Source organism: Aestuariivita boseongensis, assembly GCF_001262635.1.
GTDB classification, from domain to species: domain Bacteria; phylum Pseudomonadota; class Alphaproteobacteria; order Rhodobacterales; family Rhodobacteraceae; genus Aestuariivita; species Aestuariivita boseongensis.
Map to the genome: position 1 here is coordinate 55984 of NZ_JXYH01000004.1, position 55262 is coordinate 111245.

Annotated in this window: 55 protein-coding genes (2 of these 55 only partly in view); 35 read left to right on the forward strand and 20 right to left on the reverse strand. The window is 61.7% G+C overall.

What is annotated here, in order from left to right:
* A protein-coding gene (locus tag TR61_RS02905; RefSeq protein WP_050928049.1) for a ferredoxin reductase family protein crosses the window boundary here: on the forward strand, window positions 1-358 show its 3' portion. Its footprint begins 968 nt before the window's first position; only the last 358 of its 1326 coding nucleotides appear in the window; its start codon lies off the left edge, out of view; its stop codon occupies window positions 356-358.
* Window positions 359-374: 16 nt separating this feature from the next.
* Here TR61_RS02905 and TR61_RS02910 read toward each other — a convergent pair whose 3' ends face one another.
* Entirely contained in the window at window positions 375-2501 is a 2127-nt protein-coding gene (locus TR61_RS02910) for a Hint domain-containing protein (protein ID WP_082181821.1), read from the reverse strand.
* Between the two features lie 195 nt (window positions 2502-2696).
* Between TR61_RS02910 and TR61_RS02915 the strand changes: the two genes are divergently transcribed.
* Complete coding sequence (locus TR61_RS02915) at window positions 2697-3218, forward strand: flavodoxin domain-containing protein (RefSeq protein ID WP_050928051.1); 522 nt, start codon at window positions 2697-2699, stop codon at window positions 3216-3218.
* Here TR61_RS02915 and TR61_RS02920 read toward each other — a convergent pair.
* Together TR61_RS02920 and TR61_RS02925 are read right to left on the reverse strand one after the other, a co-directional pair.
* Entirely contained in the window at window positions 3215-5455 is a 2241-nt protein-coding gene (locus TR61_RS02920; RefSeq protein ID WP_050928052.1) for a xanthine dehydrogenase family protein molybdopterin-binding subunit, read from the reverse strand. The genes TR61_RS02915 and TR61_RS02920 overlap by 4 nt on opposite strands.
* Before the next feature lie 3 nt (window positions 5456-5458).
* Window positions 5459-5923 (reverse strand): (2Fe-2S)-binding protein, encoded by a 465-nt coding sequence (locus TR61_RS02925; RefSeq protein ID WP_050928131.1) that lies wholly within the window; start codon window positions 5921-5923, stop codon window positions 5459-5461.
* 92 nt (window positions 5924-6015) lie between these two features.
* On the opposite strand from TR61_RS02925, the gene TR61_RS02930 reads away from it, so the two are divergent.
* Entirely contained in the window at window positions 6016-6600 is a 585-nt protein-coding gene (locus tag TR61_RS02930; protein WP_082181822.1) for a TetR/AcrR family transcriptional regulator, read from the forward strand.
* Here the strand turns inward: TR61_RS02930 and kynA are convergent, their stop codons facing one another.
* The 3 genes from kynA to TR61_RS02945 form a co-directional block, all read right to left on the reverse strand.
* Window positions 6601-7428 (reverse strand): tryptophan 2,3-dioxygenase, encoded by an 828-nt coding sequence (gene kynA, locus TR61_RS02935; protein ID WP_050928132.1) that lies wholly within the window; start codon window positions 7426-7428, stop codon window positions 6601-6603. It abuts the gene before it with no gap.
* Window positions 7429-7564: 136 nt separating this feature from the next.
* A complete protein-coding gene (gene kynU, locus TR61_RS02940; RefSeq protein WP_050928054.1) occupies window positions 7565-8758 on the reverse strand; it encodes a kynureninase in 1194 nt (397 codons plus the stop codon).
* Between the two features lie 133 nt (window positions 8759-8891).
* Window positions 8892-9644 carry an SDR family NAD(P)-dependent oxidoreductase gene (locus TR61_RS02945; RefSeq protein WP_050928055.1) on the reverse strand — a complete coding sequence of 251 codons (753 nt, stop codon included), beginning with the start codon at window positions 9642-9644 and terminating at the stop codon, window positions 8892-8894.
* Between the two features lie 167 nt (window positions 9645-9811).
* Between TR61_RS02945 and TR61_RS02950 the strand changes: the two genes are divergently transcribed.
* The 5 genes from TR61_RS02950 (at window position 9812) to TR61_RS02970 (ending at window position 14505) form a co-directional block, all read left to right on the forward strand.
* On the forward strand, window positions 9812-10261 hold the full coding sequence (locus TR61_RS02950) for a methyltransferase family protein (protein ID WP_050928056.1): 450 nt from the start codon (window positions 9812-9814) through the stop codon (window positions 10259-10261).
* 124 nt (window positions 10262-10385) lie between these two features.
* The gene (locus TR61_RS02955) at window positions 10386-11957 is read left to right on the forward strand and encodes a Re/Si-specific NAD(P)(+) transhydrogenase subunit alpha (RefSeq protein WP_050928057.1); all 1572 of its coding nucleotides are present in this window, start codon (window positions 10386-10388) and stop codon (window positions 11955-11957) included.
* Between the two features lie 18 nt (window positions 11958-11975).
* On the forward strand, window positions 11976-13472 hold the full coding sequence (locus tag TR61_RS02960) for an NAD(P)(+) transhydrogenase (Re/Si-specific) subunit beta (protein ID WP_050928058.1): 1497 nt from the start codon (window positions 11976-11978) through the stop codon (window positions 13470-13472).
* Window positions 13473-13665: 193 nt separating this feature from the next.
* A complete protein-coding gene (locus TR61_RS02965; RefSeq protein ID WP_245626803.1) occupies window positions 13666-13965 on the forward strand; it encodes a hypothetical protein in 300 nt (99 codons plus the stop codon).
* Between the two features lie 69 nt (window positions 13966-14034).
* Window positions 14035-14505 carry a Dps family protein gene (locus TR61_RS02970; RefSeq protein ID WP_050928060.1) on the forward strand — a complete coding sequence of 157 codons (471 nt, stop codon included), beginning with the start codon at window positions 14035-14037 and terminating at the stop codon, window positions 14503-14505.
* A 19-nt stretch (window positions 14506-14524) separates the two neighbouring features.
* Here the strand turns inward: TR61_RS02970 and TR61_RS02975 are convergent, their stop codons facing one another.
* Both TR61_RS02975 and hemP read right to left on the reverse strand, forming a co-directional pair.
* The gene (locus tag TR61_RS02975; RefSeq protein ID WP_050928061.1) at window positions 14525-14767 is read right to left on the reverse strand and encodes a DUF1289 domain-containing protein; all 243 of its coding nucleotides are present in this window, start codon (window positions 14765-14767) and stop codon (window positions 14525-14527) included.
* A gap of 4 nt (window positions 14768-14771) precedes the next feature.
* The gene (gene hemP, locus TR61_RS19835; RefSeq protein ID WP_245626804.1) at window positions 14772-14930 is read right to left on the reverse strand and encodes a hemin uptake protein HemP; all 159 of its coding nucleotides are present in this window, start codon (window positions 14928-14930) and stop codon (window positions 14772-14774) included.
* A 221-nt stretch (window positions 14931-15151) separates the two neighbouring features.
* Here hemP and TR61_RS02980 point away from each other — a divergent pair, with 221 nt between their 5' ends.
* Window positions 15152-16432, forward strand: coding sequence for a DUF3422 family protein (locus TR61_RS02980; RefSeq protein ID WP_050928062.1), 1281 nt, complete (start codon window positions 15152-15154; stop codon window positions 16430-16432).
* Here the strand turns inward: TR61_RS02980 and TR61_RS02985 are convergent.
* The 4 genes from TR61_RS02985 to TR61_RS03000 form a co-directional block, all read right to left on the reverse strand.
* Window positions 16368-17438, reverse strand: coding sequence for a YeeE/YedE family protein (locus TR61_RS02985; RefSeq protein WP_050928063.1), 1071 nt, complete (start codon window positions 17436-17438; stop codon window positions 16368-16370). The two genes, TR61_RS02980 and TR61_RS02985, sit on opposite strands and share 65 nt — an antisense overlap.
* 217 nt (window positions 17439-17655) lie before the next feature.
* Entirely contained in the window at window positions 17656-18651 is a 996-nt protein-coding gene (locus tag TR61_RS02990; RefSeq protein ID WP_050928064.1) for an ABC transporter permease, read from the reverse strand.
* On the reverse strand, window positions 18644-19651 hold the full coding sequence (locus TR61_RS02995) for an ABC transporter permease (protein WP_050928065.1): 1008 nt from the start codon (window positions 19649-19651) through the stop codon (window positions 18644-18646). The genes TR61_RS02990 and TR61_RS02995 overlap by 8 nt, the downstream gene beginning before the upstream one ends.
* A 126-nt stretch (window positions 19652-19777) precedes the next feature.
* The gene (locus TR61_RS03000) at window positions 19778-21481 is read right to left on the reverse strand and encodes a peptide ABC transporter substrate-binding protein (protein ID WP_050928066.1); all 1704 of its coding nucleotides are present in this window, start codon (window positions 21479-21481) and stop codon (window positions 19778-19780) included.
* A 268-nt stretch (window positions 21482-21749) separates the two neighbouring features.
* Between TR61_RS03000 and TR61_RS03005 the strand changes: the two genes are divergently transcribed.
* The 6 genes from TR61_RS03005 to TR61_RS03030 all read left to right on the forward strand — a co-directional run bounded on the left by TR61_RS03005 (window position 21750) and on the right by TR61_RS03030 (window position 29655).
* Window positions 21750-23570 carry an ABC transporter ATP-binding protein gene (locus tag TR61_RS03005; protein ID WP_050928067.1) on the forward strand — a complete coding sequence of 607 codons (1821 nt, stop codon included), beginning with the start codon at window positions 21750-21752 and terminating at the stop codon, window positions 23568-23570.
* A gap of 61 nt (window positions 23571-23631) precedes the next feature.
* Complete coding sequence (argE, locus tag TR61_RS03010; RefSeq protein WP_050928068.1) at window positions 23632-24798, forward strand: acetylornithine deacetylase; 1167 nt, start codon at window positions 23632-23634, stop codon at window positions 24796-24798.
* A gap of 71 nt (window positions 24799-24869) precedes the next feature.
* Window positions 24870-26042 carry a M20 aminoacylase family protein gene (locus TR61_RS03015; RefSeq protein ID WP_050928069.1) on the forward strand — a complete coding sequence of 391 codons (1173 nt, stop codon included), beginning with the start codon at window positions 24870-24872 and terminating at the stop codon, window positions 26040-26042.
* A 9-nt stretch (window positions 26043-26051) separates the two neighbouring features.
* Window positions 26052-27209, forward strand: coding sequence for a M20 aminoacylase family protein (locus tag TR61_RS03020; RefSeq protein ID WP_050928070.1), 1158 nt, complete (start codon window positions 26052-26054; stop codon window positions 27207-27209).
* A gap of 55 nt (window positions 27210-27264) precedes the next feature.
* On the forward strand, window positions 27265-28428 hold the full coding sequence (locus TR61_RS03025) for a M20 aminoacylase family protein (RefSeq protein ID WP_050928071.1): 1164 nt from the start codon (window positions 27265-27267) through the stop codon (window positions 28426-28428).
* A gap of 63 nt (window positions 28429-28491) precedes the next feature.
* On the forward strand, window positions 28492-29655 hold the full coding sequence (locus tag TR61_RS03030; RefSeq protein WP_050928072.1) for a M20 aminoacylase family protein: 1164 nt from the start codon (window positions 28492-28494) through the stop codon (window positions 29653-29655).
* A gap of 30 nt (window positions 29656-29685) precedes the next feature.
* Here the strand turns inward: TR61_RS03030 and TR61_RS03035 are convergent, their stop codons facing one another.
* The 3 genes from TR61_RS03035 to moaA form a co-directional block, all read right to left on the reverse strand.
* On the reverse strand, window positions 29686-30744 hold the full coding sequence (locus tag TR61_RS03035; RefSeq protein WP_050928073.1) for a glycosyltransferase family 4 protein: 1059 nt from the start codon (window positions 30742-30744) through the stop codon (window positions 29686-29688).
* Window positions 30741-32000 carry a 3-deoxy-D-manno-octulosonic acid transferase gene (locus TR61_RS03040; RefSeq protein WP_245626805.1) on the reverse strand — a complete coding sequence of 420 codons (1260 nt, stop codon included), beginning with the start codon at window positions 31998-32000 and terminating at the stop codon, window positions 30741-30743. Before TR61_RS03040 ends, TR61_RS03035 begins: the two co-directional genes overlap by 4 nt.
* 65 nt (window positions 32001-32065) lie before the next feature.
* Complete coding sequence (gene moaA / locus TR61_RS03045) at window positions 32066-33073, reverse strand: GTP 3',8-cyclase MoaA (protein WP_050928077.1); 1008 nt, start codon at window positions 33071-33073, stop codon at window positions 32066-32068.
* Window positions 33074-33160: 87 nt separating this feature from the next.
* Between moaA and TR61_RS03050 the strand changes: the two genes are divergently transcribed.
* The gene (locus TR61_RS03050; protein WP_050928079.1) at window positions 33161-33619 is read left to right on the forward strand and encodes a hypothetical protein; all 459 of its coding nucleotides are present in this window, start codon (window positions 33161-33163) and stop codon (window positions 33617-33619) included.
* A gap of 3 nt (window positions 33620-33622) precedes the next feature.
* Here the strand turns inward: TR61_RS03050 and TR61_RS03055 are convergent, their stop codons facing one another.
* Genes TR61_RS03055 through glmU form a run of 3 tightly spaced genes read right to left on the reverse strand, consistent with a single transcriptional unit; the run spans window position 33623 to window position 37500 of the window.
* Window positions 33623-34318: a DNA alkylation repair protein gene (locus TR61_RS03055; protein WP_050928081.1), complete on the reverse strand. Its 696-nt coding sequence runs from the start codon at window positions 34316-34318 to the stop codon at window positions 33623-33625.
* A gap of 6 nt (window positions 34319-34324) precedes the next feature.
* Window positions 34325-36145, reverse strand: a complete 1821-nt coding sequence (gene glmS / locus TR61_RS03060; RefSeq protein ID WP_050928083.1) for a glutamine--fructose-6-phosphate transaminase (isomerizing) — start codon at window positions 36143-36145, stop codon at window positions 34325-34327.
* Entirely contained in the window at window positions 36145-37500 is a 1356-nt protein-coding gene (gene glmU, locus TR61_RS03065; RefSeq protein WP_050928084.1) for a bifunctional UDP-N-acetylglucosamine diphosphorylase/glucosamine-1-phosphate N-acetyltransferase GlmU, read from the reverse strand. Before glmU ends, glmS begins: the two co-directional genes overlap by 1 nt.
* 128 nt (window positions 37501-37628) lie before the next feature.
* On the opposite strand from glmU, the gene TR61_RS03070 reads away from it, so the two are divergent.
* The 4 genes from TR61_RS03070 (at window position 37629) to TR61_RS03085 (ending at window position 42362) form a co-directional block, all read left to right on the forward strand.
* Complete coding sequence (locus tag TR61_RS03070) at window positions 37629-38300, forward strand: HAD-IA family hydrolase (RefSeq protein ID WP_050928133.1); 672 nt, start codon at window positions 37629-37631, stop codon at window positions 38298-38300.
* A 53-nt stretch (window positions 38301-38353) separates the two neighbouring features.
* Complete coding sequence (locus TR61_RS03075; RefSeq protein WP_050928086.1) at window positions 38354-39547, forward strand: DegT/DnrJ/EryC1/StrS family aminotransferase; 1194 nt, start codon at window positions 38354-38356, stop codon at window positions 39545-39547.
* A 134-nt stretch (window positions 39548-39681) separates the two neighbouring features.
* Window positions 39682-40845 carry an isovaleryl-CoA dehydrogenase gene (locus TR61_RS03080; protein WP_050928088.1) on the forward strand — a complete coding sequence of 388 codons (1164 nt, stop codon included), beginning with the start codon at window positions 39682-39684 and terminating at the stop codon, window positions 40843-40845.
* Window positions 40845-42362: an AMP-binding protein gene (locus TR61_RS03085; protein WP_050928090.1), complete on the forward strand. Its 1518-nt coding sequence runs from the start codon at window positions 40845-40847 to the stop codon at window positions 42360-42362. The genes TR61_RS03080 and TR61_RS03085 overlap by 1 nt, the downstream gene beginning before the upstream one ends.
* A 62-nt stretch (window positions 42363-42424) precedes the next feature.
* On the opposite strand, the gene TR61_RS03090 is transcribed toward TR61_RS03085, so the two are convergent.
* On the reverse strand, window positions 42425-43030 hold the full coding sequence (locus TR61_RS03090) for an OmpW/AlkL family protein (RefSeq protein WP_050928093.1): 606 nt from the start codon (window positions 43028-43030) through the stop codon (window positions 42425-42427).
* A 131-nt stretch (window positions 43031-43161) separates the two neighbouring features.
* On the opposite strand from TR61_RS03090, the gene TR61_RS03095 reads away from it, so the two are divergent.
* From TR61_RS03095 to TR61_RS03115, 5 genes are all read left to right on the forward strand, one after another.
* Complete coding sequence (locus TR61_RS03095; protein WP_050928095.1) at window positions 43162-44766, forward strand: carboxyl transferase domain-containing protein; 1605 nt, start codon at window positions 43162-43164, stop codon at window positions 44764-44766.
* A gap of 87 nt (window positions 44767-44853) precedes the next feature.
* Window positions 44854-46791 (forward strand): acetyl-CoA carboxylase biotin carboxylase subunit, encoded by a 1938-nt coding sequence (locus tag TR61_RS03100; protein WP_050928097.1) that lies wholly within the window; start codon window positions 44854-44856, stop codon window positions 46789-46791.
* The gene (locus TR61_RS03105) at window positions 46788-47447 is read left to right on the forward strand and encodes a glutathione S-transferase family protein (protein WP_050928099.1); all 660 of its coding nucleotides are present in this window, start codon (window positions 46788-46790) and stop codon (window positions 47445-47447) included. The genes TR61_RS03100 and TR61_RS03105 overlap by 4 nt, the downstream gene beginning before the upstream one ends.
* A complete protein-coding gene (locus tag TR61_RS03110; protein WP_050928100.1) occupies window positions 47440-48291 on the forward strand; it encodes a hydroxymethylglutaryl-CoA lyase in 852 nt (283 codons plus the stop codon). Before TR61_RS03105 ends, TR61_RS03110 begins: the two co-directional genes overlap by 8 nt.
* A gap of 20 nt (window positions 48292-48311) precedes the next feature.
* Entirely contained in the window at window positions 48312-49100 is a 789-nt protein-coding gene (locus tag TR61_RS03115) for a crotonase/enoyl-CoA hydratase family protein (protein WP_050928101.1), read from the forward strand.
* Between the two features lie 18 nt (window positions 49101-49118).
* Here the strand turns inward: TR61_RS03115 and TR61_RS03120 are convergent, their stop codons facing one another.
* Window positions 49119-49382 carry a hypothetical protein gene (locus tag TR61_RS03120; protein WP_050928102.1) on the reverse strand — a complete coding sequence of 88 codons (264 nt, stop codon included), beginning with the start codon at window positions 49380-49382 and terminating at the stop codon, window positions 49119-49121.
* Window positions 49383-49525: 143 nt separating this feature from the next.
* On the opposite strand from TR61_RS03120, the gene TR61_RS03125 reads away from it, so the two are divergent.
* The 10 genes from TR61_RS03125 to TR61_RS20345 form a co-directional block, all read left to right on the forward strand.
* Window positions 49526-49903, forward strand: a complete 378-nt coding sequence (locus TR61_RS03125; protein WP_245626806.1) for a glyoxalase superfamily protein — start codon at window positions 49526-49528, stop codon at window positions 49901-49903.
* A 166-nt stretch (window positions 49904-50069) separates the two neighbouring features.
* A complete protein-coding gene (locus TR61_RS03130; RefSeq protein ID WP_050928103.1) occupies window positions 50070-50435 on the forward strand; it encodes an NADH-quinone oxidoreductase subunit A in 366 nt (121 codons plus the stop codon).
* Complete coding sequence (locus tag TR61_RS03135; RefSeq protein WP_172676924.1) at window positions 50426-50959, forward strand: NuoB/complex I 20 kDa subunit family protein; 534 nt, start codon at window positions 50426-50428, stop codon at window positions 50957-50959. Before TR61_RS03130 ends, TR61_RS03135 begins: the two co-directional genes overlap by 10 nt.
* Before the next feature lie 9 nt (window positions 50960-50968).
* Window positions 50969-51577: an NADH-quinone oxidoreductase subunit C gene (locus TR61_RS03140; protein WP_050928105.1), complete on the forward strand. Its 609-nt coding sequence runs from the start codon at window positions 50969-50971 to the stop codon at window positions 51575-51577.
* Complete coding sequence (locus TR61_RS20480; RefSeq protein WP_281178048.1) at window positions 51574-51699, forward strand: hypothetical protein; 126 nt, start codon at window positions 51574-51576, stop codon at window positions 51697-51699. The genes TR61_RS03140 and TR61_RS20480 overlap by 4 nt, the downstream gene beginning before the upstream one ends.
* Entirely contained in the window at window positions 51687-51860 is a 174-nt protein-coding gene (locus TR61_RS20120) for a hypothetical protein (RefSeq protein ID WP_050928106.1), read from the forward strand. Before TR61_RS20480 ends, TR61_RS20120 begins: the two co-directional genes overlap by 13 nt.
* Window positions 51860-52246, forward strand: a complete 387-nt coding sequence (locus TR61_RS03150; protein WP_050928107.1) for a nuclear transport factor 2 family protein — start codon at window positions 51860-51862, stop codon at window positions 52244-52246. Before TR61_RS20120 ends, TR61_RS03150 begins: the two co-directional genes overlap by 1 nt.
* Before the next feature lie 5 nt (window positions 52247-52251).
* A complete protein-coding gene (locus TR61_RS03155) occupies window positions 52252-53466 on the forward strand; it encodes an NADH-quinone oxidoreductase subunit D (protein WP_050928135.1) in 1215 nt (404 codons plus the stop codon).
* Window positions 53467-53548: 82 nt separating this feature from the next.
* Window positions 53549-54661, forward strand: coding sequence for an NADH-quinone oxidoreductase subunit NuoE (gene nuoE / locus TR61_RS03160; RefSeq protein ID WP_050928108.1), 1113 nt, complete (start codon window positions 53549-53551; stop codon window positions 54659-54661).
* Window positions 54662-54690: 29 nt separating this feature from the next.
* Window positions 54691-55262, forward strand: partial view of an NADH-quinone oxidoreductase subunit E gene (locus TR61_RS20345; RefSeq protein ID WP_050928109.1) — the 5' portion only. It continues 130 nt past the right edge of the window; only the first 572 of its 702 coding nucleotides appear in the window; it begins with the start codon at window positions 54691-54693; its stop codon lies off the right edge, out of view.

Consider the following 55262-nt stretch of genomic DNA (forward strand, 5'->3'; position numbering starts at 1 on the left):
GCTCTTGTCGATCTGGCGGCACATGGCGGCCACCAATGATCCGCGGCCCTCGGTATTGCTTTACGGCAATCGCGCAGAAAGCCAGATCGTCTATCCCGATGAGCTGGAGCGCCTGGCGGCCCGGCCCGGAAATTCGCTGACCCATGTTCTGCAGGAGCCGGACCCAGGTTGGAACGGGGAGGTGGGATTTGTCGGCCCCGCCTCCATCGCCGCCGCCTTCGACGTGTGCGAGGGGTCGGAAAACTGGGTCTATCTGCTTTGTGGTCCGCCGGCGATGGTACATGCGGCCGAGACCGCCTTGCGCGCGCGCGGCGTGCCGCCCGCCAATATTCATAGCGAAAAATTCGTCTACGATTGATGCGCGGTGCCGCGGATCAGGCCACCAGAAGCGGCGCTTCGTGCTGGCGCAGGCACAGGCGGGCCGTATCACCGAAGGCGCTGAGACCGCTGCGCAGTTCGGGGAACAGATCGAACATCTCTGACCGGCTGCGATCCGTGACGGATCCAAGCGCCATATCGCCGGGATAGAAGCTTTCGGTGGGCATGCCATTGGCATAGATCACTTCGTGCCGGTCGAACAGCAGGTGGACATAAGTCACCTCGCCGCCGTCCAGAAGCGTCACGGCGGGATTTGCCAGAAGGTGTTTCGCGGCGACCAGCACCTCGGTTTCCCCAAACAGCATCTGCGCGCGGTAGCCCTCCCACAGCAGGCGATGCTGCTGCGAGACTATCAGCGGAGCCGTTGCGCCGCGCACCAAAACCGGGTCGATCCGCACGGGCGCCAAAACGCCTGTTGCGGGCACCGTGCGCTTGCCGATCCAGCGCAGCGGCTGGGGTCCGCGATCGCGGGTGATCACTAGATCGCCGGGGCGCAGGTCTTCGATCGGGCGAAGGCCCCGCGGGGTCTTGATCAGCGTGCCGGGGGTGAAACAGATGATATTTTCGATATTCGAAAAGGTCAGCAACGTGCCGTCGATCAGCTGGATCGACCCGCTCAACTCGCCCACCTCGTTGGTGGTGAAATTCAGCGTGGTGCGGTCGCCCAGCTGGTTCAGATCCAGTGTGTCACCTGCAACCTCGTCGGTTTCGCCACCGACCAGCGTGATGGTTGAGCTGCCAGCCTCGGCCAGATCGACGATGCGAAAGACGTCATCGCCAGCTCCGCCCGTAACACTGTCGCCCTCGGCAATGTCGATCGTGTCGTTGCCTGACCCGCCATCAATGCTGTCGGCCCCTGTGCCGCCGTCCAGCAGGTCATCGCCTTCTTCACCAAAGATCGTGTCGTCGCCCGCACCGCCCGAGATCGTGTCGTTGTCTGCTGCCGGGATCACGTCGAAATACAGATCCGAGATCCAGATCGCCTGAGTGCCGATATCGGCATTGGAATAAACGATCTGGATGTCACTGACCGGCCCGGCGATTTCGACCAGAATAGACCCCTGGGCATCCGCCGCGCTTTGGCCGCCATCGGCTGCGGTCACGGTGTTGCCACTGACTGTGTCCGCACCTTCGGGGGTAATGATCACCTCAACAGGATCGCCATTGGCATCGGTGGCTGTGATTGTCAGGATATCCCGGTGGTTGCCTGCGGCATGGTCCACGTCATTGATGCGGAAAACGACATTTTCAACCTCATCCTGCGCGGTGGGATCGTTCGACGCAAATCCGATATTCAGCGTTCCGGTCAGGCCATCGCCATCGCCGAAGAAGTAAAGGCTTGAGAACGGATCGAAAGGTTCATCCGCGCGGACATAGTTCTGGTCCGTCTCTTCGATGGCCAGAAAGGCGTTGTTGTTTGCACCGGTGGTGTCCAGGCTGACGGTAACGTCCATCAGGCCCGTGGTTTGCGTGAAACCCGATGTCACGTCGGTGCCGTCCACGCCCTGAGCATCCCAGCTGAGCGTTTCCGTCGTTTGAGTGCCGGGCGCATCGCCGCCGTAAAGGACATCGGCACCAGCGCCGCCGTCGATCACGTCGCTGCCCGTACCGCCATAGACCGTATCGGCCCCTGCGCCCGACAGCACGGTGTCATCGCCGGCCCCGGCCAAAACCCGGTCGGCATCGGCATCGCCACCGGCCGTAGATCCGTCATCGACCTGATCACCCTGGGCATCCGTAAAGGTCGCGTCGATCACATCCGCGCCGGCTGTCCCGTCGACCTGGTTGGTGTCCGCATAGGCAGGTGCCGAGACGACTTCAGCACTTCTCAGAGTGTCGACCTCACCGAAATCAGGAATGAAGTAGACGTTGCCATCGGTGCCCAGATAGTAGTTGCCAGGCTCAACTTCGTCTCGGTAATTCGTACCGCCATCTCGACCGGTAAAGATCCACTGGCCTGCGCCAAGATCTTCCTGAATGTCAAAGCTTGTCCAGGGATCGGAAATCGTATCCCCCGATCCCAGCGTGTTGTCCGTGCCCAAGCTGACGATATAGCCGAATGGCATCTGCTCTGTCCTTCTCAACGCCGCGCCATGTTCGGTGTGCCCGTCTGGCGCGATCATTTCGGACGCAATGCGCCCGTCTTTGTCGTTGAAAGTGGCAACTATGCACGGCGGATTTTCGGAAAAACTGCGGTGAGTTTAAGGCAAACTGCCCCGATCTTGACGCATTCCCGCTGCGAAATTGATCTGCACCAAGGTCCGAAGCAGCAGGCAATGGTAGCGTGCCTCAACACCTCAGATGAAGGGAGAACGTGAATGAATATCCTTATCTGCTATGCCTCGACCGAGGGGCAAACGCGAAAGATCGCCCAGTTCTGCGCAGGGCAGCTTATTGCCAAGGGCCACAGCGTCGAAGTGATCTCGGCCGGGGATGCGGATGAACTGGACCTTGGTGTCTTTGACGCGGCGATCTTGGCCGGGTCGGTTCATCTTGGCCGCATTCAGTCGGAACTGGGCGATTTCGCCCGCACCCACGCGGCTGTGTTGAACGGGATGGCGACGCTGTATCTTCAGGTTTCTCTTGCCCGGGCAGGGGAGGAAGAGACGGATATGGCAGAACTGGCCGCCATCGCCAGCCGGTTTTGCGCCGATTCAGGCTGGACTCCAGGTGCTATCCACCAGATCGCAGGTGCTTTTCGCTTTACCCAGTATGATTTCTTCAAGGCCTGGGCGATGCGCTGGATCGCGTCGCGCAAGGGCCAGGAGATCGACCTGCAGGGCGACACCGAATATACCGATTGGGCCGAACTGGCTCAGATCCTGTCGGACTGGCCCTAGATCAGCAGATCGAAGGTTTTGATGAACGGCAATTCGCGCGCCCGGATGCCGGTCAGATCAAACAGCGCATTGCCCAGGGCAGGCATGGCGGGTGGCGTGCCCGGTTCGCCCGCACCGCCCATATGGGCGTTGTTTTCAAGTATCCGGATCTCGACCTCGGGCGCGGTGTGCATCCGCATCAGCGGATAATCTGGGTAATTCAGCTGTTCGACCTGGCCATCGGCAAAGCTGATCTCTTCGAAACAGGCGGCCGACAGGCCAAAGATCATGCCGCCAAACATCTGCGCCTTGATGTTTTCAGGGTCGACCGCCAGCCCCGGATCGCAGGCAAGCCACGCCTTGTTGACGCGGATCGTTCCGTCTTCGTCCACCACTTCGACCACCTGCGCGACCGAGGTGCCGAAGGAATAACAAAAGGCCACGCCGCGCCCGACGCCGTCAGGCGTTTTGCCTGTCCAGCCGGACATTTCGCGCACAGCCTCCAGGCAGGCGGCGCTGGGCGCATGTTCGGTGCGCATCAGCTCAAGCCTGAACTCCAGCGGATCGCGACCGGCGGCATGGGCCATCTCATCGATGAAGGTTTCCTGAAAGAACGCATTGTGCGAATTCCCAACCGACCGCCAGATGCCGACAGGCACCGCCAGATCGGCCAGATAGCCACGCATCCGGTAATTGGGCACGGCATAGGGTTGGTTGTAAAACCCCTCGACCAGCACTTTGTCGGGGCCCATCAGCGGCAGCCCGGCCATCCGGTCGGCCATTTGCGCGATGGGCGGTTGCGCCGCGACCTGGCCGTCAATCATCACGGCCTGTCCATCCAGAACCGCGCCTGACATCCGCGCCACGGCGGCAGGGCGGTAAAACCCGTGGGTCATGTCCTCTTCCCGGGTCCAGGTCAGTTGCACGGGCGTGCCAGGCATGGCCATTGCCACCTGGGTGGCAAGATTTGCAAAGTCCAGCTCGGCCCGCCGACCGAAACCGCCGCCCAGATAGGTGGTGTGAACCGTAACCTGATCGGTCTCAAGCCCCGCGCGTTTGGCACAATCCCATTGCACCAGGGTGGGCGCCTGCGTGCCGCACCAGATCTCAAGCGCGTCGCCGGTGAAACGCGCGGTTGCGTTCATCGGCTCCATCGTCGCGTGCGCCAGATAGGGCACCTTGTATTCCGCCTCGATCCGCTGCGCGCCCTCTGGCAGGTCGGTCACGTCGCCGTCGTTTCGCAACCGGCTATTGGCGCGGCCATCGAAGCTGCGCGCGATCTCGGCATAGATCGCGTCGGAGGTTTCGGGGTAGGGGGCAGGGCCCCATTCCACCCCGATCGCATCGCAAGCCTGGACTGCAAGCCAGGTGTTCGTAGCGATCACTGCAACACCCCGGCCAAGATCCACGATCTGCTCAACCCCTGGCATTTCACTGGCAGCGCTGGCGTCAAACGACAGCATATTGCCCCCCAGCCTGGGGTTCATGCGCAGAGCCGCGAATTTCATGCCAGGCAGGCGCACATCCACGCCGAATTCCGCTGTACCGGTGGCCTTGGGAACCATGTCGATCCGGTCCATCGGCTTGCCCAGGTACCGCCAGTTGGACGCGTCGCGCAGCGGGGCGTCGACCGGGTTGACCCTCGCCGCATCTTCGGCCAGCTGGGCATAGGTTAACTCCTGACCGTCGGGCGCAATCACTTTGCCACCCTCGGTCCGCAGGCTGTCACGGGACACGCCCAGACGTTGCGCGGCGGCCTCTTTCAGGGTTTCGCGTGCGGTTGCTCCGGCCTCTCTCAGACGCACAAAGCCATCGCGGGTCGAGGCCGATCCGCCCGTGATCTGCAGGTTGACCAGTTTCGCCACATGGCCAATGGCCTCGGTATAGGCGTGTTGCCATTCGCCCCGGTCATAGCCTTTGCCAAAGACCGTGTAATCGCCAAAGGCCGAATTGTAATAGGCCTTTGCCGGAGGGCCATGAAGCACACGCACGTCGTCAAGGTTTACATCCAGCTCTTCCGCGATCATCGCGGCCCAGGTGGATTGCACACCCTGTCCCATTTCGGCGCGCGGTGTGATCAATGTAACACCTTGCTGGTCGATGAACACGAACGGATTCAGCGCCGCTTCGCCATCACCGGGCTTCAAAGGGTTCGGCGCGGGCCGCGATACCGCATAGGCACCAAAGGCCACGCCGCCCACAATGGCTGTGGACCCGATCAGGAAGCTGCGGCGCAGGATCTTTCCGACAGACGCCATCTCTTACGCCTCCTTCATCATCTGCGCGGCCCGTTTCACCGCTGCGCGAATACGGGGGTAGGTGCCACAGCGACACAGATTGCCCTGCATCGCGTCGTTGATATCGGCATCGCCGGGGTCGGGGTTTTCTGCCAGAAGGGCGGCGGCCTGCATGATCTGGCCGGACTGGCAATAGCCGCATTGCGCCACCTGTTCCTCGACCCAGGCGCGCTGGACAATGGCCAGCGTCGCGGGCGTGCCCAAACCCTCGATCGTTGTCACGTCGCCCCAGACATCACCCAGTGCCACCTGACACGAACGCACCGCTTCACCGTCGATATGAACCGTGCAGGCCCCGCAGGCGGCCACGCCGCAGCCGAATTTCGTGCCGGTCAGGTTGAGGGCATCGCGCAGCACCCAAAGAAGCGGGACGTCATCGGGCAGGCTTACATCGTGTCGGATCCCGTTCACGGTCAGAGATGTTGTCATGGCGTGATCCTCCATCTGCGCGTCTGACATTTTTGTCGAAAATTGTCATGGTGTCAATTGACAAAAATGTAGGCTTCTGTCAACTATCTGACATGAATGAAGAAACTGGCGATAGCAAACGGCAGGCAATCCTTCAGGCTGCATGGCAGGTTTTTGCGGCATATGGATATCGCAAAACCTCGATGGATGATATTGCGCGCGCCGCCGGCATGTCGCGCCCTGCCGTCTATCTGCATTTCAAGGGCAAGGAAGAGATCTTTCGCAGCCTTGCGCAAAGCTATTTCGACACGGCATGCGATGCCGTGGCGCAGGCGCTTTCCCAGGATGATAGCGTGGCGCAAAGCCTGGAACGGGCCTTTGAGGCGCAAGCGGGCGAAACGATTGCAGCCATGCTCGGTTCAGCGCATGGCCGCGAATTGCTGGATGCGGGCGAGACGGCGGCCCCCGATATCGCCGCTGAAGGCGAGGCGCGGTTGACCGCGATCTACGCCACCTGGTTGCAGCGCCTCGCCGATCAGGGCCGCGTCGATCTTGCGGGCGATGCCACGGCAACGGCCGCCACAATCAGTGCGGCCTACAAAGGTATCAAGACGGCAAGCCCCGACTTCCCCAGCTTTCAGCAGCATCTGCGCATTCTGGCGCGCAGCATCGGTCAGGGATTGACCCGCGCGGGCTGATCAAAGCGCCGTGCGCAGGTGCCACAACTCGGGGAAAAGCTCCACCTCCAGCATCCGTTTGAGGTAACTCACCCCGCCCGTCCCGCCTGTGCCACGCTTGAAGCCGATCACGCGCTCGACAGTGGTGACATGGTTGAACCGCCAGCGGCGGAAGTAATCCTCAAGGTCCACCAGCTTTTCAGCAAGCTCGTACAGCTCCCAATGGGTCTGCGGATCCTCGTAAACCTTGCGCCAGCACTCCATCACCGCGTCATGACGCGCCTCATCCGACGCCTGGTCCAGATCAGCGGGCAGGGGGTACGCCTGATGCAACGCCGTCAGCGCCACGTCATAAAGCGAAGGTTTTTCCAGCTCTTCCTCCAGCAGGCGCACCAATTCCGGGCGATGGGCGTGTGGACGAAGCATCGCCGTGTTCCGGTTGCCCAGCATGAATTCGATCAGCCGGTACTGATGCGACTGAAACCCCGAAGACTGGCCAAGGGCGGCGCGAAAGGTGGTGTAATCGCTGGGCGTCATGGTGCGCAGCACGTCCCAGGCGCTGTTGAGCTGTTCGAAAATCCGCGACACGCGCGACAGCATCTTGAAGGCGGGGCGCATCTCGCCGGTCTGCAGCTGGTTGCGTGCCGCGTTCAGCTCGTGGATCGCCAGCCGCATCCACAGCTCGGATGTCTGGTGCTGAATGATGAACAGCATCTCGTCATGGGCATCCGACAGCGGCTTTTGCGCCGTCAGGATGGCATCCAGGCCAAGGTAATCGCCATAGGACATGCGCCCGTCAAACGACATCTGCGCGCCTTCGGTCGAGGGATCATAGGGTGTGTTGGTCATGGTGTGTCCTTTCACATGCTTGGGAACCGGGGTCAGGGAAAGGACACCCCCCTCTGGTTCCGCGTCCCGCAGGCCGCCAGCCGCCGCCACAGGGTGATCCATCCGGCCGGGCGGCACAGGGGCAGGCGCGCCGTGCTCATGTGACGGCTGCGCGCACCTTGTATTCGGCGCGGTCCCATTCTTTGTTGGTCATGACATCGGAAATGATGCTGATGGCGGCCGACACATCCGCTTCGTCGATGTAAAGCGGAGTGAACCCGAACCGCATGATGTCGGGCGCACGGAAATCCCCGATCACACCGCGCGCGATCAGCGCCTGCATCGCGGCATAGCCTTCGACAAACCGGAACGACACCTGGCTGCCGCGCGCCTCAGCGTCGCGGGGGGAGGCCAACTCAAGCTCGGGGCAGGCAGCTTCGATCCCGGCGATGAACTGCTCGGTCAGTGCGATGGATCTTGCGCGCACATCCGCCATGTCGGCCATGTCCCAGATATCCATCGCAGTCTCAAGCGCGGTCAGCTGCAGCACGGGCGGTGTGCCCACGCGCATCCGCTCAACCCCCGTACCCGGGCGATAGCTCAGATCGAACGCAAAGGGCGCCTTGTGGCCTAACCAACCAGACAGCGCAGGCACGGCCCGGCCTGCATGGCGCGGCGCGACATAGATGAAAGCAGGCGCGCCCGGACCACCATTGAGGTATTTATAGGTGCAGCCCACAGCGAAATCCGCGCCCGCGCCCGCGACTTCCACGGGCAGGGCGCCCGCGCTGTGTGCCAGATCCCACACGGTAAGCGCGCCCACCGCATGGGCCTTGGCGGTCAGCGCGGCCATGTTATGTTTGCGCCCGGTGCGGTAATCGACCTCGGTAATCATCAGCACGGCGATGTCTTCGGTGATGTTTTCCTCAACCGCCTCCGGGTCCACCACCCTCAGCTCATATTCCGGCCCCAACGTGCGCAGCAGCCCTTCGGCCATGTAAAGATCGCTGGGAAAGTTGCCATTGTCCGACAAGACGACCTTCCGGTCTGACTGCAACTCCAAAGCCGAAGCCAGCGCCTGATAGACCTTGATCGACAGCGTATCGCCCATGGTCACATGGCCCGGCTCTGCCCCGATCAGCTTGCCGACCCGGTCACCCAGTTCCATCGGCTGCGCCATCCATCCGGCCTTGTTCCAGCCGGTGATCAGCATCTCACCCCATTCCTTGCGCATCATCCGGTCCAGCCGGGCAGGGGCCGCCTTTGGCAAGGGGCCCAGCGAATTGCCATCCAGATAGATCACGCCCTGGGGCAGATCGAACATGGCCTTGGTCGCGGCGAAATCGGTCATCGGGCAGCCTTCCGATTTATTTTAAGCTTGAAGTATATTGTGAGACCTACCCCCAATCGCGCGCCCTGTCCAGTGAAAGGGCGCGCCTGGTCTTCTTCTCTTTCCAAATACGGAAAAATCCCGGCGGCGGGGGTCAGACCTGCCCGCCGGCAATCTCGATCGTCTGGCCGTTCATGCTCTCGGACCCCGGACCGCAGAGGTAAAGCACCGCCGCCGAAACCTCCTCGGGTGCGATCAGGCGGTGATGCCGGTTCGAGCTGACCATGATTTCAAGGGCCGCTTCCTCCGAAATGCCTGCCCGCTGCGCGATCGAGGTGATGTTGCGCGTCACGATGGGCGTATCGACGTAACCGGGGCAGATCGCGTTGAATGTATAAGGCGTGCCCAGATAATCCTCGCTCAGCGACCGGGTCAGACCGATCATCCCGTGTTTCGAGGCCGAATAACACGCCGCCCCCTTCAGCCCGCGCAACCCGGCAAGCGACGCCACCGTGATCACCCGCCCCCAATCGGTCTGCCGCATGGATGTCAGACTTTCCCGGATCGTCAGGAACGCGCCATCAAGGTTCGTGGCCATCATGTTGCGCCAGAACTCCATCGAGGTCTTGTGCACTGCCTTGCCCTCGGCAATGCCTGCATTGGGGATGCAGATCTGAATGGGGCCATTCTGGGCCACGGCCATGGCGATCTTGTTGGTGACATCCGCCTCGTCGCGCACATCCATGGCCATGCCGGTCATGCCATCGGTGGCGACCTCGTCCAGAACCTCTTGGCGGCGGCCGGTTATGGTGACATGGACGCCCTGCGCGACCAGCGCTTCGGCGATGGCGAAACCGATGCCGGTGCCGCCGCCTGTGATCAATGCGTGTTTTCCTGCCAGATTCATGTCGCGTTCCCTCCCTAAGATCTGTTGTCGCGCGCACCGTGACGCGCGCTGCGCCTGCATGCAAGACGCGCCGTTCCGTCACGTTGCGCGCGGCACCCGTTTTCTTCCAAAGAAAACGGGTCGGAGATTTTCCAAATCTCCGTTACCCGCGAAGGAAAGGATACGCCATGAAATGGATCGACATCCCGCCCGTCTGGCTTGCTGCGTTTCTTGCCGCGGCCTGGGTGCAATCCAGCCGCTTTCCCATGGGCCTGACCTTTGGCGGGGCGTGGTCCGATTTCGCGGGTGGTCTGCTGGTTGGCGGAGGGCTATTGCTGATGCTTCTGGCGCTGATGGAATTCCGCCGCCACAAGACCACCGCCGTTCCACACCACACGCCCTCCACATTGATCCAGTCCGGCATCTTCCGGCGCACGCGCAACCCCATCTATCTGGGCGATGCGCTGATCCTGGCAGGGCTGATTCTGCGTTGGGATGCAGTGTTGGCGCTACCACTTGTACCGATTTTCATCTGGGTGATCGAAAAGCGTTTTATCATTCCCGAAGAAGACCGGATGCGCCGCACATTCCGGGCCGATTTTGCCCGTTATGCCAGCAAGGTACGCCGCTGGGTGTGAGAGGATTGCGACATATTCCTGCCAAGACACGCCATCAGCTTGCGCAATTTTATTGCGCGCTGTAGTGGACAGATTCTGCAACCGAACCATTTTGCGCCACAGCATGGCGAGAGGGGGATGACAGGTGAAAATCGGAACGCCGAAAGAGACGGACGCGGGCGAAAACCGCGTCGCAATGACACCGGACAGCGCGCTGCAGCTGCAAAAGCTGGGCCATGAATGTGTGATCGAAACCGGGGCAGGCGCTGCCGCCGGCTTTTCGGACGCCGCCTATAAAGAAGCGGGCGTCGAAGTGGTCAAAACGGGTGCCGCGCTCTTCAAGGCCGCCGATATCGTGGCCAAGGTTCGCCCCCCGTCCGACACCGAGGTCAAACGCCTGCGCGAAGGTCAAACGCTGATCTCGTTCTTCTACCCGGCGTCCAATGAAAAGCTGATGCAGCAGGCCGCCGACAAGGGCGCGACCGTCATCGCAATGGACATGGTGCCGCGGATCTCCCGCGCGCAGAAGATGGACGCGCTGTCCTCCATGGCCAATATCGCCGGTTACCGCGCGGTGATCGAAGCGGGCAACAACTTTGGCCGCTTCTTCACCGGTCAGGTAACCGCCGCAGGTAAGGTTCCGCCCGCCAAGGTTCTGGTCGTGGGTGCCGGTGTGGCCGGTCTGGCCGCCATCGGCACGGCAACCTCGCTGGGTGCGATCACATACGCCTTTGACGTGCGCCCCGAAGTGGCCGAGCAGGTCGAATCCATGGGCGCCGAGTTTGTCTTCCTGGATTTCGAGGAAGAACAGCAGGACGGTGCGGCCACTGGCGGCTATGCCTCTGTCTCCTCGCCCGAATTTGCCGCGGCACAGCTCGCCAAGTTCCGCGAGCTGGCCCCCGATATGGACATCGTCATCACCACGGCGCTGATCCCCAACCGCGAAGCGCCCGAGCTGTGGACCGAGGACATGGTGCAGGCCATGAAACCCGGTTCCGTCATCGTGGACCTTGCGGCCGAACGCGGCGGCAACTGCAAACTGACCGTCAAGGACGAGAAGATCGTCACCGATAATGGCGTCACGATCATCGGCTATACCGACTTCCCCAGCCGGATGGCCGCGCAGTCGTCGACACTTTATGCCACCAACATCCGTCACATGATGACTGACCTGACGCCGGAAAAAGACGGTGTGGTCAATCACAACATGGAAGATGACGTGATCCGTGGCGCGACGATCACCCATGCCAAGGAAGTCACCTTCCCGCCGCCGCCGCCGAAAGTGCAAGCCATCGCGGCGCAGAAGAAGGAAAAACCCAAAGAGCTGACCGCGGAAGAGAAGCGCGCGCAGGAAGTCGCCGCCTTCAAGGCGCAGACCAAGCAGCAGGTGACCCTGCTTGCCATCGGTGCCGCGCTGGTTCTGGGTGTGGGCCTCGTGGCCCCGGCCAGCTTCATGCAGCACTTCATCGTGTTTGTTCTGTCGGTCTTCATCGGCTTCCAGGTGATCTGGAACGTGGCGCATTCGCTGCACACCCCGCTGATGGCTGTCACGAACGCGATCTCCTCGATCATCATTCTGGGTGCGCTCATCCAGATCGGATCAAGTTCGGTGCTGATCACCCTCCTTGCCGCCGCGGGGGTCTTCATGGCCTCGGTCAACATCTTCGGCGGCTTCCTCGTGACACGGCGCATGCTCGCCATGTTCCAGAAATCCTAAGACGCGAGGGCTGAGATTATGGAATTCGGATTTACCATTGCGGCCTATGCAGTTGCCGCTGTTCTGTTCATCCTCTCGCTGGGCGGCCTTTCGGGGCAGGAAAGCGCGAAACGCGCCGTGTGGTACGGCATCGTCGGCATGGCGATTGCCGTTGTTGCCACGATGGCAGGGCCCGGTCAGGGCCTGTGGGGCGCGTCGATCATCCTGATCGCGCTGGGCGCGGGCGTGGGATATCAGCTGGCCACCAAGGTCCAGATGACCCAGATGCCCGAGCTTGTGGCGATCATGCACTCCCTCGTCGGTCTGGCGGCGGTCTTCGTGGGCTTCAACGCTGACATCATGATCAACAATGTCGGCGCGATCTACGAGGGCGCGGGCCAGGTCATGGGCGCGGTTGGCCCCGACGGCTATACAGCCATTGGCCTGCCGAAAGAGCTGTATGACGGTCTGTCCTCCTTCGGGCAGCTGATCGCCAAGAAAACGAATGTCGAGATCAACATTCTGAAAATCGAACTTGTGCTGGGCATCTGGATCGGTGCCGTGACCTTCACCGGGTCCGTGATTGCCTATGGCAAGCTGGCCGGCAAGGTCGACAGCGCGGCCAAGCAGCTGACCGGCGGTCACATGCTGAACGCGGCTGCGGCCTTCTTCTCGGTCGTGCTGGCGGTGATGTACCTGGCCGACGCGGGCAGCTGGACGCTGATCCTGCTGACGCTTCTGGCGCTTTTCATCGGCTATCACTTGATCATGGGTATCGGCGGTGCCGACATGCCCGTCGTGGTGTCGATGCTGAACAGCTATTCCGGCTGGGCGGCTGCGGCCATCGGTTTCAGCCTGGGCAACGACCTGCTGATCGTTGTGGGCGCGCTTGTGGGTTCGTCCGGTGCGATCCTGTCCTACATCATGTGTAAGGCGATGAACCGGTCCTTCATCAGCGTGATCCTGGGCGGCTTCGGCGGCGCTGCAGGCGAACAGATGGCGGTCGAAGGCGAACAGGTCGCGATTGACGCCGATGGCGTTGCCGCAGCCCTGAACGAGGCCGACAGCATCATCATCATCCCCGGTTACGGCATGGCCGTGGCGCAGGCGCAGAATGCGGTCAGCGATCTGGTCAAGAAGCTGCGCGCCAAAGGCAAGAACGTGCGTTTCGCGATCCACCCGGTTGCAGGCCGTCTGCCCGGCCACATGAACGTGCTGCTGGCCGAAGCGAAGGTGCCTTACGACATCGTGCTGGAAATGGACGAGATCAACGAAGACTTCCCCGATACGGACGTCGCCATTGTGATCGGCTCCAACGACATCGTGAACCCCGCCGCGCAGGAAGACCCCAACAGCCCCATCGCCGGGATGCCGGTTCTGGAATGCTGGAAGGCCAAGCAGGTCTTCGTGTCAAAGCGTGGTCAGGGCACAGGGTATTCGGGCATCGAGAACCCGCTTTTCTACAAGGAAAACACCCGCATGTTCTATGGCGACGCGAAAGCGTCCCTGGACATGCTGCTGCCCAAGATCGACTGATCCCAGGCATCAGATGCAACAATAAGGCCCCGCCAACCGGCGGGGCTTTTTATTTCACCCTTGTCAGGTCAAGATTCGCCGCATAGATTAATCCGAGTAAAACACTCGGATTAATTTGAACCGCATGCACGTTTGTAACACAGCCCTTCGCGACAGCACTCCGCTGGTAACGCACACGCCACCACCTCCGAAGGTGCTGGCCGACCTGCGTGTCATGGGGCGCAAGGCGCGGCTGTTCGGGGCCATCGCTGATGATCCGATGCAAATTCTGCTGGCACGCTTGCCCAAGGCTCTGGGGCGGCGTTTGGTCTTTTTTGAGGCCACGTCCCACGAAATGTCCTTTGACGAAGCCTGGTTGCTGAATCTGTTCGATGCCGTTCACAAGCTGGATCACGACCGGTACTGCTTTGCCATGCGGTCCCGGATGTCCCGCGCTCAGGCGTCCGAGCTGCACTTTCTTGTGTGTAAAGCTGCGCGAGCACTAGACGTCTAACGCTGTCATGCTAAGTTGACAGCGCCAGCCGTCGCCAGCCTAAACGAAAAATTGAACGAGGATACACCCATGACACAGACTGCTGTGGATCTCAGCCCGTCTGCCCGTGACGCCATCGCTGACGCGTTGAACCAATGCGTTGCTGAGACGGCCGTAACAACCATGTTGGCGCAGAACTTCCACTGGAACGTGACAGGCATGGCGTTTGGCCCGCTGCACGAACTGTTCCAGAAAATCTACGAAGACCATTTCGAAGCCCAGGACGATCTGGCCGAACGGGTCAAAGCGCTGGACGCCCATGCCGAAGGCACGCTGGCCGGTATGCTGAAACGCTCCAAGATCGACGAGTTCGAAGGGAAGGGCGACGATCAGACCATGATCAAAACGATGATGGATGCACAGGTCGCTCTGGCGGCGACTGTTGCCTCAGCAGGTGAGCTTGCGGCCGAACATGGCGATACGCTGACCGAAGATCTGTGTATCGCACGCGGTCAGACACACGAGAAATTCGCGTGGTTCCTGCGGTCCCACCTCGCGTGATCTAGGCGCATCGCGCCAATCAGGCAAAAGGGTATTCAATGCCTTTCTTGGCGCATTTCTTCGCGTAAGCAATGCGCCACCCCTTGTACTTGCCCATCTCATTTTGCTGATGCTCCAGCATTTGCACAAAGGCGGCACGGTGGCTGTCTTTCTTTAACGATTTGAAAAGAGACTTCTGCGCCTTGGTCATTGCGCATCCGATGCAGTGGCCGGCGCGCTTGTATTTGCAGACATCGATACAGGGGTTGGGTGTTTTCGCCATAACTTCACTTTGTCAGTATCAGTTTGCCGGATTTCGTGACGCGCAGGATGTAAAGCACACCGTTCAGCATCAGGCCGGCACGCTGATCCGGGCCCAGAAGGCCGTCCACGTCGTGGATGGGCATCTGCCCAGGGTCGCTTTTGGGGCCTGTTGCATCGGTCATATCCGCAATCTGACTAAAACAGTCAGAAATAACAAGAGGGCATGGCGCCAAAAAATATATTTTTGAGATAAATGTTTTTTGCAGCCGCAGGGCTGCTGAAAAATTGCGCGAAATCTGCGGATTCCGCATACAAAGGTGTACATGTAAATATCAGAAATCTTTAGATTTTTTCTTTACAGACGGCCTTGGCGCAGTACATAGCTGTCTCAAAGGAGCATCAGATGCCGCCAATCGAAGACCATCCTCTCCGCTACAAGCTGGCAAATGAGCTGCATGCGCGCCCGTTCCCGTCCATGGCGACGCCCTGCACAGCCGTCTATATCGCGATCAAACAGCCCACCGAGGCCGTCAGCCGCGACCGGGCACTGGACCTTGCCCATCTGACGGCCTTGTTGGACCGGTATGGCGCGCCGCATCCACAGCCGGGGGCAACCCATTATTCCGGGAAGATCGGCCGGTATAAGCTGAAATGGGAACAGCACACCGAATTCGTTACCTACACGGCCTTTTTTGACGGTTTGAGCCCGCGCGCCTTCGATCCCGCCGATTTCGAGGTTTTTCCGGAAGACTGGCTGGAGCAGGCTCCGGGCCAGCGCATCACCTCCGTCACCTTGCGGCTGGAAGAGCGGCCCAGTGACACGGATATCGACGCCTATCTGACGGATTGGTTCGTGCCCGAAAGCCTGGCCGTCAGCACGGTTCTGGACGACACGGCTGTCGTGGCGGGGGATTTCCGCATCGACACGGCCGGGCATCTGCGCTTTGCGGTCTTTGCCAACCCCGATACCGGCAGCCGCAGGCTGGGCCGCATCGTCCAGCGCCTGTGCGAGATTGAGACATATAAATCCATGTCCATGCTGGGCTTTTCACGGGTCCGCAGCCTGTCCCCGCGGATCGGAGAACTGGACAATCACCTGACCAAGCTGATGGGCGAGATGACCGCAGGCGAGCACCCGGCCGAGGAAACGCTGCCGCAGCTTCTGTCCATCTCGGCCGAGCTTGAGACGATTTCGGCCAAATCGTCTTTCCGCTTCGGGGCAACGGGCGCCTATGAGGCGATTGTCACCCAGCGGATCAACGCCCTGCGCGAGGCGCGGTTCAAAGGCCGGCAGACCTTCGCGGAATTCATGATGCGCCGCTATGAGCCGGCCATGCGCACGGTCAAATCGACCGAGGCGCGGCTGGCCGCACTGGCCGACAGGGCCATCCGGGCGGGCGATCTGCTCAGGACGCGGGTGGATGTGGAACGCAGCGCGCAGAACCAGAAACTCTTGGAAAGCATGGACCAGCGCGCCGATATGCAGCTGCGCCTGCAGCGTACGGTCGAAGGGCTGTCCGTGGTCGCGATCAGCTATTACGCGGTCTCGCTTGCGCGGTACATGCTCTATCCGCTGTCCGATGCCAGCGGGGTCTCTTCCGGGTTGCTGACGGCGCTGGTCACTCTGCCGGTTGTAGGCCTTGTGTGGTGGCTGATCCGGCGGATCCGGAAACAGATCGAATAAGCGCCTGCGTGGCCAGCGCGCCCGCTGCGATGGCCACCAGCGCGAGGATGGCCGCAACGCTCAGCGTCGCTGTGCCCGACAGGCCTGCGCCCACCGTGCAGCCGCCCGCCAGAACACCGCCCACGCCCATCAGCGCACCACCGGCCAGATAACGTCCGGTCTGGCGCGGCGATTCAAAGCTCTGCCAGCGGAATGTGCCAGCCAGCAGCGCCGCGATCAGCGCGCCGCCCAGAACGCCACCCACAAGGCCCACGCCGAAACCGGCCGGGATCGACGATGACGCCACGGTGAAGAACAGCGTGTCGGCCGCAGGTGAGGTGAAGGACAGGCTTTCCATTGCGATCGGGTCGAATTCGTCAAACAGCACAAACCCTGTGCCCACCCATCCCAGCGGGACCAGAAGGCCAAGTGCGGCGGCCCCCACAAGCGGCAGGGCGCGATTGCCTGACCGCCAGGCAACGGCAAGCGCGGCCAGTACCAGAAGTGCGGTCCAGACCACTGCGCCGCCGGGCAGGGCGGCCAGAGACGTCATTGCGCCCAGATCGACGGTGACGGCGCCCAGCGTGGTGCGCAGGGGCGCCAATACGCCTTTCAGCGTCGCATGGGCGACGGCCGCGAAAACAAGAAGCACCAGAAGCGCACGCAGGTTGCCGGTGCCGGTCAGGACCGTCAGACGGGACAGACAGCCCCGCGTCAGCACCATACCCGCGCCAAAGGCCAGACCGCCAAGCGAAATGGCCAGCACGGGCAGGTCGGACGCCATGAACCGATGCGCGTCAAAGGCGATGAGCCCCTGCGCCACCGCGATCTGCGTGCCCAGAACCGCCGTGGCCAGCGCTGTCAGCCACACGCCTGAGGCTGAACGGCGATCGCTGCCCACCAGCGAGCGGCGCAGACAGAACCCTGTGCGTTCGGCCAGAACCCCAAAGGCCAGTCCCAGCGCCAAAGCCAGAAAGACGCTCGCTTCGCGCGGCGTCGTGTCGATGAATCCAAGGCTCTCGAACATGGTGTCCCCTTTTTCGCGTCAATGCGGAACAGATGTTCCAGATGAGCCAGACTTTGGGGTGAATCAAGAGCCGGGTTCTTCGCTTGCCATCGCACGACAGGGAAATTGTTCTGGCCTGGGGAAAAGGGCTGAACAACGGTTCTGCCTGACCGGCGCCCGGCCACGCGGGCGTTCGCGATGGAAGCCCGCATGTTGAAAGCCGGTCTTTTTTTGTGGTTCAGCGGCCCCGGATACGTGGATCAAGCGCGTCGCGCAGGCCATCACCAAGGTAATTCACGCTGAGCACGGTCAGTGAGATCAGCAGCCCCGGCCAGATCACCCGTTCAGGATACAGTACCATCCGGTCCACGCTGTCATTCAGCAGGCGTCCCCAGGTGGGGAAATCCGGTGGGAAGCCGAAGCCCAGGAAGGACAGCGCCGATTCCGTGATGATCGCCGTGGCAATGCCCAATGTGGCCGACACCATGATCGGTGACAGCACATTGGGCAGCAGGTGGCGCACCATCAACTGAGTGGAATTCGTGCCCACCGAACGGGCGGCCAGGACAAACTCCCGTTCCTTCAGCGCCAGCACATCGCCGCGCACGATCCGCGCGGTCTGCATCCAGGAGGTGATCCCGATCAGGGCCACGATCAGGATGAAGATACCGCCCTCGGTTCCGAAGGCATTGGACAGGGGTTCGCGGAAGAGAAGCGAGGCGACCAGGATCAGCGGCAGCAGGGGCAGAGCCAGGAACAGGTCGGTCAGGCGCATCAGCGGGCCATCGAGCCGCTTGAAGAAGCCCGCGATCACGCCGATCAGCGTGCCCAGCAGGATCGACAGGACCATGGCTGTCAGCCCCACCGCGATTGACACGCGGCCACCTGACATGAGCCGCGCGAGGGTATCCCGGCCAAGGTTGTCGGTTCCCAGCGGATGCGCCCAGTTCACTTTTGCCCCGCTGTCCCACAGCGCGACATAGATGGGCCGCGTATCGCGCAGGTTGATGAAATCGCGCCCTTGGGGCAGGAATTGCGGGTCCACATGCCAGATCAGCGGGCCTACCAGCACACCCAGAATGATGAAGATGAACAGATAGGCACCTGCCATGGCGCCCTTGTGGGCCTTGAGCTGGCTCCAGATCTCGGCCCATTGGCTGCGCGGCGGCTTGGTCGGGATGGCCTCGACCACACCTTTTTCGGGTGCCGGGGTGGCGGGGACGGGCTCAGTCATAGCGGATCCTCGGGTCGAGAATGCCGTAGAGGATATCGGCAATCAGGTTAAAGAGCACGATCAGCACGGCAAAGATGAAGGTCAGCGTCTGGACCATGGGCAGGTCGTTGGCCTGGATCGCGGTGATCAGCAATTGGCCGATGCCGTTCACCTTGAAGACCTGTTCGGTGATGATGGCGCCGCCAAAGATGGACGGAATGCCAAGCGCGATCACGGTCACGACCGGGATCATGGAGTTTCGCAGCACATGCACCAGCACCACGGATTTCTCGCGCAGGCCCTTGGCGCGGGCGGTGCGGACGTAATCCTGATTGAGGTTGTCCAGCATCGAAGCGCGCATGAAGCGGCTGATCTGGGAGGTGATCTGCAGCGCCAGCACCATCACCGGCATGATCATCTGCTGAAGTTGCACCACGAAACTGTCCCAATCGGTGACCCGGTGCGTGGTGTCGTAAATAGATGGGAACCAGCCCAGTTGCACCGCGAAGATCACGATAACCAGAACGCCCGAGAAGAAAGGCGGGACGGAAAAGCCGACCATGGTGATGAAGGTACCGGCGTTGTCGAACCAGCTGTACTGGCGATAGGCGGAATAGATGCCCACGGGCAGGGCGATCAGGATACCGACGACATAGGCGGTGCCCACCACCCAGAGGGTTTGGGGCAGGCGCTGGACAACGATGTCCATGACGGGGGAGCGGGTCTGCCAGCTGATCACGCGCAGATCATCGGCGCTGAAAGAGGTGCCTAGGTAATAGTCGATCAGAACCTGCGGTTCGATCCAGAAGAACTGCACGATCCATTTCCAGTAGCGGATCGGCCAGGGCTGGCCCAGACCCAGCGCCTCGCGCATCTTTTCCTTGACTTCGGGTGGGACGGTCAGCGGCACCTGCGCCATCGGGTCGCCAGGGGCCAGTTCGAGAAGCAGGAAGATCACCAGAGAGATGAACAGAAGCGTCGGGATAGCCAGAACCAGACGTCTGATCGTGAAGGTCAGCATTCAGGGATACCTCGGTACATATCTCTGTAGGGGAGGAGCGACAGACGGGATGTTCCCGTCTGCCAGGGTTTCGCATGCGAAACCTTGTTTGTTAACAAAGGGTTAACAGGTCTCGCGCGATGCGGATCAGGAGCCTTCCAGGCGGTACCAGTCCGCCACGTTCCACAGCTCGCTGTCCCACACGTTCAGGATGACACCACCCAGCGTGTTGGCATGCGCCGACAGACGCCCTCGGTGCACCAGCGGGATCATCGCGCCACCTTCGACCGCCATGTCGTTCAGACGGCGCGCAATCGCCGCACGCTCGTCAGCGTCCGCGGTGGTGGTAAGCGTTGCATACAGCGCGTCATACTCTTCGCTGCAGAAGCGCGAGATGTTCTCGCCCTGCCACTGCGTCGCGGGAGAGGGCGCCTTGTCGCAAAGTGCGTTGCCCAGATAGGACTGGGGATCGGTGCCGTTGAAGGTGTTGGCGTACATTTCAACATCGGCATAGAACTTCTGGAACGTGTCGGGCGAACCCGGGTCACCACCGAAGAAGACCGATGCGTTGATGTTGCGCAGCTCGGCTTCGATACCGATTTCAGCCCACCAGCCCTTGATCAGCGCCTGGAAGTCCTGACGGACGGCGTTGGTCGACGTCTGATAGAGGATCTTCATGGGCTTGCCGTTGGCTTCGCGGATACCGTCGCCATCGCTGTCGACATAGCCGGCTGCTTCGAGCATGGCTTTCGCGCCTTCCAGATCCTGGGTGTCGCAGGTGAAGGTGTCGGAGTTCACAGCCGCCGGAGCAGGCACCCAGTTGCAGGTCACTTTACCTGCCTGGCCATAGCCGATTTCCACCAGCAGCGGACGGTCGATCGCCATCGACATGGCTTTGTAAACGGCCGGATCACCCAGGAACGGATGCGGGCGGATCACCGAACGCTCATCCGGGCCCAGGGCCGGATCGGGGTTGGTGTTGTTCAGCATGATGCGTTCGACCAGCGGGCCAAAGCCTGCCACGGGCGTGCCTTTTCCGCCGGCTTCCATCTGTGCGATCACATCAGGTGCCAGCTGCAGGTTCCAGGCATAGTCAAACTCGCCCGTTTCCATCACCGCGCGGCCCGCGGCCGTTGCATCGCCGCCGCCCTTGAAGGTCAGCGTTGCGAAGGCCGGTTTGTTCGGATCGCGATAGTTGGGGTTTGCCGACATGGTGATCACGTCGTTGGGTTTGAACTCATCCACCACAAAGGGGCCGGTGCCGATCGGGTTGAAGTTCTGTTCGGTGCATTCCGGTGCACGCGCGCCCATGCAGTCCGCGAATTGAGCAGCCTGGATGATGGGGCTTTCGCCGCCAACGAAGGGGCCATAGGGGAAGGGCGTGGGTTTGTCGAAATTCACGATGACGGTCAGGTCATCGGGGGTTTCCACACTGCTCACACCATCGAATTTGGTCAGCTGCGCGCAGCCGCCTTCGGGATGGGTGCAATATTCATAGGTGAATTTGACATCGGCCGAGGTGAACGGGGTGCCGTCCGACCAGACGATGCCAGGCGTGATCTTCCAGGTGATCTGCGTCAGGTCTTCGTTCACGCCACCATTGGACACGGTGGGCACTTCGTCCACCAGCCAGGGGACCAGTTCGCCCGTTTCATTATAGCGCGCCAGCGGCTCGATCACGAGCGAGGCGGATTCCACATCCTTCGTACCGCCCGACAGGAACGGGTTCAGGATCGAGGGGGCTTGCCAGTAGATGATGCTCACATTGCCGTCCGATCCGCGTTCGGCGAACGCGGCCGGCGCAAGAGCGGTCGTGGCAATTGCACCCATCAAAAGGGTTTTGAGGTTCATTATACACTCCTTGTTGGACACTAAGGTCGCGTTATCGGCCCGGACGTTTGCCGGACCTTGATGTGACGCCCAAAGCAATTGCCCGGGTTCGCTGCGAAAACCTTCCGGTTTTTCGAGACAACCCAAGCGCGTCAGGACGGCCATGCGATCATCGAAACAGAGTTTTTGAAAAATGCAAGCCTTGCCGTCGGGAAATCTGCCCGTTTGGTTTGACACTGCCTAGGACGTGGTCTTAGCGTTTGCCAACCACTTCTGAGAAGGAACGCGCGTGCTGGATCAGCCAATTGCCCAGATCAAGGGGCTCCGTGTCGAATTTCAAACCAAGGATGGACCGGTTGTCGGGGTCGAGGATGTCTCGTTCGACATCAATCCGGGCGAAACCGTTTGCGTCGTGGGCGAATCCGGATCGGGCAAATCGGTCTCGTCTCTGTCTCTGATGCGGTTGGTGGAATTCGGCGGCGGAGATATCGCCGGGGGCGTGTTGCTGTTTGATCGCCGCGATGGCGGAGAGATCGACCTGTCGAAGGCCTCTCAGGACAAGATGCGCGATATCCGCGGCAACGAGATCGGCATGATCTTTCAGGAGCCGATGACGGCATTGAACCCGGTCTTCACCGTGGGCCGCCAACTGACCGAAGGGTTGCGTATTCACAAGGGCATGTCGCAATCGCAGGCCGAAGCCCGTGCGCTGGAATTGTTGCGGCAGGTGCGTATCCCCGAGCCGGAACGCCGTTTGAAGCAATATCCGCATGAATTGTCCGGCGGGATGCGCCAGCGGGTGGTGATCGCCATGGCGCTGGCCTGCGAGCCGCGTCTGCTGATCGCGGATGAACCGACTACGGCTTTGGATGTGACGATCCAGGCCGAGATCCTGGCCCTGATGGACCGGCTGAAACGGGAAACCGGCACGGCCGTGATGTTCATTACCCATGATATGGCGGTGGTGGCGCAGATGGCGGACCGGGTTGTCGTGATGTACCGCGGCAACAAGGTGGAAGAGGGCCCTGTCGAAGACATTTTCGAGAACCCGCAGCACGATTACACCAAGGCGCTTTTGGCGGCTGTCCCCAAGCTGGGCGAGATGAAGGGCAAGCAATATCCCGAGCCGATGAAGCTGCTGGGTGTGGAAAACCAGAAGATTGCGCCGATCCCCGGCACGAACGAGACCTTGCTGACGGTCAAGAACCTGACCACGCGTTTTCCCGTAAAGGGCGGGTTCTTCCGGCGCACTGTGGCCAATGTGCACGCGGTGGAAGATGTGTCGTTCACGCTGAACAAGGGCCAGACGCTGAGCCTTGTGGGGGAATCGGGGTGCGGCAAATCCTCGGCCGGGCGGTCGATCCTGCGGTTGGTCGAGCCGTTGTCGGGGCAGATCGATCTGGATGGCACCGATGTGATGAAGCTGGGGCGCGAGGGGCTACGCCGCGCGCGCCAGGACATGCAGATGATCTTCCAGGATCCGTTTGCGTCGCTGAACCCGCAGATGCAGCTGATGGATCAGGTGAGCGAGCCGATGCGCAATTACGGCATTGCGTCCGGGTCGGAGTTGCAGGACCGGGTGGCGAGCCTGTTTGACCGGGTGCAACTGCCGCGCAGTTTCATGCGGCGTTACCCGCATGAGATGTCGGGCGGGCAACGCCAGCGGATCGCGATTGCGCGCGCTTTGGCGTTGAACCCCAAGCTGATCATCGCGGACGAGGCTGTGTCGGCGCTGGATGTGTCGGTTCAGGCGCAGGTGCTGAACCTGATGATGGACCTGCAGGCCGAGCTTGGGCTGAGTTATCTGTTCATCTCGCACGATATGGCGGTGGTAGAACGGGTCAGCCATAACGTGGGTGTCATGTATCTGGGCCGGATCGTGGAACTGGGCCCGCGGGCGCGGGTTTTCGAAAACCCGCAGCACCCCTATACCCAGGCGCTGATGAAAGCTGTGCCCATCGCGGATCCGCGCAAGCGCAAGTCTGAGAAAGAGCTGAATTTCAAGCCGATCCCGTCCCCCATTCATCCGGTCGATTATGATCCCGCGCCCTCGGAATATAACGAGGTGGAACCGGGCCATTTCGTCCTGACCACCGACAGCGGGTATTGAGCGCGATGCTTTTCTTCGAAGAAAAGCACGCCGGGCCCGGGAACGGGTGCGCATAGGCAATATGACACATGTCCTGACGCCGCTTGAAATCATGACCAAGCTGATCTCGTTCCCGACGGTCAGCCGCGATACCAACCTGCCACTGATCGACTGGGTCGAGGAGTATCTCTCCTCCCATGGTATCACGTCCCATCGTTGGCCCGACCCGGATCAGCCGCATAAGGCGGCGCTTTTCGCCCATGTGGGCCCTTGGGAGGAGGGGGCGGTCGTTCTTTCGGGCCATACGGACGTCGTGCCGGTCGACGGCCAGCCCTGGGACAGCGACCCGTTCGAGGTGGTCGAACGCGACGGGAAGTATTTCGGCCGCGGCACCTGCGACATGAAGGGCTTTGACGCGCTTGCCATCTGGACGCTGGTCGACGCGCATCGGCGCGGGGTGAAAACGCCCCTGCAACTGGCGCTGAGCTTTGACGAGGAAGTGGGCTGCACCGGCGCCCCCCCGATGATCGAGGCGATGCAGCCCGTTCTGCCCAAAGGCGCGTCTGTCATCGTGGGCGAGCCGTCGATGATGAAAACCGTCACCGGCCACAAGGGCGGGCAGGGCTTCATGGTCGACGTGATCGGTTTTGAGGTCCATTCCTCGATCATGCATACGGGCGTCAGCGCGATCATGGAGGCGGCCAGGATCATCGACTGGGCCAATCACGTGAATGCCGAAGAACAGGCGCGTGCGCCGTCGGCGATTGCGGCGATGTTCGATCCGCCCTGGACCTCGCTTCATACCGGGATCATCGAAGGCGGCACGGCGCAGAACATCACGGCCAAGCATTGCCGGTTCGATATCGGCTATCGTGCCGTGCCGGATGCGGACCCGAAAGCCTGGCGCGACCGCATTCTTGAGCGCATCCGCAGCGTCGAGGCGGATATGCAGAAGATCCACCCCGATGCGCGCATTGACGTGGACGAACGGTTTCACGTGCCGGGCCTCAGGCCTGAGGAAGACGGGCAGGCTGAGGAACTGGTCCGCGCCATCACCGGCGACAACGGCACCCATGTGGTGAGCTATGGCACCGAAGCCGGGCAGTTTCAGGCCGCCGGATATTCGGCCGTTGTCTGCGGGCCCGGTGATATTGCCCAGGCACATCAGCCCAATGAATTCGTCACCGTGGCGCAATTCGAGGCAGGCCATGCCTTCATGAAAAAGCTGGTGGATCGTCTGGCTGCCTGATCCTTCGACGGCCCTTGCGGGGGCGCGTGCTTTTATGCAGGCTGCGCCTCGCACCTCAGGAAGGATCCCCCATGCCCATTCGCAATCGCCTCGCCGAACTGCATCCCGAAATCACCAAGTGGCGCCGGCATCTGCATGCCCATCCCGAACTGATGTACGAGCTGCATGAAACCGCGGCCTTCGTGCAGGAACGCCTGAAAGAGATCGGTGTGGACGAGATCACACCCGGTATCGGGCGCACCGGCGTGGTGGCCGTGATCAGGGGCAAGACCGATACAAAGGGTCGGGTGATCGGGCTGCGGGCGGATATGGATGCGCTGCCCATCCCCGAGCAATCCGGGGTCGATTATGCATCGCAGACGCCCGGTGTGATGCATGCCTGCGGACATGACGGTCATACCTCGATCCTGTTGGGCGTGGCGAAATATCTGGCAGAGACGCGGAATTTCGACGGAACAGCCGTGCTGATCTTCCAACCGGCAGAAGAGGGCGGCGCAGGCGGCAAGGCGATGGTCGATGACGGGTTGATGGACCGATGGGGCATTCAGGAGGTTTACGGCCTTCACAACGCCCCCGGCATCCCGACGGGCCAATTTGCGATCCGGCCCGGCCCGCTGCTGGCCAGTTCGGATGAATTCGAAATCACCGTGACCGGCAAGGGCGGCCATGCCGCCGCCCCGCATGAGGCGATTGATACCACTCTGGTGGCGGCGCAGATCGTCGTATCGCTGCAATCCATGGTCAGCCGGAATGTCGATCCGATCCACCGGGTCGTGTTGACCGTGGGCACGTTTCGGACCGACAGCAACGCGTCGAACGTGATCCCGCACACTGCCGTGATGGAGGGCACCGTGCGCACGCTGGATCCCGAATGGCGCATCCGGGCCGAAGAGCGCATTCGCACCATCGTTGAACATACCGCGCTGGCCTATGGCGCCACGGCCGAGGTGAAATGGACACCCGGCTATCCGGTGACCATCAACCATGACGAACAGACCGCCTATGCCATCGACGCGGCGATTGCCGTGGCGGGCGAGGCGCAGGTCGATCCTGACACGCCGCCCATCCTGCCGGCGGAAGACTTCTCCTATATGCTGGAAGCGCGGCCCGGGGCGTTTATGTTCCTGGGCAATGGCGACACCGCCATGTGCCACCACCCGGCCTATATCTTTGATGATGAGGCGATCCCGGCGGGGGCCAGCTGGTTCGTGGAACTGGTGGAACGCCGGATGCCCGCGCAATAGGAGAGCGTCATGCCCATCAAGAACCGCATTGCCGATATCGCACCAGAGGTCGCCGAGTGGCGCCGCGATATTCACATGCACCCCGAAACCCGGTTCGAAGAACACCGCACCGGCGCCTTCGTGGCCGAAAAGCTGAAGGAATTCGGCTGTGACGAGGTGGTGACGGGCGTTGGTCAAACCGGAGTGGTGGGCGTGATCCGGGGCCGTCCGAGCGACCGCGTGATCGGGTTTCGCGCAGACATGGACGCGCTGCCGATCATGGAGGCGACGGGGGCCGACCATGCTTCGATCACGCCGGGAAAGATGCATGCCTGTGGGCATGACGGGCATACGGCGATGCTGCTGGGTGCGGCCAGATATCTGGCTGAGACGCGGAATTTCGACGGCACCGTCATTCTAATCTTCCAACCGGCGGAAGAAGGCGGGGGCGGCGCGCGGGCGATGATCGCCGATGGCCTGATGGAGCGTTTCGGCATTCAGGAAGTCTATGGCATGCATAACTGGCCGGGCCTTCCCGCAGGCCAGTTCGCTGTGCGGGACGGGCCGCAAATGGGGGCCGTGGATTTCTTTAACATCACCGTGCGCGGCCGCGGCGGCCATGCGGCGTTGCCGCATCTGACGGTGGATACCTCGGTTGCGGCTTCTGCCATCGTGATGGCGGCGCAGTCGATTGCCTCGCGCAATGTCGATCCGCTGAAAACCGTGGTTCTGTCGATTGGAGGGCTGCGGTCGGATACCGATACGTTCAACGTGATCCCTGATACGGTCACCTTGAAGGGCACGGTGCGGTATCTGGAGCCTGAGGTGCAGGCGCTGGTCATTGACCGGCTGACTGCGATTGCCGAAACGACCGCCCAGGCCTATGGCGCGACCGCGACGATCGACTATACCAAGCAGGTGAATGCCACGATCAACGATCCCGAAGCCGCCGCCCGTGCGGCCGAGATTGCACGGGCCGTTTCCGGCGACGTGATCCGCGACATGCCACCCGTGATGCCGGGAGAGGATTTTTCCGACATGCTGAACGCCGTGCCGGGCGCCTATATGTTCATCGGCAATGGCGACAGCGCGGATCTTCACCATCCGAAATATGATTTCAACGACGACATCATCGCCACCGGCATGAGCTGGTATGCCGAGATGGCCGAACAGGGCGCGCGGGCTTGAGACTTTTCTGCGAAAATTCTCGCCTGCCGCCACAGACAAGGGAAAGATCAGACAGATGCCAGTAAAGAACCGCTTTGCCGAATTGCATGATGATATCAGTGCCTGGCGGCAGGATCTTCATGCCCATCCCGAGATTGGCTTTGATGTGTTCCGTACGGCCGAGATCGTTGAAGAGAAACTCAGGGCTTTCGGTTGCGACGAGGTGGTCACAGCCATCGGGCGCACCGGGGTTGTGGGCGTCATCAGGGGCCGTGCGGATACGCAGGGCCGTGTGGTGGGCCTGCGCGCGGATATGGACGCGCTGCCCATTCACGAGGAAACAGGCGCGCATCACGCCTCGCGCATTCCGGGCAAGATGCATGCCTGCGGCCATGACGGCCATACCGCGATGCTGCTGGGCGCGGCACAATACCTGGCCGAAACGCGGAATTTTGACGGCACGGCCATTGTGATCTTTCAGCCCGGCGAGGAGGGCTATGCCGGTGGGAAAGAGATGTGCGAAGACGGGCTGATGGACCGGTTCGGCATTCAGGAGGTCTATGGCCTGCATAACGCGCCGGGTCTGCCGGCGGGCAGCTTCGCGATCCGTCCCGGCCCGATGATGGCAGCCACGGATGAATTCAAGATCACGCTGGAAGGGCGCGGCGGCCATGCCGCGCGGCCCAACAACACTGTCGACACGGCGGTGATGGCCTGCCATCTGGGCGTGGCGCTGCAAACGGTGGTCAGTCGCAATGCCGATCCGGTGGAACAGCTGGTTGTGTCGCTCACCGCAATCGAAACATCCTCCATGGCGTTCAACGTGATCCCGCAGCGGGTGACCTTGCGCGGCACCGTGCGGTCCATGTCGGCCGAGATGCGGGAGCTGGCGAGACGCAGGATCGAAGAGGTGACCCATGGCATCACCCAGACCTTTGGCGGCCGGGCGGAGTTTGATTTTCCCGAAGGCTATCCCGTGCTGATCAATGCCGAGACCGAGACCACCTATGCCGAGGAGGTGGCGCGCAAGGTGGCCGGCGATTGTCAGCTTGCGCCCATGGTGATGGGCGGCGAGGATTTCGCCTTCATGTTGCAGGAGCGGCCCGGCGCCTATATCCGTTTGGGCAATGGGGACAGCGCCGGACTGCATCACCCGAAATACGATTTCAACGATGAGATCATTCCGGCAGGCTGTTCCTGGCTGGCCGAAATGGTCGAAACCCGAATGAAGGTGGCCTGAGCACCAGAATTTTCAGCGAAAATTCCGGATCGGGCGACCAGTATCAAAAGAGGAAACGCGAGAATGCCTGTCAAAAACCGATTTGCAGAATTGCAAGACGAGATCACCGCCTGGCGACGTGATCTGCATGAAAACCCCGAAATTCTGTTCGAAACCCATCGCACAAGCGCCATGGTTGCCGAAAAACTGCAGGAGTTCGGGCTGGATGAGGTTGTCACCGGCATTGGCCGCACGGGCGTTGTGGGCGTCATCAAGGGCAAAAGCGACACCAAGGGCCGGGTGATCGGCCTGCGCGCGGATATGGACGCTTTGCCGATCCATGAGCAGACGGGGCTCGATTATGCCTCCAAAACGCCCGGTGCGATGCATGCCTGCGGGCATGACGGGCATACCGCGATGCTGCTGGGGGCCGCGAAATACCTGTCCGAGACGCGGAATTTCGACGGCACGGTCGTGGTCATCTTCCAGCCCGCCGAGGAAGGCGGCGGCGGCGGCAAGGAGATGTGCGACGACGGCATGATGGAGCGTTGGGGCATCCAGGAGGTTTACGGGATGCATAACTGGCCCGGCAAACCGGTGGGGTCCTTTGCGATCCGACCCGGCGCGTTCTTTGCCGCGACCGATCAGTTCGACATCACGCTGGAAGGCAAGGGCGGGCATGCTGCCAAGCCGCACGAGACCGTGGATACCACCGTGATGGCGGCCCAGGCGGTTCTGGCGCTGCAAACCATTGCCAGCCGGAATGCCGATCCGGTGGATCAGGTTGTCGTTTCGGTCACGTCGTTCGAGACCTCGTCGAAGGCCTTCAATGTGATCCCGCAGAAGGTGCAATTGAAAGGCACCGTGCGCACCATGTCGAACGACATGCGCGATCTGGCTGAAAAGCGGATCAAGGAGATCTGTGACGGCATCTGCACCACCTTCGGCGGCACGGCGGAAGTGACCTATCACCGGGGCTATCCGGTGATGGTGAATTCCGGAGAACAGACCGAATTCGCCGCCGAAGTGGCGCGCAAGGTTTCGGGCCAATGCGATGACGCGCCGCTGGTGATGGGGGGCGAGGATTTCGCCTTCATGCTGGAGGAACGCCCGGGGGCGTATATCCTTGTGGGCAACGGTGACACGGCGTCGGTCCACCACCCGGAATACAACTTCAATGACGAGGCGATTCCGGCAGGCTGTTCCTGGTGGGCAGAGATTGTTGAAACCCGGATGCCTGCAGCTTGATCTGGCGGGCCCCGGGCATGACCCGGGGCCTCAGCCGTCCAGCAGGCGGCGATAGAGCGCGATCAGCGCTTGCGCTTCGCTTTCGATGGAAAACCGCGCCTCGACATGGGCGCGGGCATTGCCGCGCCAGGCGTCCAGCGTGTCGCGGTCTGACAAAAGACGGTCTGCCGCCACGACCATCTGATCCACTTCGCCCGGGTCGATCAGCAGGCCGGTTTGCCCTTCGGCAACCAGCGCCTCGAACGCACCGACGCGGGTGGCGATCACGGGGCAGCCGGTGGCCATCGCCTCGATCGGGGTCAGGCCAAAGCCTTCCCAGCGCTGGGGCGCGATGTAAAGATCAAGGATCCGGTACCAGTCGGCCATGGCTTCGGGCGGCACTTCGGGCATGAACAGGATCCTGTCGACCAGCCCCGCATCCGCCACTTTCTGGCGCAAGCCTTTGTCGAAACTGACATATTTCTCGGTCGCGCGCCCCATGACCAGAGCTGTGGCATCCGGGTGATCGCGCAACACGCGTATCATAGCATCCACATAGACATCCGTGCCTTTCTGCGCCCGGATACGGCCATAACAGCCGATCAGAGGCCCGGTGTCAGGCACGCCCAGTTTGCGGCGGAGTGCCGCGCGGTCATGGGAGGGGGAAAACCCTTCCGTATCAATGCCATGCATGATGACCTGCGCGGGCACCTGAAGATAGCTTGCGGTCTTGTCCGAGGTGGCCACAACCGCATCCATCCGCCGGATCAGCCAGCGGGTAACGCCGGTTTGTTCCCGCTGGGAGGCCGAGGTGAACAGAAGTTTCAGCTTCTTGCCCAGCAGGTATTTCAGCGCGAGCCCGCCAATCATTTCGACATTGCGCCGTGCGTGCCAGACCCGCCATCCCTTCGGGCCGGGGCCGCGACGGGGCAGGGTGATCAGCGAGGATAATGGGATCTGCGGAACCTGTGCGGGCAGAACGGGGCCGGTTGCCACGATGTTGATATGGGCCGATTGCACCGGCACCAGCCGCACCACGGTGGCGGTCACACCTGACAGGCGACGTTTGAAATTGGGGGCGATGACCTCGATATCTTTGGGGGCGATCATGGGGCGGCACCTTCATTCAGGTTGAGCTTTTCCATGATCAGGCTCACCATCTCCTCCAGCTTGTCGCCGTACCTGCTGACAAAACCGTGTCCGGCGGTTTTGGCGGCCTCAAGCGCCTTGGGGTCTTCGATGAAGGATTGCACCGCTTTGGCGATCTCCTCGCTGCTTTCGACCAGGCGGGCCGCTCCGATCCGCTCCATCGCCTCATAGGTTTCGGCGAAATTGCTGACATGCGGTCCGGACAGCACCACTCCCCCGGCGCTGGCCACTTCGAACGGGTTATGCCCGCCGATGGCGCGCAGCGAGCCGCCAACAAACACGATATCGGAGAGGGCATACCACAGCCCCATTTCACCCAGAGTGTCGGCCAGAAGAATGTCGGTATCCGCCCGCGGCGTTTCCCCCTTTGAGCGGCGCACCACAGATCGGCTGCCCATCGCGATCAGTTGTGCCACCTCGTCCCCGCGCTCGGGATGGCGGGGCACCAGCACCAGAAGGGCATCCGGCACTTGTTGTAACAGCTTGGCATGGGCGGCAAGGATCGTCTCTTCTTCCCCCTTATGGGTGGAGGCGGCGACCCAGATGGGCCGGTCCCCGATCTGACCGCGCAGGCGGGCCAGTTCCAGTTCATCCACGGGCAGGGGCTTGGCCATCGCCTTGAGGTTCACGCCGCTTTTGACCCGCGCCTCGTCCGCGCCCATTTCGCGCATGTAATCCGCGTTCTGGCGGTTCTGGGTCAGGATCAGATCGAACTGGTCCAGCACGAAGGCGCTGGTCGCGGGGTATTTTTTCCAGCCTTCAACGGATTTCTGCGACAGTCGCGCATTGACCAGCGCCAGCCGTACCCCGGCCGCGCGGGCGCGGACCAGCATGTTGGGCCAGATTTCGCTGTCGACGAAGATCCCGGCATCGGGGTGCCAGTAATCCAGAAAACGGTCCACCGGACCGATTGCATCCAGTGGCGCAAACTGGTGCTGGCAGCCCGCGGGCATGCGTTTGGCCAAAATCTCGGCCGAGGTGGCGGTGCCCGAGGTCATCAGGATGTTCAGATCCGGGCGTTGGCCTTTCAAAGCGTCGATCAGGGTCAGCACCGACAGGCTTTCGCCGACGCTGGCACCATGAAACCAGACAAGCGGGCCTTTGGGGCGCGGAAGGCTGGCATGGCCCAGCCGTTCCTGCATCCGAAGAGGCGGCACATCATAGCGTTTCAGCTTGCGCGACACCACCTGCCATGCAACCGGCGCAAGCGCTGTCATCGCGCCACGATAAAGCTTGTAAAGGGCCGTTGGACCGTGTGTCGCCCTATGGGGCGGGGCGGACATCAGCCGCCTGTGTGGCTCATATGGCGGGACATCTGACCGTCCAGACGTTGGCGCGAATAGTCGAAATCATGTCCCTTCGGCTTGCGGTCGATGGCGGCACGGATGGCGGCCTCAAGCGGTGCTTCGGTATCGGGGTGATCGCGCAGGGGGCTGCGCAGATCGGCCATGTCTTCCTGGCCCAGGCACATGTACAGTTCGCCCGTGCAGGTCAGGCGCACGCGGTTGCAGCTTTCGCAGAAATTGTGGGACAGGGGCGTGATGAAGCCGATTTTCTGACCGGTCTCTTCGAGCCGGACATAGCGCGCAGGCCCGCCCGTGCGTTCGGCCAGATCTGTGACCTTGTAGTGCTGTTCGTAAGTGGCGCGCACGTCTTTCAGCGACCAATACTGCCCCAGCCGGTTTTCATTGCCGATATCGCCCATCGGCATGACTTCGATCCAGGTCAGGTCCATGCCGCGTTCTGCACACCATTCAGTGATGCGCGGCAGTTCTTCTTCATTGAAGCCCTTCAAGGCCACGGCGTTGATCTTGATCCGCAGGCCCGCCTTTTGCGCCGCGTCGATGCCGCGTAGCACCTGGGGCAGCCGGCCCCAGCGGGTGATGGCGGCGAACTTGTCCTCATCCAGTGTATCAAGCGATACGTTGATCCGCCGCACGCCGGCGTCAAACAGATCATCGGCAAAGCGTTCCAGCTGCGAGCCATTGGTTGTCAGCGTCAGTTCCTTCAGCGCGCCCGCATCCAGATGGCGGGTCATCGACCGGAAAAAGGTCATGATATCGCGCCGCACCAGCGGTTCGCCCCCGGTGATGCGCAGCTTCTCGACCCCAAGGCGGACGAAGGTCGAACACATCCGGTCAAGCTCTTCCAGGGTCAGAAGCTCTTTCTTGGGCAGAAAGGTCATGTTTTCCGACATGCAATAGACGCAGCGGAAATCGCATCTGTCGGTCACGGAAACCCGCAGATAGGTGATCGCGCGGGCGAAGGGATCTATCAAAGGAGCGCTCATGTTGAGCAAATTAATCAGGCATTTTCCGGGCCGCAAGACCTCAGTTGCCAATTGCGGGCGCGGGAGGGCGCGGATAGAGTTTTCTCCATGAGATATCTTGTCATTTTTTCTGTCTTTGCGCTGGCCGGTTGCGACATGGCGCGTGGATTTTTCGGAGCGGGGGAGGAGGACGCGATTCTGCCCGCCGCCGCCCCGGTTGAAGCGACAGTTCTGGACTCGGCAGATGCGCCGGAAGCCGCTGGCGAGGCTGACGCGGCCCCTGCTGTGCCGGACGCAATGCTTCCACCGCCTGTCGGGGGCGGATCGGTTCTGGGCAATACGGTTGTGTCGCTGGGCGATCCGGCGATCGGGGGAATGTGGCTGAAGACGCCGCTTGTGACATCGGAACAGCCCGGGCAGGTGCGCTGGCGCGGCACTGTCGTGGCTTTGACATTGCAGCCGCTTGATGCCGAGGTGGGGGCAGGCAGCCAGATCTCGGTCCGGGCGATGCAGGCGCTGGGGGCGTCGCTGACAGATCTGGTGGAAGTCACGGTCGAGGCGATCTGAGGGTCAGACCGGAGGCAGGTATTTTCCGGCTTCCTTGCGCGCGAAGGGTTTCATGGCTGCACCGTGCTCCGCCAGAAAAGCACGCACACGCTCCGCGTCATGTTTGGACAGTTCGCGCAGCCACCAGGCGATGGCCTTCTGAATGAACCAGTCGCGATCGGGCACATAGCTGGCGGCCCAGCCAAGGATCCGGTCACGCCGCGCCAGGTCTTCGGGCTTTGGGTGGTTCTGCTTGGTCCAGGGCAGGGTGATGACCAGTGCCGCGCGGCGGGTCCACATAAGGTCTGACCGGGTCCAGGTTTCGACCTCGTCCAGGCGGGTGGGATCGGCCAGCAGACGCCTTTGACCGGCCATGCAGGCGTGATCGGCAATGGCCCAGCTGTCGAAATCGGGCACCCAGGAGGCGATAAGCCGCCAGACGCCATCGTCCGGTTTGATCCGCGCCTGGGTCAGGAGTTTGGCTGCGGCCAGCCGGGCCTCGAATATGTTGGTCTGCCACAACCCGTCGGCCACTGCGATGCGCTGATCCACTGTCAGATTTTGCCGCCACGCTTTCGTCATGTCGTTTACCTGGGGGTTCGACAGGCCCAGATAGCGCCGCTCTGCCTTGTGATAGGCGGCCATCCCTTCCGCGCGCACCGGATCGGCTGCGGCTTCAAGCTCCTCCAGAAAGGGTTGAAACGCGGCGGATCCGGGCATGGGCGTCTATTCCACCGTCACGGATTTGGCGAGGTTGCGCGGCTGGTCCACATCTGTGCCCTTGGCGACCGCCGTGTGATAGGCCAGAAGCTGCGCCGGAATGGCATAGAGGATCGGCGTCAGAAGGGGGGGCACAGACGGCATGCGGATGGATGTCCAGACGTCATCGCCCGCTTCTTCAATGCCGGCATCGTCCGACACAAGAATGACCTTCCCTTTGCGCGCCATCACCTCCTGCATATTCGAGACGGTCTTGTCGAAAAGGGTGTCGCGCGGGGCCATAACCACCACGGGCATATGTTTGTCGATCAGCGCGATGGGCCCGTGCTTCAACTCCCCAGAAGCATAAGCTTCGGCGTGTATATAGCTGATTTCCTTGAGTTTCAGTGCGCCTTCCAGAGCCAGGGGATACATCAGGCCGCGACCCAGGAACAGGACGTCGCGCGATTCTGACAGGCGGACCGACGCTTTGCGGATCGCTTCGTTCTGATCGAGGGCGAGGCTGATGATCGACGGGATGGCCCGCAGCGCCGACACGTGGTCTGCGCGTCGATCGGAACTGAGATGGCCGCGCAGTTCGCCGGCTTTCAGCGCCAGCAGGAACAGGACCGTGATCTGGCAGGTGAAGGCCTTGGTGGAGGCGACGCCAACCTCAACTCCGGCCAGAATGGGCAGCGCGATATCGCTTTCGCGCGCGATGGAGCTTTCCGGCACATTGATAACCGACAGGATCGTGTCGGCCTTGTCCCGGCAATAGCGCAACGCGGCCAGAGTGTCGGCGGTTTCGCCGGACTGGCTGACAAACAGCGCAAGTGTCCGCGCGGGGATGGGCGGTTCGCGATAGCGGAATTCCGAGGCGATATCAACCTCGACCGGGATCCGGGCGATCTGTTCGAACCAGTATTTCGCGACCAGGCAGGCATAGTAAGCGGTGCCGCAGGCCACCATCACGATCCGGTCAACCTTTGCAAAATCAATGGTTTCCTCGGGGAAGTGAATGTCGTTTTCGGGTGTCAGGTAATGGGCCAGCGCGTCGCCGATGACTTTGGGCTGCTCGGCGATTTCTTTGGCCATGAAATGCTTGTGACCGGCCTTGTCGACACGCGTGTTGTCGATTGACACGGTTTTGATCGGCCGGTTCGCCAGCCGCCCCTTCTCATCGCGGATTTCGACGCCTGCGCGGGTCACGACGGCGCGGTCGCCCTCCTCAAGATAGGTGATGCGGTCCGTCAGCGGGGCCAGCGCGATCGCGTCAGAGCCTACGAACATCTCTCCGTCACCATGGCCGACGGCGAGTGGGGAGCCCTTGCGGGCCGCCACGATCAGGTCGTCTTCGCCGTCAAACAGGAACGCCAGCGCAAATGCGCCTTCCAGACGGTCCAGAGCGGCAAAGGCAGCCTCAACCGGTGACATGCCGGTTGAAAGATAGTGATGGGTCAGCAGCGCCACGGTTTCGGTGTCGGTCTCGGTCTCGAAACTGATGTTATGTTGTGCAAGTTCGGCCCGGATCTCGCGATAATTTTCGATGATCCCGTTATGGACGACCGCAACGGCGCCAGAGCGGTGAGGATGTGCGTTGGTGACGGTCGGCGCGCCATGCGTGGCCCAGCGTGTGTGACCGATCCCGGCTTTGCCTGCCAGCGGTTCATGCACCAGTTGGTCGGACAGGTTCACCAGCTTGCCGACCGCGCGCCGCCGGTCCAGCTTGCCCGCATTGACGGTCGCGATCCCGGCGCTGTCATAGCCACGATATTCAAGGCGTTTGAGTGCCTCAACCAGAATGGGGGCGGCCTCGTGATCGCCCAATACGCCAACAATTCCACACATTAGCTCTTGCCTTTATCATTTTGCTTTTTCTTGGCTTTCAGTAATTCAAAAAGGCGGATTGCAGCGCCTGGCTTGTTGGTTTGCTGACCGCGAGCCAGCGCCAATGCGCCGGGTTCGACGTCTGTCGTGATCACGCTTCCGGATCCGGTCATGGCGTTGTCACCCACGCTCACCGGGGCCACCAGCATCGTGTTCGATCCGATGAAAACATTCTGCCCAATCGCGGTGTGGTGCTTCATCACCCCGTCGTAATTGCAGGTGATCGTGCCCGCGCCGATATTGCTGTGCGCGCCAATGGATGCGTCGCCGATATAGCTGAGGTGATTGACCTTGGCACCTTCGGCAATGACGGCGTTTTTGATCTCGACGAAATTGCCGATCTTGGTGTCTTCCGACAGTTCCGTTCCGGGGCGCAGGCGGGCATAGGGGCCAACCACCGCGCCGCGGCTGACATGGCAACCTTCCAGATGGGAAAAGGCGCGGATCTGCGCGCCGGATTCGACCGTCACACCGGGGCCGAAGACCACGTTGGGCTCGATCACCGTGTCCCGGCCGATGACAGTGTCGAGGGACAGGTGCACCGTTTCAGGCGCCACCAGGGTCACGCCATCTTCCATCAGTTGCTGACGTGCGCGGGCCTGAAAAATCGCCTCTGCCCGGGCCAGTTCCGCGCGGGAGTTGATGCCAAGCGTTTCGGCCTCGTCGCAGGTGACAGCGGTGGCGGTCAGGCCCTTGTTCCGGGCAATCTCCACGATGTCGGTGAGGTAATATTCGCCTGCGGCGTTGTCATTGCCCACAGCGTCAATCAGATCGAACAGCGTGTCTTTGTTACAGCATACAAGTCCGCTATTACAAAGGCTTATGGTGCGTTCCTCATCCGATGCGTCCTTGTATTCGACGATCTTCAGAAGCTCATCGCCCTTTGTAACCAGCCGCCCATAGCGTGCAGGATCGGCAGCGTTGAAACCCAGCACAACCACATCCGCGCCTGCACGCGCCGCCAGCATGGCTTCCAGCGTCTGTGGCTGAATGAAGGGGGTGTCGCCGTAAAGGACGATAACGTCGCCAGAAAACCCGTCCAAAGCCGTGCGCGCTTGCGCAACAGCATGGGCCGTGCCCAATTGTTCGGTCTGCAGAACGATCTGCGCGTCTTCGTCCAGATCGGCCAGTACGCGGCTCACCTCATCAGCGCCGTGGCCTGCCACAACAACTGTGCGTTCCGGCTCAAGGTTTTGTCCGGCGCGCAGGGCGTGGGCCAGCATCGGTGCCTGTCCGATGGGGTGCAGGACCTTTGGCAGGTCCGAGTTCATCCGTGTGCCTTTTCCTGCCGCAAGGATAACCAGCGCTGTGGTCATTTGTTTTCTCTTTGTGTTTTTGGTCCGCTCGTTTTATCCGGCTGACGCGGCTGCGCAACATGTAGACGCATCAATTCAGGTTGCGGGCTGCAATATATCCGCGCGGAAAGGCGCCGATGGGAGGGATCATGCGCACAGTGATTTTCGATCTGGACGGCACGCTGGCCGATACAAGCGGTGATCTGATCGCGGCGGCAAATCATTGTTTTCGTCAGATGGGGCTGGGCGATGTGCTGGATGTTGATCGGGATGCCGGTATTGCGCTGCGCGGCGGGCGCATGATGCTGACGCGTGGGCTTGAGCGGGTCGGCCAGTTCAGCGAAGCGCGCGTGTCCGAATATTACCCCGTGTTGCTGGATGCCTATGCCGAGGCGATTGACCATCACACAGTCCTGTATCCCGGCGCGATGGAGGCGGTGGAAACGTTGAAATCCAATGGTTTTGGCGTGGGGATCTGCACCAACAAGCCAGAAGGTCTGGCCGAAACGCTGATGACGCGGTTAGGCGTGCGCGATGCGTTCGCCTCGCTCATCGGGGCGGATACGCTGCCGGTGCGCAAGCCCGATCCCGAACCCTTGCGAGAGGCCGCGCGGCGTGCGGGAGGCGACCCGGCGCTGACCTGTCTGATCGGCGACAGCGATACCGACCGCAACACGGCGCGCGCGGCGGGCGTGCCCTCTGTTCTGGTGACTTTTGGGCCGTCCGGCGAAGACATGGTGTCGCTTGAGCCCGAGGCGCTGTTGTCGGATTTTGCGCATTTGCCCGGGATCGTCACGGAATTGATCGGCCCGGCCCGATAAAATCACAAATCTGACCCATTGACCGGGGCGTCTAGCCGTTTCAAAACAGACCCATGAGCGAGATTTTCACCGGCAATTTCACCCAGCAGGAGCCCATTCCCGAAGAGGGGATCGAGGCCGCCGTGGCCGTTATGCGGCATGGGCGTATCCATCGCTATAACCTCTCGAAGGGCGAGGAGGGGGAAGCCGCGCTGCTGGAGCAGGAATTTGCGGCGCAGATCGGGGCGAAATATGTGCTGGCCGTGGCCTCTGGCGGGGCGGCGATGACAACCGCGCTGCGCGCGGCCGGAGTGCGGCCAGGCGACAAGGTTCTGTCCAACGCCTTCACGCTGGCCCCCGTTCCGGGCGCGATTGCGGCTGTGGGGGCGGTGCCTGTCTATGTGGGCGTCGCTGAGGATCTGACGATTGATCTGGACGATCTGGAAGCCAAAGCGGGCGAGGCGTCTTATCTTCTGCTCAGCCATATGCGCGGGCACATTTGCGACATGGACCGGCTGATGGCGATCTGCGATGCAGCGGGCATCAAGGTGATTGAAGATTGTGCGCATACGATGGGGGCTGCATGGAACGGCGTACCCTCGGGGCGGTTTGGCATCGCGGGCTGTTATTCTTGCCAGACCTATAAACATGTGAATTCCGGCGAAGGGGGCTTTCTGGTCACCGATGACGCGGATCTGGCCGCGCGGGCGATCATCCTGTCGGGGTCATATATGCTGTATGAACGTCATTTGGCGGCCCCTCCGCCCGAGGCGTTCGAGAAGGTGAAATACGAAACGCCCAATATCTCCAGCCGGATGGACAATCTGCGCGCCGCGATCCTGCGGCCACAACTGCGTCAGCTGGACGTGAATGTGGACCGGTGGAATGACCGCTATCGCACGTTGGAGGCGGGGCTGGACGGCACGCCTGGGCTGACCCTGATCCAGCGCCCCGAAAAAGAGCGGTTTGTGGGGTCATCCTTCCAGTTTCTGCTGCTCGACTGGGCGCCCGCCCGCGTGAAAGAGGTGGTGGAGCGTTGTCTTGCCCGCGGTGTGGAACTGAAATGGTTCGGAGAACCCGAGCCCAAGGGCTTCACTTCCCGCTATGACAGCTGGCGATATGCGCCGTCAGAGCCGATGCATAAAACGGATCGCATTCTGGCGGGCATCGTCGATATGCGCGTGCCGCTGACCTTTTCGGTCGAGGATTGTCAGCTGATCGCCCGGATCATCCGGGCCGAGGTGGGCGCCGTCTATCAGGCCGCCTGACTCAGATTTTCGAAAATTCGCCATGTCCCGCGGATAGCGATCCTTGGTGGGATCGCGCGCGAATCCCTTGACCGCATGCCCGCGCCGGCGTTATATGAACAAGTGTTCAATAAACCGATTGGGGGAGCTCTTTCATGTTCAACGCGGTCATGCAGTTCGATCTGGGCGAAGACGTCAACGCCCTGCGTGAGATGGTGCATCGCTGGGCGCAGGAGCGCGTCAAGCCGATGGCTGCAGACATCGACGCCAAGAACGCCTTTCCCAACGAGCTGTGGCGCGAGATGGGAGAGTTGGGCCTTCTGGGTATCACTGTGGGCGAGGAATATGGCGGCGCGGGTATGGGATATCTGGCCCACGTCATCGCCGTGGAGGAGATTGCGCGGGCATCCGCCTCGGTCTCGCTGTCCTATGGAGCGCATTCGAACCTGTGCGTGAACCAGATCAAGCTGAACGGGACAGATGAACAGAAGGCGAAATACCTTCCGAAGCTGGTGTCGGGCGAACATGTGGGCGCGCTGGCCATGTCGGAAGCCGGGGCAGGCTCGGACGTGGTGTCGATGAAGCTGCGCGCGGAAAAGCGCAACGATCATTACAGGCTGAATGGCAACAAATACTGGATCACCAACGGGCCGGATGCCGATACGCTGGTGGTTTATGCCAAGACCGATCCCGAGGCCGGGTCGAAAGGCATCACCGCCTTCTTGATCGAGAAGGACATGACCGGGTTCTCGACCTCTCCCCATTTCGACAAGCTGGGGATGCGCGGGTCGAACACGGCCGAGCTGATTTTCGAAGATGTCGAGGTGCCCTTTGAAAACGTGCTGGGCGAAGAGGGCAAAGGCGTTCAGGTGCTGATGTCGGGGCTGGATTACGAGCGTGTCGTGCTGGCGGGCATCGGGTCGGGCATCATCGCGGGCTGCCTGGATGAGGTCATGCCCTATATGGCCGAGCGCAAGCAATTCGGTCAGCCTATCGGGAATTTCCAGCTCATGCAGGGCAAGATCGCCGATATGTACACGGCAATGAATTCGTCGCGGGCTTACGTCTATGAATGCGCCAAAGCTTGTGACCGGGGCGAGGTCACGCGTCAGGATGCGGCGGCGTGCTGCCTTTATGCCTCGGAAGTTGCCATGACCCAGGCGCATCAGGCGGTGCAGGCGATGGGCGGGGCCGGGTTCCTGTCGGATAGCCCGGTCAGCCGCATGTTCCGCGATGCCAAGCTGATGGAGATCGGCGCAGGCACGTCCGAGATCCGGCGCATGCTGATCGGGCGCGAGCTGATGGGGGCCATGGCCTGATGCATCTGCCCGGCCTCACCGCAGAGGGGGCATGGGACGTGCCTGCGGGGCTGAACATGGCCGGGCAATGTCTGGCGCATGCACCTGATGCGCTGGCGATCATCGACATGACGGGTGATGCGCGCCGTGATGTGACCTTTCGCGATTTGTCAGCCATGGCGGACCGCGTGGCACGCGCGTTGCTGAGCCAGGTGCAGCCGGGGGATCGGGTGGGCGTGTTGCTCAGCCAGTCGCCCTGGTGCGCGGCGGCCCATCTTGCGGTGTGGAAGATCGGTGCGATCTCGGTCCCGTTGTTCAAGCTGTTCAAGCGGGACGCACTGGCCTCTCGCGTCGGCGATGCGGGCTGCGACATCGTTCTGACCGATGATGAGGGGGCCGCGCTGCTGGGCGATCTGGCCACGCCGTGGCTGATCGAAGAGATCGGCGTGGATGGCGCACCCATGCCCTTTGCAGATACAAGGGCCGAGACGCCTGCGGTGTTGATCTATACCTCGGGCACAACAGGAACGCCGAAGGGGGCCTTGCACGGTCACAGGGTGCTGACGGGTCATTTGCCGGGCGTTGCGCTGAGCCACAATCACCTTGGCCAGCCCGGCGATGTGATCTGGACGCCAGCGGATTGGGCCTGGATTGGCGGGCTTTTTGACGTTTTGATGCCCGGTCTTGCGCTGGGCGTGCCGGTTGTGGCCGCGCGGTTCGACAAGTTCGCCCCGGAAAGCTGTGCGCAGCTGATCCGCGATGCCGGCGTGCGCAATGTGTTTTTCCCGCCCACAGCGCTCAGGATGCTGAAGGTGGCTGATCAGGCAATCCCCGGCCTGCGCTCTGTCGCGTCAGGCGGGGAGCCTTTGGGCGCGGAAATGCTGGCCTGGGGGCGGGAGGCCTTCGGGCTTGAGATCAACGAATTCTATGGCCAGACCGAATGCAACATGACGGTATCCTCCTGTGCCGATGCGTTTCCGGCGCGACCTGGATGTATCGGCAAGCCAGTTCCCGGGTTCGACGTTGCCGTGATTGACGAGACCGGTCAGCCCACTGATGGCGAGGGGGACGTGGCCATTCGCAGAGGCGCTGCGTCTATGATGCTGGAATATTGGCACAGGCCCGACGCGACGGCCGAGAAATTCCAGGGTCATTGGCTGATCACCGGGGATCGCGGCATCTGGGAGGGGGAGTATCTGCGGTTTGTGGGGCGCGAGGACGACGTCATCACCTCGGCCGGCTATCGCATCGGCCCGTCCGAGATCGAGGATTGCCTGCTGACCCATCCCGGCGTGGCCACCTGCGGCGTGGTGGGCAAGCCTGATCCCCTGCGGACCGAGATCGTGAAAGCCTATGTCGTGCTGAAAGACGGGGCGGAAGCCAGCGCGCAGGAATTGCAGGATTGGGTTAAGGAAAGGCTGGCAAGCTATTCCTATCCAAGGGAAATCGCTTTTGTTGATGCCTTGCCCATGACAGTCACGGGCAAGGTCATCCGAAAAGAACTGAAGGCGCGGGCCGCAGCGGAGGCTGCGTCATGAATGCGCGCGCGTGTCAGCAGGTTTTGCCCGCCCGTAGTGCATGGTCACAGGCGGGCGTTTGGTCAAAACCGATGGACATAGGAGATCCCGAGGACAACCGGGTCGATATCGGCAGTGCCGATAGGCGCGCCGTTCAACGTCACATCGCTTTCAATGTCGATCCACCGCGCGTTCACGCGTACCGAACCGCGGTCGCTGACGGCGAAGTCAACACCCAGTTGCACCGCAACACCGACCGAGTCGTCCAGTTTCAGAACCCCAAGCGGCGAGGTTTCGTCGAAGAAGGTGGTATAGTTCACGCCGATCCCGACGAAGGGCTTGATGTTGCCACCTGTGGGGAAATGGTAGTTCAGCGACAGTGTGGGCGGCAGGTGACGCACATTGCCGGCATAGGTCGCGCCGCCCAGCGTGACATTGTGCTTGAACGGGGTGGCCGCCAGCAATTCGATCCCCAGATTGTCGCGGATGAAGTATTCGAAAGTCAGCGACAGTTGGGTGTTGCTGTCCACGGTCGCTGGCAGGGTTGCAAGCGTCCCGTTGTTGGATTTCGGGTTCACATAGGCCGCGCCGACGCCAAAGGTCCAATCCCCCTGGGATTGCGCGAAGGCGGGTACGGCAAGCAGGCAGAGAGCGGTTGTGCCTGCGGCGAGTGCGGAAAGCTTTGTCATGAGAGCCCCTCTTCTTTGGTGATGTCCGCTTGCTATTTCAGACGGGCCGCAAGGGGCGTTGATTTGGATCAAGGATCGCTGGTGCCGCGCTGCGGCATTCGCGCGCAGGAACGGGCCGTGGGAGGTCAGATATGAAGCTGAAATCGAATGTGATGACCGGATCAGAACAGTTCGCGGCCAATCGCGAGTTGCATCTGGCCGCGCTCAGCCAGATCGAGGCGGCGGCGGAAGCCGCGCGGCTGGGCGGCGGCGCGACGGCGCGGGAACGGCATGAAAGCCGCGGCAAGATGCTGCCCCGGCGGCGCGTGGCGAACCTGTTGGATCCCGGATCACCCTTTCTGGAGGTGGGCGCACTGGCCGCCCATGGGCTATATGACGGGGCCGCGCCCTGTGCGGGTGTGATCGCCGGGGTGGGACGGGTGCAGGGCCGCGATGTCATGGTGATCTGCAACGATGCCACCGTGAAGGGCGGCACCTATTACCCGATGACGGTGAAAAAACACCTCCGCGCTCAGGAGATTGCCGAGGAATGCCATCTGCCCTGCATCTATCTTGTGGATTCGGGTGGCGCGAACCTGCCCAACCAGGATGAGGTGTTCCCCGATCGCGATCATTTCGGGCGCATCTTCTATAATCAGGCGCGGATGAGCGCAAAGGGCATTCCGCAGATCGCGGTGGTGATGGGGTCTTGCACCGCTGGCGGGGCCTATGTGCCCGCAATGTCCGATGTGACCATTATCGTGAAGGATCAGGGCACGATTTTCCTGGCCGGGCCCCCTTTGGTGAAGGCGGCCACCGGCGAATTGGTCAGTGCCGAGGATCTGGGCGGCGGCGATGTGCACACGAGGCTGTCCGGTGTCGCGGATTACCTGGCCGAAGATGATGCCCATGCGCTGGCGCTGGCCCGGCGCGCCGTGGAGTCTCTGGGTGCCGGGCTGAAGCCCGGCCTACGGTTGGAAAGCGTCGAAGAGCCTGCCTATGATCCCGAAGAGATCTTAGGCGTGGTACCTGGCGACCTGCGCACGCCCTACGACATTCGCGAAGTGATCGCGCGGCTGGTGGATGGCTCGCGCTTTGACGAGTTCAAGGCGCGGTTCGGGGAGACGCTGGTGTGCGGCTTCGCGCATCTCAAAGGCATCCCCGTGGGGATCATTGCCAATAACGGGGTGCTCTTTTCCGAAGCGGCGCAGAAAGGCGCGCATTTTGTCGAGCTGTGTTCGCAGCGGAAGATCCCTCTGGTGTTTTTGCAAAACATCACCGGGTTCATGGTGGGCCGTAAGTACGAAAATGAAGGGATCGCGCGGCATGGGGCCAAGATGGTGACCGCCGTGGCCACCACATCTGTTCCCAAGGTCACGATGTTGGTGGGCGGGTCCTTTGGCGCCGGCAATTACGGCATGGCCGGGCGCGCCTATCAGCCGCGTTTCCTGTGGACATGGCCCAACAGCCGGATCTCGGTGATGGGGGGCGAACAGGCGGCCGGAGTTCTTGCCACGGTCAAGCGCGATGCCATCGAACGCAAGGGCGGCAGCTGGTCGGCCGAGGAAGAGGCGGAATTCAAGCGCCCCACGATCGAGATGTTCGAGGAACAGTCGCATCCGCTTTATGCCAGCGCCCGGCTTTGGGATGACGGGGTGGTCGATCCGCGCAAATCCCGCGATGTGCTGGCGCTGTCACTGCGCGCGGCGCTCAACGCCCCGATTGAGGAGACACGCTTTGGCGTGTTCCGGATGTGATGACCCGGATTTTGTGTATGTGGGGCCCGGCGGCGATGGTCGGATCGGGTATTTGGGGCCAGAAAGAAGCAGCACGGATGAGCAGATATGTTTGACACGATCCTGATTGCCAACCGGGGCGAAATTGCCTGTCGGGTCATGGAAACGGCGCAGGCCATGGGTGTGCGCTGCGTGGCGGTGTATTCCGACGCTGATGCTGGTGCGAAACATGTGGCGATGGCGGATGCGTCGGTCCATATCGGCGGGGCGGCTCCGGCCGAAAGCTATTTGCGGGGGGAGCGGATCATCGAGGCGGCGTTACAGACCGGCGCGCAGGCGATCCATCCAGGATATGGATTTCTGAGCGAGAACCCCGATTTCGTGGAGGCGGTGGAGGCCGCCGGGCTGACCTTTATCGGCCCTTCGGCCAGGGCGATCCGGGCGATGGGTCTGAAAGACGCCGCCAAAGCCCTGATGGAGGAGGCCGGCGTGCCGGTTGTTCCGGGATACCACGGCAGTGATCAGGATCCGGGCCATCTGGAGGTGGAGGCCGATCGCATCGGATACCCCGTTCTGATCAAGGCGGTCGCGGGCGGCGGCGGCAAGGGTATGCGCAAGGTGGACGCGCCCGATGCGTTCATTAACGCGCTGGAAAGCGCCAAGGCCGAGGCACGGACGGCCTTTGGCAATGACGCCGTGCTGATCGAAAAATTCGTGGAAAAGCCGCGCCATATCGAGGTGCAGGTCTTTGGCGACGGAGAACGTGCCGTGCATCTGTTCGAGCGGGATTGTTCCCTGCAGCGCCGGCACCAGAAGGTGATCGAAGAAGCCCCGGCGCCCGGCATGACCGACGAGATGCGGGCCGCCATGGGACAGGCCGCGGTGCGCGCCGCCGAAGCCATCGGATACAAGGGCGCGGGAACGGTGGAATTCATCGTCGATGGCTCGGATGGGCTGCGGCCGGACGGGTTCTGGTTCATGGAGATGAACACCCGTCTTCAGGTGGAACATCCCGTGACCGAGGCGATCACTGGCATTGATCTGGTGGATTGGCAGCTGCGCGTGGCCGCAGGTGAAAGCCTGCCCGCGCGGCAGGAGGATCTGACCATCACCGGCCACGCGTTCGAGGCGCGGCTTTACGCGGAAGATGTGCCCAAGGGCTTTTTGCCGGCAACAGGCACGCTTGCGCATCTGGCCTTTGCGCCAGACGCGCGGTCGGACAGCGGTGTGCGGTCGGGCGACACGATCAGCCCCTGGTATGATCCGATGATCGCCAAGATCATCACCCACGGTCCCACCCGTGCGGTGGCATTGACCCGTATGGCGCAGGCGCTGCGGCAGACGCAGGTGGGTGGTACGGTGACCAACCTTGCGTTTCTTGGTGCATTGGCGGAACATGAGGGCTTTGCGGCGGGTGACGTCGACACCGGGCTGATTGACCGGGATCTGGAGGCGCTTGTGGCCGATATCGCGCCGAGGGATGCCGATATCGCGATGGCTGCATTGGTCGCTGGTGATCTGGAAACACCGGCGCCGGACACGGGCTTTGCCGTTTGGCATCCGCTGCGCCGCACTGTGCCGCTTGGTTGGCAGGGCGAAGCGCTGCAGGTCGAGCTTGAGGTGTTGGGGCCGCAGCGGGTCGATATTTACACTGACGGACGCATGGTTCAGGCAGAGCATACCGGCGCGGGCTGGCGGCTGGACGGCCAGATTGCGCCTTCGGCCCAGCGTGTAGGCGCGCAGGTGTTTGTATTCGCGCAATACGGGCTGGCCTTCGACATTGTCGATCCGCTGGATCGCGCCGCGAGTGCTGCAGGCGATGGCAATGTGATCGAGGCCCCGATGCCCGGTCTGGTCAAGGCGATCTATGCCCGCCCGGGTCAGAGCGTGCAGCAGGGTGACCGGCTGGCGGTGCTGGAGGCGATGAAGATGGAGCATTCCCTGCTGGCTGCGCGCGACGGTGTCGTGGCTGAAGTTCTGGCAGAAAGTGGCGCGCAGGTCGAAGCTGGGGCACCGCTTGTGCGCCTGGAAGAGGAAGAGGCGTGATTGGCCTTCTGCTCACCGGGTTTGGCGACAGCGTTTATACGCGCGCGGTCCGGATGGCGCTGGCGGAAAAGGAGTTGGCATACGAATTTACCGATGTGAACCCGTTCGAGGAAGACGGGCAGGCGGCCCTTCTGGGCCATCACGCCTTTGGCCGGGTGCCGGTCCTGCGCCATTACGCGTTTGAGCTTTATGAAACGGCGGCGATTCTGGGGTATCTGGAGGATGGCTTTGATGGCCCAGGCCTGACGCCCAAAGGCGCGAAAGCCCGTGCGCGGATGCGACAGGTGATGGGGATCGTCGATGCCTATGTCTATTGGCCGCTGGTACGCCAGGTGTTTGGCCATGCCTTCTATCGCCCCGCTGTCGGGATCGAGGGGGAGCCTGATGTGATCGCAGCGGGGTTGGCGGAAGCGCCCCGCGCGCTGGATGCGCTGGAAGAGATCGCCTCGGCCGGGTTGGTGCTGACGGGGCGAGAGGTGACGCAGGCCGATTGCATGCTGTTGCCGATGATCGACGCCTTTACCTGTGTGCCCGAGGGACGCGCGATGGTAGAGGCGCGACCGGGCCTGGCGCATTGGTATCAAAGCGTGTCGGTCAGACCGTCGGCGCAGGACACGCGGCCCGCGATTATGGGAAAGGGTTTGAGCCATGGCTGAAATGGTCGAGATATTCGAGGTCGGGCCCCGCGACGGGCTGCAGAACGAGGCGCGGGACATCCCTGTGATCGACAAGATCGCCCTTGTCGATCTGCTGAGCGACGCCGGGTTTCGGCGGATCGAATGCGCCAGTTTCGTGAGCCCCAAATGGGTGCCGCAGATGGCAGGCAGCGCGGCGGTTCTGCAGGGGATCACCCGCAAGCCGGGCGTGCGCTATGCCGCGCTGACGCCGAATATGCGCGGATTTGAAGATGCCATGGCCGCCGGGGCTGATGAGGTGGCCATCTTCGGATCGGCGAGCGAGGGGTTTTCCAAGGCCAATATCAACGCAACCATCGCCGAAAGCCTGGAACGGTTTGCTCCCGTGGCGCAGGCCGCGCAAGAACGGGGGGTGCCGGTGCGCGGCTATATCTCTTGCGTGACGGATTGCCCTTATGACGGCCCGACGGCGCCTGACGATGTGGCCCGCGTGGCCGAGGCGCTTTGGGACATGGGCTGCTATGAGATCAGTCTGGGCGATACGATCGGGCAGGGGCGGCCCGAGACGATCACCGCGATGCTGGAGGCCGTGCTGCAAGTGGCCCCTGCCGACAAACTGGCAGGCCATTACCACGACACAAGCGGACGGGCCCTGGCCAATATCGACGCCTCTCTCGCCCTTGGACTGCGGGTCTTCGATGCGGCCGTGGGTGGGCTGGGCGGTTGCCCCTATGCGCCGGGCGCTGCCGGGAATGTCGCGACGGAAGCCGTGGCCCGGCATCTGGCGGACGGAGGATATGACACGGGGCTGGATCTGGATGTGATCGCAAAGGCGGCGGATATGGCGCGCGCCATGCGCGGCTGAGCCTGAGCGGGGAGGAAGACATGTACGACACGATCACCATCACCACCGATGCGCGCGGGGTCGCGACACTGACCCTGAACCGGGCTGACAAGCACAACGCCATGTCCGCACAGATGCTGGCGGACCTGACCGATGCGGCGGCAAAGCTGGGCGCTGATGAGGCCGTGCGCGTCGTGGTATTGACCGGCGCAGGCAAAAGCTTTTGCGCGGGCGGCGATCTGGGCTGGATGCAGGAACAGATGGCCGCCGATCCCGAGACGCGGGCGCTCGAAGCGGCCAAGCTTGCGCATATGCTTCAGGCGCTGAACACGATGCCGAAACCGCTGATCGGTGCGGTACAGGGCAACGCCTTTGGCGGCGGTGTCGGCATGGCCAGCGTTTGTGACATCGCGCTGGGCGCGGATCACATCAGGATGGGCCTGACCGAAACCCGGCTGGGCATTATCCCCGCAACGATCGGGCCCTATGTCATAGCGCGTATGGGCGAAGGCCGCGCGCGCCGGGTCTTCATGAATGCACGGCTTTTCGGGGCAGAGGAGGCGGTGAGCCTGGGCCTTCTGGCGCGGGCCGTGCCCGCTGATGACCTGGCCGATGCGGTTGAGGCTGAGGTCGTCCCCTATCTCAGTTGCGCGCCGGGCGCGGTCGCGGCGGCCAAGAAACTAGCACGCGATCTGGGGCCACGGATCGACATGGATACGATCGACATGACCATCCAGGCTCTGAAATCACGTTGGGAGACGGAAGAAGCCGCCGAAGGGATCGGCGCGTTTTTCGACAAACGCAAGGCCGCGTGGATGCCGCAGGCGTGATCCCTTCGGCGACGCCCGTCAGAAGACGTAGCGGATCAGCAGCAGGTTCGGCACGGCAAAGGCGAACAGGATGCAGAAGCTGCGGGCAATAACGACCACACGGCCCGGCTTGCCTTTTTCGTGAAATCCGCCGGCCAGTCCGCTGGCCATCAGCATGGTCGCATATCCTTGCTGTTCGCGCTTTTGTTCTGCGGCTTCAAACGCGGCCACAGCGTCTTTATAGGTCTGGCTGTGCGTCCGGGTTTCTGTTGTGTTTTCAATGTCGAATTGGGTGTCTTTCATAGCTTCCTCCGCTTGGCGACCGGGCAGGTAGCGTGCGTGTGACCCCTGTCGAGGTGTTCTCGAGAGCTTTCCACGCTCTGCGACAATCCGCACCTCCGCCTACCGTGCTTGACAGAAAGGCCAAGGGGCGGGAGCCTGCGGATATGAGCCGTTTCATGCAGCCTGCCATCCCAATCCTGCGCAGCTTTGACGAGGATGCGACGCGCGCCTTCTACCTGGGTTTTCTGGGATTCGAGGTCGCCTTCGAACATCGCTTCGACGCGGACGCGCCGCTTTACATGGAGGTCAGGCGCGATGCCTGCGTGATTCACCTGTCAGAGCATTACGGTGATGCGATGCCTGGCGCGGCCTTGCGTATCGCGGTCAGAGATGTTCACGGATTATGCCGCGAACTGAATGACAAAAGCTTCAAGTACGCCCGCCCGGCTGTGCAGCGGCAGGATTGGGGCGAGGATGAAATGATCATTCGGGATCCGTCCGGCAACAGGCTGGTTTTTTCAACGCCGGTGATGATGCCGTAGGGGCAGTTTTCCTTTTGTGATCACAAACGCTTAACTGCGGCGATTCAACCCCCGATCCGGGGTGGGAAGCCGTTGACGCTCTTTCTGACGGCAGGTACACACACCATAGCCAAGTCACGTGTTGACTGCGCAGCCCATTGTGCTGCGACATGAAAGGAGCCACCTCGTGGAAGAGATGCTGAGGGAGTACCTCCCCATTCTCGTGTTCCTGGCCGTTGCCGTCGGTCTCGGTCTGGTCCTCATCCTCGCTGCTGTTGTCATTGCTGTCCGCAATCCCGACCCTGAAAAGGTGTCGGCTTATGAATGCGGGTTCAATGCCTTTGACGATGCGCGGATGAAGTTCGATGTCCGGTTTTATCTGGTCTCGATCCTGTTCATCATTTTCGATTTGGAAATTGCCTTCCTGTTCCCCTGGGCCGTCGGGTTCAAGGACATCAGCGATGTGGGCTTCTGGTCGATGATGATCTTCCTGGGCGTTCTGACCATTGGTTTTGCCTATGAATGGAAGAAGGGGGCGCTGGAATGGGAGTGATGACCGGCACCAACACCGCAGGCGTGGACCGCGAAGCCTCCACCCAGGAGCTGAACCGCGAGCTGCAGGACAAAGGCTTCCTGCTGACCTCGACCGAGGACATCATCAACTGGGCGCGCACCGGCTCGCTCCACTGGATGACATTCGGTCTGGCCTGCTGCGCGGTTGAGATGATGCACACCTCCATGCCGCGCTATGACCTGGAGCGCTTTGGGACCGCACCGCGTGCGTCTCCGCGCCAGTCGGATCTGATGATCGTGGCGGGGACGCTGACCAACAAGATGGCACCAGCGCTGCGCAAGGTTTACGACCAGATGCCCGAGCCGCGCTATGTGATTTCGATGGGGTCCTGTGCCAATGGCGGCGGCTATTATCACTACAGCTATTCCGTGGTGCGGGGCTGTGACCGGATCGTTCCGGTGGACGTCTACGTGCCGGGCTGCCCGCCGACGGCCGAAGCGCTGCTTTACGGCATCCTGCAATTGCAACGGAAGATCCGGCGCACCGGCACGATCGTGCGCTAAGGGGGTACTATGTCAGACGCATTGAACGAACTGGGCGCCTATATCGAAGCCAAGCGCCCCGACTGCGTGTTGGGCTGGGACCTCACCCATGGTGAGTTGAACGTCGATGTGGCATTGTCGAACATCGTCGGCTTTGTTGAATTTCTGAAGGCCGATCCGACCTGCCGCTTCTCGACCCTGGTGGACATCACAGGCGTGGATTATCCCGAACGCCCCAAGCGGTTCGACGTGGTTTATCACTTCCTGTCGATGTACCAGAACCACCGGATTCGCCTGCGCGTGGCTGTGCGCGAAGAAGATATGGTGCCGTCCATTATCGAAGTGCACCCTTCGGCCAACTGGTTCGAACGCGAAGTGTTCGACATGTTCGGCATTCTGTTCTCGGGCCATCCCGATCTGCGCCGTATCCTCACCGATTACGGCTTCCGCGGCTATCCGCTGCGCAAGGATTTCCCGACCACCGGCTATACCGAGGTCCGCTATGACGAGGCGCAGAAACGCGTCGTTTATGAGCCCGTGAGCCTGGTGCAGGAATACCGCCAGTTCGACTTCATGTCGCCCTGGGAAGGGGCCGAATACATCCTGCCCGGCGACGAGAAAAAGGAGGAAGACGCATGAAAGAGCTGATCGATGCCGTGATCGAAGCCATTCGTGGAGCGTTTTCTCCGGAGCCTGAGCGCAAGCCGGTGCCTGTGCGCGCCGAAAAACCCAGGAAAGGGCAAATGCCATGGAAGGGGTAATCTGGCTGATTTTCACCGTTCTGACGGTGATCCCCATGCTGAAGCTGCTGCCGTATTTCGGGATCAACAAATACTGGGCCCTTGCCTGCATCATTCCTCTGGGCCTGCTGGCCCTGATCTGGTGGATGGCCATGAAGTTGCAAGAATTGGAGCAACGCTGATGGACGGCGCTCAGGCCATCGACGCCGGTTTGCGCGACGCGGCCCTTGCGTATTGCGAGGCCGTCTATTTCGCGCGCGCCGAAGTGTTCGAAGGCCTTTGCCACGACAAGTTCCAGATGACCCTTGTCGAGAATGGCGAGACGACCTTCTGGGATAAGGCCTCGTATCTTGAGCGGGTGCGTGGCCGCGACCCGTTTCCGGCGCCTGCGCAGTACGAGATCCTGTCGATAGATCAGGCAGGCAATGAGATGGGCCGCGTGCATCTGACAGTCGATGTGCCGCCGCTGCGTTACGAGGATCATTTGGGCTTCGTCCATGTGGACGGGGCGTGGAAATTATTGACCAAGGTGTTTCGCACTGTCGCACACCTTGATGAGGGAGAGTGACCATGATGGACGGCTCCAAAGGATTTGAAGACGCGCTGACCGGCGAACAGAAGATCCGGAATTTCAACATCAACTTCGGCCCGCAACACCCTGCCGCGCACGGTGTTTTGCGTCTAGTTCTTGAGCTGGACGGCGAAATTGTCGAACGCTGCGACCCGCATATCGGCCTGTTGCACCGTGGCACCGAAAAGCTGATGGAAAGCCGGACCTACCTGCAAAACCTGCCTTATTTCGACCGGCTGGATTACGTGGCCCCGATGAACCAGGAACATGCCTGGTGCCTGGCCATCGAAAAGCTGACCGGCGTGGAAGTGCCGCGCCGCGCCTCCCTGATCCGGGTGCTCTATTCCGAGATTGGGCGGGTGCTGAACCACCTGCTGAACGTGACCACGCAGGCCATGGATGTGGGCGCTCTGACCCCGCCGCTTTGGGGCTTTGAAGAACGTGAAAAGCTCATGATCTTCTATGAACGCGCCTGTGGTGCGCGCCTCCACGCGGCCTATTTCCGTCCCGGCGGTGTGCATCAGGATCTGCCGGATGAGCTGCTGGATGATATCGAGGAATGGGCGCTGGAATTCCCGAAGGTGCTGGACGATATCGACGGGCTTCTGACCGAAAACCGCATCTTCAAACAGCGCAACGCCGATATCGGCGTGGTGACCGAAGAAGATATCCTGAACTGGGGCTTCTCCGGCGTGATGGTCCGCGGATCGGGCCTGGCTTGGGATTTGCGCCGCGCGCAGCCCTACGAATGCTATGACGAATTCGACTTCAAGATCCCGGTGGGCAAGAACGGCGATTGCTATGACCGCTACCTCGTCCGCATGGAAGAGATGCGCCAATCGGTCAGCATCATCCGCCAGGCCATCGTGAAACTGCGCGAGGCAACGGGTGACATCATGGCCCGCGGCAAGATCACCCCGCCGAAACGGTCGGACATGAAGACCTCGATGGAAGCGTTGATCCATCACTTCAAGCTCTACACCGAAGGATTCCACGTGCCCGAGGGTGAGGTCTATGCCGCCGTTGAAGCGCCCAAGGGTGAATTCGGCGTCTATCTGGTGGCTGACGGCACCAACAAACCCTACCGCGCCAAACTGCGCGCGCCGGGGTTCCTGCATCTGCAGGCGATGGATTACATCGCCAAGGGGCACCAGTTGGCTGATGTGGCCGCGATCATCGGGACGATGGATGTCGTGTTCGGGGAGATTGATCGGTGATGTTCGCCTCCAGTTTTCTTCTTGCAAAAAATACGGCCGCCGGAGGCGACCGCCGCTGCAAAACATTTGAAGGGACAGCTTAATGCTCCGCCGTCTCCACCAAGACCAACCCGACGCATTCGCCTTTACCCCGGCCAATCAGGCCTGGGCCGAAGCGCAGATCACGAAGTATCCCGAGGGCCGTCAGGCCTCGGCCATCATCCCGCTACTTTGGCGCGCGCAGGAGCAGGAAGGCTGGCTGACGCGGCCCGCCATCGAACATGTGGCCGAGATGCTGGGCATGGCCTATATCCGGGCGCTGGAAGTGGCCTCGTTCTACTTCATGTTCCAGTTGCAACCTGTTGGTTCCGTTGCACATATCCAGATTTGCGGCACCACGTCCTGCATGATCTGCGGGGCCGAAGATCTGGTTGCCGTCTGCAAGGAAAAGATTGCGCCCAAAGCGCATCAGCTGTCGGCCGATGGCAAGTTCAGCTGGGAAGAGGTCGAATGCCTGGGCGCATGTGCCAACGCACCCATGGCCCAGATTGGCAAGGATTACTATGAGGATCTGACCGCCGAGCGCTTTGCCGAAATCCTGGATGAGCTTGCGGCCGGCAAGGTACCGACGCCGGGCTCTCAGATCGGGCGTTTCGCGTCAGAGCCGCTAAGCGGTCTGACCAGCCTGAAGGAATTTGAAAGCGGGCACACCAAATACAACGCCTCGGTGCAGCTTGCCACGGATATTGGCGATACGATCAAACGGATCGACGGCACGGAAGTGCCGCTGCTGACACCGTGGCAGGGCAAACCGGCGGCGAATAAAGCGTCGGCGCCGAAGGACGCGCCGCGCACGGGTCTGAGCGAACGCCAGAACGTGGAAAGCGTGGCTCCTCCCAAGGCCAAGCCGGAACCGTCGCCCGTGGAAAGCCAGCCCGAAACGCTTGAGGCCGCGCGCGAGGGCGGGGCGGATGACCTGAAACTGCTCAAGGGTGTTGGCCCGAAGCTGGAACAAACGCTGAATGAGCTGGGTTTTTATCATTTCGACCAGATTGCCGCCTGGACCGATGCCGAGGTTGCCTGGGTCGATACACGTCTGAAGTTCAAGGGCCGGATCCAACGGGACGGTTGGATTGACCAGGCGAAAATCCTGGCCGGGGGCGGTGAAACCGAATTTTCAACACGCGCACAAAAGGGTGCTAAAAACAAAGAGTAAGACATTTACCTCAAGGGAGAGTGAAAGAGATGAGCAACAATTCAGGTTCATTGGTTTGTGCCGCCACATGCTGGGGCATCGCCCTGCTGGGCGGCGTCTTGGGAGCCGCGCTTTTGATGGTGCTTGCAGGCTGGAGCGTCATGCAAGCGATCTTTATTGGCGTCGTCCTGTTCTTGGTTGCTGGTGCCCTGCTCAGCTGGCTTTTGTGCAAACCCTTGCCCGCGCCAGGGTCCGTCTCGATCCAGCCGAAAACCCCGGGTGAACATCCCGCAAAGGCCGCGGCCAAACCGGCTCCGGCAGCTGCCCCGGCCGAAGCGGCTCCCGCGGCTGCGCCTGCGGCGGTCAAATCCAGCCAATTGGCCGGAGAGGCCGAGCTGTCCCAGCGCAAGGGTGAATGGAAATACGAGGGCGAAGCGGCTGCCCCGGCTGCGGCTCCGGCTGCGAACAGCGACGCGGGTGAAAGCGCGCCCGAAACCCTCAGCGGGCCCCGTGCCGGCGGGGCGGATGACCTGAAACTGCTCAAGGGCGTGGGCCCCAAGCTGGAAGGCACGTTGAACGAGCTGGGCTTTTATCACTTTGACCAGATCGCGAAATGGACCGA

What these genes read in the sequence shown, in the direction of transcription:
- TR61_RS02910 (WP_082181821.1), bottom strand. Translation starts at nt 2,501, where the DNA reads ATGATCGCGCCAGACGGGCACACCGAACATGGCGCGGCGTTGAGAAGG.
- TR61_RS02915 (WP_050928051.1), top strand. Translation starts at nt 2,697, where the DNA reads ATGAATATCCTTATCTGCTATGCCTCGACCGAGGGGCAAACGCGAAAG.
- TR61_RS02920 (WP_050928052.1), bottom strand. Translation starts at nt 5,455, where the DNA reads ATGGCGTCTGTCGGAAAGATCCTGCGCCGCAGCTTCCTGATCGGGTCC.
- TR61_RS02925 (WP_050928131.1), bottom strand. Translation starts at nt 5,923, where the DNA reads ATGACAACATCTCTGACCGTGAACGGGATCCGACACGATGTAAGCCTG.
- TR61_RS02930 (WP_082181822.1), top strand. Translation starts at nt 6,016, where the DNA reads ATGAATGAAGAAACTGGCGATAGCAAACGGCAGGCAATCCTTCAGGCT.
- kynA (WP_050928132.1), bottom strand. Translation starts at nt 7,428, where the DNA reads ATGACCAACACACCCTATGATCCCTCGACCGAAGGCGCGCAGATGTCG.
- kynU (WP_050928054.1), bottom strand. Translation starts at nt 8,758, where the DNA reads ATGACCGATTTCGCCGCGACCAAGGCCATGTTCGATCTGCCCCAGGGC.
- TR61_RS02945 (WP_050928055.1), bottom strand. Translation starts at nt 9,644, where the DNA reads ATGAATCTGGCAGGAAAACACGCATTGATCACAGGCGGCGGCACCGGC.
- TR61_RS02950 (WP_050928056.1), top strand. Translation starts at nt 9,812, where the DNA reads ATGAAATGGATCGACATCCCGCCCGTCTGGCTTGCTGCGTTTCTTGCC.
- TR61_RS02960 (WP_050928058.1), top strand. Translation starts at nt 11,976, where the DNA reads ATGGAATTCGGATTTACCATTGCGGCCTATGCAGTTGCCGCTGTTCTG.
- TR61_RS02970 (WP_050928060.1), top strand. Translation starts at nt 14,035, where the DNA reads ATGACACAGACTGCTGTGGATCTCAGCCCGTCTGCCCGTGACGCCATC.
- TR61_RS02975 (WP_050928061.1), bottom strand. Translation starts at nt 14,767, where the DNA reads ATGGCGAAAACACCCAACCCCTGTATCGATGTCTGCAAATACAAGCGC.
- hemP (WP_245626804.1), bottom strand. Translation starts at nt 14,930, where the DNA reads ATGACCGATGCAACAGGCCCCAAAAGCGACCCTGGGCAGATGCCCATC.
- TR61_RS02980 (WP_050928062.1), top strand. Translation starts at nt 15,152, where the DNA reads ATGCCGCCAATCGAAGACCATCCTCTCCGCTACAAGCTGGCAAATGAG.
- TR61_RS02985 (WP_050928063.1), bottom strand. Translation starts at nt 17,438, where the DNA reads ATGTTCGAGAGCCTTGGATTCATCGACACGACGCCGCGCGAAGCGAGC.
- TR61_RS02990 (WP_050928064.1), bottom strand. Translation starts at nt 18,651, where the DNA reads ATGACTGAGCCCGTCCCCGCCACCCCGGCACCCGAAAAAGGTGTGGTC.
- TR61_RS02995 (WP_050928065.1), bottom strand. Translation starts at nt 19,651, where the DNA reads ATGCTGACCTTCACGATCAGACGTCTGGTTCTGGCTATCCCGACGCTT.
- TR61_RS03000 (WP_050928066.1), bottom strand. Translation starts at nt 21,481, where the DNA reads ATGAACCTCAAAACCCTTTTGATGGGTGCAATTGCCACGACCGCTCTT.
- argE (WP_050928068.1), top strand. Translation starts at nt 23,632, where the DNA reads ATGACACATGTCCTGACGCCGCTTGAAATCATGACCAAGCTGATCTCG.
- TR61_RS03015 (WP_050928069.1), top strand. Translation starts at nt 24,870, where the DNA reads ATGCCCATTCGCAATCGCCTCGCCGAACTGCATCCCGAAATCACCAAG.
- TR61_RS03020 (WP_050928070.1), top strand. Translation starts at nt 26,052, where the DNA reads ATGCCCATCAAGAACCGCATTGCCGATATCGCACCAGAGGTCGCCGAG.
- TR61_RS03025 (WP_050928071.1), top strand. Translation starts at nt 27,265, where the DNA reads ATGCCAGTAAAGAACCGCTTTGCCGAATTGCATGATGATATCAGTGCC.
- TR61_RS03030 (WP_050928072.1), top strand. Translation starts at nt 28,492, where the DNA reads ATGCCTGTCAAAAACCGATTTGCAGAATTGCAAGACGAGATCACCGCC.
- TR61_RS03035 (WP_050928073.1), bottom strand. Translation starts at nt 30,744, where the DNA reads ATGATCGCCCCCAAAGATATCGAGGTCATCGCCCCCAATTTCAAACGT.
- TR61_RS03040 (WP_245626805.1), bottom strand. Translation starts at nt 32,000, where the DNA reads ATGACAGCGCTTGCGCCGGTTGCATGGCAGGTGGTGTCGCGCAAGCTG.
- moaA (WP_050928077.1), bottom strand. Translation starts at nt 33,073, where the DNA reads ATGAGCGCTCCTTTGATAGATCCCTTCGCCCGCGCGATCACCTATCTG.
- TR61_RS03050 (WP_050928079.1), top strand. Translation starts at nt 33,161, where the DNA reads ATGAGATATCTTGTCATTTTTTCTGTCTTTGCGCTGGCCGGTTGCGAC.
- TR61_RS03055 (WP_050928081.1), bottom strand. Translation starts at nt 34,318, where the DNA reads ATGCCCGGATCCGCCGCGTTTCAACCCTTTCTGGAGGAGCTTGAAGCC.
- glmS (WP_050928083.1), bottom strand. Translation starts at nt 36,145, where the DNA reads ATGTGTGGAATTGTTGGCGTATTGGGCGATCACGAGGCCGCCCCCATT.
- glmU (WP_050928084.1), bottom strand. Translation starts at nt 37,500, where the DNA reads ATGACCACAGCGCTGGTTATCCTTGCGGCAGGAAAAGGCACACGGATG.
- TR61_RS03070 (WP_050928133.1), top strand. Translation starts at nt 37,629, where the DNA reads ATGCGCACAGTGATTTTCGATCTGGACGGCACGCTGGCCGATACAAGC.
- TR61_RS03075 (WP_050928086.1), top strand. Translation starts at nt 38,354, where the DNA reads ATGAGCGAGATTTTCACCGGCAATTTCACCCAGCAGGAGCCCATTCCC.
- TR61_RS03080 (WP_050928088.1), top strand. Translation starts at nt 39,682, where the DNA reads ATGTTCAACGCGGTCATGCAGTTCGATCTGGGCGAAGACGTCAACGCC.
- TR61_RS03085 (WP_050928090.1), top strand. Translation starts at nt 40,845, where the DNA reads ATGCATCTGCCCGGCCTCACCGCAGAGGGGGCATGGGACGTGCCTGCG.
- TR61_RS03090 (WP_050928093.1), bottom strand. Translation starts at nt 43,030, where the DNA reads ATGACAAAGCTTTCCGCACTCGCCGCAGGCACAACCGCTCTCTGCCTG.
- TR61_RS03095 (WP_050928095.1), top strand. Translation starts at nt 43,162, where the DNA reads ATGAAGCTGAAATCGAATGTGATGACCGGATCAGAACAGTTCGCGGCC.
- TR61_RS03100 (WP_050928097.1), top strand. Translation starts at nt 44,854, where the DNA reads ATGTTTGACACGATCCTGATTGCCAACCGGGGCGAAATTGCCTGTCGG.
- TR61_RS03110 (WP_050928100.1), top strand. Translation starts at nt 47,440, where the DNA reads ATGGCTGAAATGGTCGAGATATTCGAGGTCGGGCCCCGCGACGGGCTG.
- TR61_RS03115 (WP_050928101.1), top strand. Translation starts at nt 48,312, where the DNA reads ATGTACGACACGATCACCATCACCACCGATGCGCGCGGGGTCGCGACA.
- TR61_RS03120 (WP_050928102.1), bottom strand. Translation starts at nt 49,382, where the DNA reads ATGAAAGACACCCAATTCGACATTGAAAACACAACAGAAACCCGGACG.
- TR61_RS03125 (WP_245626806.1), top strand. Translation starts at nt 49,526, where the DNA reads ATGAGCCGTTTCATGCAGCCTGCCATCCCAATCCTGCGCAGCTTTGAC.
- TR61_RS03135 (WP_172676924.1), top strand. Translation starts at nt 50,426, where the DNA reads ATGGGAGTGATGACCGGCACCAACACCGCAGGCGTGGACCGCGAAGCC.
- TR61_RS03140 (WP_050928105.1), top strand. Translation starts at nt 50,969, where the DNA reads ATGTCAGACGCATTGAACGAACTGGGCGCCTATATCGAAGCCAAGCGC.
- TR61_RS20480 (WP_281178048.1), top strand. Translation starts at nt 51,574, where the DNA reads ATGAAAGAGCTGATCGATGCCGTGATCGAAGCCATTCGTGGAGCGTTT.
- TR61_RS20120 (WP_050928106.1), top strand. Translation starts at nt 51,687, where the DNA reads ATGGAAGGGGTAATCTGGCTGATTTTCACCGTTCTGACGGTGATCCCC.
- TR61_RS03150 (WP_050928107.1), top strand. Translation starts at nt 51,860, where the DNA reads ATGGACGGCGCTCAGGCCATCGACGCCGGTTTGCGCGACGCGGCCCTT.
- TR61_RS03155 (WP_050928135.1), top strand. Translation starts at nt 52,252, where the DNA reads ATGGACGGCTCCAAAGGATTTGAAGACGCGCTGACCGGCGAACAGAAG.
- nuoE (WP_050928108.1), top strand. Translation starts at nt 53,549, where the DNA reads ATGCTCCGCCGTCTCCACCAAGACCAACCCGACGCATTCGCCTTTACC.